Here is a 57,395-nt window from a genome sequence, read left to right on the forward strand (position 1 = left end):
ATCGCGGTGATCGTCCACCGCCGCCGGCGCAGGTAGGCGATCTCCTCCCGATCAGCGATGCTCAGCCGGCGACCGTGAGAGCTGCTCGACACCGGTAGGGGTTCGCGGACCGCGTGGGCAGGGATCACACCCCCAGATGCTGCGAACCAGCGGTACCCCGTGGCACGCGACACGCCGACCGCGAACGCAGCCACCTCGATCGACGCGCCACCAGCCACCCGAGACCAAAACGCCTCCCGAACCTGACCAGCGACCCTCGGACGAACCATCGCCAACACCTGCCTTCAACTACAGGCGTTGCACTCAACCCTGAACCGAAGGCGCGCCTTCCTCAACCACCGGGGGGCACCGGTGGTTGAGGAGGGCCCGCTCGGGGCCCGCACTCGTTGCCCGGTGAGCCGAGAGTCGGCCTGGTGTGGGCGGGTCGGCTGCGGGGGTTTCGAGACAGGCGCTGCGCGCCTTCCTCAACCAGCGGGGGCGACAGGACTTCGTCCTTCCTCAACCACCGGGTGCGGGTTCTCAGCCTGGAGGACAGATGTTCGGCACCTCAGGCGGAGGCGGCGACCCGGCGGCAGTTCCTAGCGTTCAGAGCATGACGATCCTTCTCTCGGATCCGCGGGTCAGCGCGGTGCGGGTGCGTGACAACGGCGAACCACTGGTGCGGTTCGGGAGCGCCCTGGTGCGAGCCGGACTGGCGAACCGACTGGACGCGGCACGAGCCGGCCTCCCGCCGGGCATCCGGCTGCGCGTGGTCGAGGGCCACCGCAGCGTCGAGGCGCAGCGCGCGATCATCGCGTCGTACTCCGCGGAGCTCCGGTCCGCGCGGCCCGGCATCGACGACGCCGAGCTGCACCGGCTGGCCAGCCGGTACGTCGCCCCGGTCGAGGTCGCGCCGCACGTCGCGGGCGCCGCGGTCGACGTGACCCTCGTGGACGTGTGCGGCGGGGAGCTCGACCTGGGCACGGCCGTCGACGCGACGCCGGAGCAGAGCGACGGTCGCTGCTACTTCGCCGCCGCCGGCATCGGCGCCGATGCCCGCGCCCACCGCGACCTGCTCGCCCAGGTGCTGACCGGTCAGGGGTTCGTGAACTACCCGACCGAGTGGTGGCACTGGAGCTTCGGCGACCGCTACTGGGCGCTCACGACCGGTGCCGACCACGCGCTCTACGGGCCGGTCGCGGCCGCGGTGGCGGCATGACCGGCCTCGCGGTCGCCACCCGCGAGGCAGCCGGGAGCGGACCCCGTCTCGACATCGACCTGGCGGCGGTCGCCGACAACACCCGTCTCTTCGCGCGCCGTGCGTCCGGCGAGCTGATGGCGGTCGTCAAGGCCGACGGGTTCGGGCACGGCGCGGCCGACGTGGCGCGTACGGCGCTCGCGCACGGCGCCACCTGGCTCGGCGTGACGAGCGTCGACGAGGCGCTGTCGCTGCGCGCGGCCGGCCTGCGGGCGCCACTGCTGAGCTGGCTCAACCCGGTCGATGCCGACGTCGACGCCGCGATCGGGGCCGGCGTCGACCTCGCCGTGCCGGGCATCGACCACCTCGAGGCCGTGGGCCGGGCGCCCGGGGTCGCCCGCGTCCATCTGCACGTCGACGCCGGCATGGCCCGCGACGGCGCCGCACCCGCGGCCTGGGGACACCTGTGCCGCGCCGCGCGCCGCCTCGAGCTGCGCGGCGAGGTGGAGGTGGTCGGCGTGATGGGCCACCTCGGCTGTGCCGACGACCCGGCCGACGGTTGCAACGCCACCGGCCGGACCCGGTTCGCGTGGGCCCTCGAGACCGCCCGGGCGAGCGGCCTGCGCCCGACCCACCGCCACCTCGCGGCCACGTCGGCGACGCTCACCGACCCGCGCACCCACCACACCATGAGCCGGGTCGGCGCGGGCCTGGTGGGCATCGACCCGTCCGGCACCACCCGGCTGCGGCCCGCGATGACCCTCACGGCGCCGATCGTCGGCGTCCGCCGGGTCCGGGCCGGCACCTCCGTCGGCTACGGCCACACCCACCGCACCGACCGTGCCACCGACCTCGCGCTGGTGCCGCTCGGCTACGCCGACGGCCTACCGCGCCAGGCCTCCGGCCGCGCCGAGGTCCTGGTCCGCGGCCGGCGGCGCCCGGTGGTCGGCCGGATCTCGATGGACCAGGTCGTCGTCGACCTCGGCGAGACCACCGTGTCCGCGGGCGAGACGGTCACGGTCTTCGGGCCGGGCGACGCCGGCGAGCCGACCGTGGCCGAGTGGGCAGCGTGGGCCGGCACCATCGAGCACGAGATCGTCACCGGGATCGGGCCGCGGGTCCGGCGCCGCACCCTGACCGTGGCGCACCTCCGGAGCCTGGCGTGAGGACCCGCGTGGCCGTCGTCGGCGGCGGGCAGAACTGCGAGCACGAGGTCTCCCTCGCGTCCGCCGCCTCGGTCGCTGCCGCGCTCGACCCGGCGACGTACGACGTGGTCCGCCTGACCATCGGGTCCGACGGCACCTGGCGGGACCGAGGCGGGCGGCCGATCGGGCTGTCCGGTGCGGCCTGCCTGCTGCGCAGCTGCGACGTCGTCTTCCCGGTGGTCCACGGGCCGCGGGGCGAGGACGGCGCCCTGGCCGCGCTCAGCGAGCTGGCCGGACTGCCGTACGTCGGCTCCGGCATCGGCGCCGGCGCGATCGCGATGGACAAGTGGGTGACGAAGCTGGTGGCGAACGCCCTCGGCATCGCGACCGCCCCCGGCCAGCTCGTGACCGCCGCGAGCGCACCCACGCTGGTGTGGACGCGACCGGTCGTCGTGAAGCCGGTCGCGGCCGGCTCCAGCCAGGGGGTCGGCCTGGCCCGCACGGCCGCCGAGCTGGGCCCCGCGCTCGAGGCCGCGCTGGCCCTCGACTCCCGGGCGCTGGTCGAGGACGTCATGGTCGGCCGCGAGATCGACGTGGCGGTGCTGCGCCGAGCCGACGGGTCGACGTACGTGGCCCCGCCCCTCGAGATCGTGGTCGACGGGCTCTTCGACTTCGAGGCGAAGTACGGCGGCGGTGCCGACTTCCGGATCCCGGCCGAGCTCGACGACGTCGGCGCCAAGGCCCTGGAGGACGCCGCCGTGGCGATGTTCGACACCCTCGGCTGCGCCGGCGTCGCCCGGGTCGACTTCTTCCTGACCGCCGACGGGCCGGTGCTCAACGAGGTCAACACCACGCCGGGGATGACCGAGCAGTCCCAGGTGCCCAGAATGTTCGCCGCAGGCGGGCTCGCCTACCCGCACCTGCTCGACGAGCTGGTCCGCGGCGCCCACCGGTGACCCGACGGATCGACGGGATCGACCTGCTCCGCGGGATCGCGGTCGGGCTGGTGATGCTCCGCCACGCCCTCCCCCAGCCGTTCGCGGGCGCCGGTGTGGTCGGCGTCGTCATGTTCTTCGCGCTCTCCGGCTACCTGATCACCGGCCTGCTCCTCGACGAGCTCGAGCGCACCGGCCGCGTCGACCTGCGTCGCTTCTACGTACGGCGCGCCCGCCGGCTCGTCCCGGCGCTGCTGGTGATGGTCGCCGGTGTCGTGCTGGTGACGCTGCTGCTGGATCCGCTCGGTGACCGGGACCAGCTCGTGAAGACCGTCGCCGTGGCGCTCACCTGGACCGCGGACCTGCCGTTCGGGCACGCCAGCGACGCGACGTTCCACCTCTGGACGCTCGCGATGGAGGAGCAGTTCTACCTGGTCTGGCCGACCGTGCTGGTGCTCGCCTTCGCCCGGCACCGGGTCGGCACCGCGCTGGCCGGGACCGCCGCCGCCTGCCTGGTCGCGTGCCTCGCGACGGTGCTGTGGCTGCGCGCCGACCCGGACCTCGCGTACTCCCTGCCGACCTCGTGGGCCATCTGCTTCGTGGTGGGCGCGGCCGCCCGGGTGCACCGCGACCGGCTGCGCCCGCCGTCCTGGGCGACTCCCCTCGCCCTGGCGGGACTCGCGGTGCTCAGCGTGGTTCCATTGCGAGGTCACGCGCTCACCTACCTGGCAGGAGGCCCGGTCATCGCCGTCCTCACCGCGGCCGTGCTGCTGGCCTGGCGCACCTGGACCGAGGCCACGCAGCCGGCACAGCGCGCGCTGGTCCGGCTCGGGACGGTCTCCTACGCGGCGTACCTGTGGAACTACCCGCTGACGCTCTGGCTGCGCCCGTACCCCCTGCTCGCGGTCGCCCTCACGCTCGCGGCCGCGGCGCTCAGCTGGAGGTACGTCGAGGCGCCGCTCCAGCGCCGCAGAAGGGTGGTGGCGGCATGACCGCCTGGCAGAAGTGGCTCCCGGACTCCGGCGTCGCGGCCCTCGTGCTCGTCGTCGGGCTCTTCGAGGTGTCGACCATCGACACCTACCCGCCCGACACGGCAACCCCGATGGTGATGCTGGTGATCGGCATCGCGGTCACCGTCGGCCTCTGCCGCCACCTCCCCGGCATCGCGCTCGTGATGGTGTGGGTCATCTGCGGGCTCCAGGTGGCGAGCGGCACCCAGTTGCTCATGGTCGAGCTCGCCCTGGGAGCCGTCGCCTTCGGCACGGCGCGCTGGGGCAACCTGCTCACCGTCGTTGCGGGTGGCTTGTCCATCCCGGCGGCGGCCGTCATCGCGGTGGTGTGGATCGACCCGTCCGTCTTGTCCGCCCCGCTCGACACCGCCGGATTCCAGTCCCTGGTCGAGACCACGTCACGGTTCAGCGACCGCTGGCAGATCAGCGCCGCCCTGCTCGGCATGTCCGTGCTCGGGGTGCCGTGGCTGGCCGGTCTCACCCTCCGCTTCTCCGCGCGGGCGTCCGAGTCTCACGTCTCCCAGGTCGCGGCCGAGGCCGAGCGCGACCAGGCCGAGGAGATCGCCCGCCTCCGGGAGGACCAGGCCCGGCTCGCCCGCGACGTGCACGACGTGGTCGGCCACTCGCTCGCGGTGATCCTCGCCCAGGCCGAGTCGGCGCAGTACCTCGAGGACGCCGACACCGGGGCCCTGAAGCAGACGATGACCACCATCGCCACCACGGCTCGCACCTCGCTGCAGGACGTCCGCCAGGTCCTCAGCAGCACCAACGGGGTCGCCCCGCCGGTGAACCGGCACGGCAGCCTCGACAGCCTCGTCGACGGTGTCCGCGCCTCGGGCCACGAGGTCGTCGCGACCGAGGTCGGCACCCAGCAGCCGCTGCCGCCCGAGCTCGAGGTCGTGGCCTTCCGGGTGCTCCAGGAGATGCTGACCAACGCGATCAAGCACGGGCAGCGCGGCACCCCCATCCTGGTCGAGCGGCACTGGGAGGGCGAGCTGCGGATCGAGGTCCGCAACGTCATCGACACCACCGCGCAGGAGACCCAGCCGCTGGTGATGGCCGACCCGGTCCCCGAGCACGCCGGTCAGGGTCTCGACGGGATGCGGCGCCGGCTCGAGGCGGTGGGTGGCCGGCTCGACGTACGCCGGCGCGCGGAGGCGGGCGGGCCGACGTTCACGGCCACGGCGTGGGTCCCGGTGCGGGCGTGACGACGATCCGCGTGCTGCTGGTCGACGACCAGGAGCTGTTCCGCGAGGGCGTGCGCGTCATCGTCGACGCCCAGGAGGGCATGGAGGTCGTCGGCGCGGCCGCCGACGGGCTCGAGGCGATCCGGCTGGTCGACGAGCTGGGGCCCGACGTGGTGCTGATGGACATCCGGATGCCGGAGATGGACGGCGTCGAGGCGACCCGCCAGATCTTCCTGCCCGACCGCGCCGCCCGCCGCGAGCACCCGGTGCGGGTGATCGTGCTGACGACGTTCAACCTCGACGACCGGGCCGCGACCGCGATCCGGTACGGCGCCAGCGGGTTCCTGCTCAAGGACACGACGCCGACGATGCTGCGCGACGCGATCCGCACCGTGCACGCCGGCAACGCGGTGCTCGCGCCGCAGGACCTCTCGACGCTGCTGGACGGGCAGTTCCGCTCCCGGACGCCCGTGCCGACGGCGTACCAGGGCCTCACCGACAAGGAGCGCGAGGTCTTCTCGGCGGTCGCCCGGGGTCTCTCCAACACCGAGATCGCGGCCCAGGTCTTCACCAGCGAGTCGACCGTGAAGACCCACGTCGGCGCGATCCTGCGCAAGCTCGGCCTGCGTGACCGCGTGCAGATCGTGGTCTTCGCCCACGAGCACGGGCTGGCCGGTTAGGTGCGGTGCGGCTAGAAGCCGAGGCGCCTCGGGGAGGCGTCGTTGCGGACCGCCGCGCCCTTCTCCTGCGCCGAGGTCTTGAGCTCCGCCTGGAAGGCCGTCATCCTCTCCTGCAGCGCGGGGTCCGATGCGCCGAGGATGCGCACGGCGAGGAGGCCGGCGTTGCGGGCCCCACCGACGGCGACCGTCGCGACCGGGACCCCGGCGGGCATCTGCACGATCGAGAGCAGCGAGTCCATGCCGTCGAGGTACTTGAGCGGCACCGGGACACCGATGACCGGCAGCGGGGTGACGGACGCGAGCATGCCCGGCAGGTGGGCCGCTCCCCCGGCGCCGGCGATGATCACCGCGAGCCCGCGCGAGGCGGCCGAGCGGCCGTACTCGAGCATCTCCTCCGGCATCCGGTGCGCCGAGACCACGTCGGCCTCGAACGCGATGTCGAACTCGGCGAGCGCCTCCGAGGCGGCCTTCATCACCGGCCAGTCGGAGTCGGACCCCATCACGATGCCAACACGAACGGACATGTCACTCACTCTCGTTTCCCAGGTCGCCGCGGAACCAGGCGGCGGCGTGCCGCGCCCGCTCGAGGCAGTCGTCGAGGTCGTCGCCGTACGCGTTGACGTGGCCGACCTTGCGGCCGGGCCGCAGCTCCTTGCCGTAGAGGTGCACCCGCAGCAGCGGGTCGCGCGCCAACGCGTGCGGGAAGCCGTCGTAGAGCCGCCCGACCGACGGGTTGTCGCCCCCGAGGATGTTGACCATCACCGTCCAGCGGGCCCGCGGAGCAGGCGAGCCGAGCGGGAGGTCCATGACCGCGCGCAGGTGGTTCTCGAACTGCGAGGTGACCGCGCCGTCCTGGGTCCAGTGCCCGGTGTTGTGCGGCCGCATCGCCAGCTCGTTGACGAGGATCCGACCGTCGGTGGTCTCGAAGAGCTCGACCGCGAGGATCCCCGTGACGTCCAGCGCCCCGGCGATCCGGAGCGCGATCTCCTGCGCCTGGCCCGCCAGCTCGGGCGCCAGGTCCGGCGCGGGCGCGACGACCTCCCGGCAGATGCCGTCGGTCTGGGTCGAGGCGACGACGGGGTACGCCGCGGCCTGGCCGCTGGGCGACCGGGCGACCAGCGCGGAGAGCTCGCGGCGGAAGTCGACGAGCTCCTCGGCGAGCAGCCGGACCCCGGACGACCCGGCGACCTCGAACGCCTCGGCGCAGTCGTCGACAGACCGGACGAACCAGACGCCCTTGCCGTCGTACCCGCCCCGGGTCGTCTTGACGACGCACGGGAAGCCGAAGGCCTCGACGTCGGCGACCGAGGCCACGATCGCGTTGCGTGGGCACGGCACCCCGAGCTCCGCCAGCCGCTCTCGCATCACGCCCTTGTCCTGGGCGTGCACCAGCGCCTCCGGCCCGGGACGTACGGCGATCCCGTCGTCGGCCAGCGCATGGAGGTGCTCGGTCGGGACGTGCTCGTGGTCGAAGGTGACGACCGGGCAGCCCTCGGTCACCTTCCGCAAGGTGTCGAGGTCGCGGTAGTCACCGACGAGCTGGTCGGGGATGACCTGGGCCGCGGAGATCCCGTCGGCCTCGGCCAGCAGCCGGAGGGGCAGACCCAGGGCGTTGGCGGGCTCGGCCATCATCCGGGCCAGCTGTCCGCCGCCGATGATCGCCAGGGTCGGGGCGAGGTCAGGCACGGCGTCAGCCTAGAGCCCGCGCTACGAGGTCTGGTCCTCGGTCTCGAAGCGGAGCCCGTGGCCGCGGATGGTGGTGATCAGCCGCGGGTGCCGGCTGTCGTCGCCGAGCTTGCGGCGCACCCAGCCGAGGTGCACGTCGATGGTCTTCGACGAGGTCCAGAACGTCGTCTGCCACACGTCGCGCATCAGCTCGTCGCGACTGACGATGTCGCCGGCCCGGCACATGAGCGCGTACACGAGCTCGAACTCCTTGTGCGAGAGCACGATCTCCTCCGACCCACGCCACGTGCGACGGGTGTCGGGATCGAGCCGGACGTCCTGCACCTCGATCATCACTCCACCGTAGGAAGGCGACCGGGTCCGGCGCGGGCGAATCCGCGCAATTTTTACTTTGCGCGAGCGGTCCTCAGCTCCGGCGCACGGCGACCGGCTCCACGATCCCGAAGCCGCGCACCGGCCGGGCCGGCAGCGGCCGGGTCTCGAACTGGTCGGCGGGCAGCCGGGCGGCCGTCGCCGCGTCGATGATGATCCGGTTGCGGCGGGCGACGGCGGTCAGCCGGGCGGCCAGGTTGACCGGCGGGCCGAAGACGTCGCCGAGGCGCATCACCACGGCGCCGCTGGCCAGGCCGAGCCGGATGTCGGGCATCCGGGAGTCGCGGCCGATCACGTTGATGATGCCCTCGGCGGTGTCGTAGGCGCGCTCCGGATCGTCGTTCACGAACAGCACCGAGTCACCGATGCTCTTGATCACCCGGCCGCGCTGGGCGGCGACCACGTCGGCACACCGCGACTCGAACAGCTCGACCATGTCGCCGATCCGCTCCTCGCTCATCCGGTTGGAGAGCGCCGTGAAGCCCACGATGTCGGCGAAGCCGACGGTGAGCTGGACGGTGTTGACGTCCTCGTCGTTGGCACGCAGGGCCTCGACCCGGGCCACTGCCGCGGCGAGGTGGCGCCGCCAGGCGTAGGTCAGCAGCTCCTCGAAGGGCTGCTGGATCTCGTCGATGAGCCGCATCGCCGAGCCCAGCCGGCTGCCGGTCGCCTCGTCGCCCGCCTCGAGCTCCTCCACCCGGTGGACGAGCGTGGCGACCTCCCAGTCGGCGAGCCGGGCCATCGTCTGGCCGACTGCGCGGGTCAGGTTCACCGCCATGTCGAAGTCGATCAGCCCCGAGCGGACGATGTCGACCACCGTGGTCAGCGCGCCGGCGTCCGCGTCGGTGAACGCCGTCTCCAGGCCGTGCTCCGGGAACCCGAGCGCGCGCCACAGCCGCCGCGCCTCCTCGACGGTCACGCCCGTCTGGGCGGCGACGTCGTGGGCGTTGAACACCAGGGACTCGCCGAGGATCGCCCTCTCGAGGTCCTCCGGGCCGGGGACGGGAGCCGGGCCCGGGCTGGCGCCGGGGTCAGGTTCCGTCATGTCCCGACGACGTGTCGTGGATCCCCTGCAGCAGCTGGTTGACCTGCCGCTGGACCTCTTCGACCTGCGGGATGTCGTGCAGCTTGACCGTGCCGTGGGTGCTCGCGTCGGAGATGAGCAGCGTCCCGCAGCCGAGCAGGCGGTCGATCGGCCCGAACTCGTAGGCGATGTCGCTGATCCGGGCCAGCGGCATGTCGTGGCCGCGGCGCACGATGACACCGCTGCGGGTGATCAGCCGGCGGTCGGTGAAGGTGTACGTCGCGGTCGCCCAGATGACGAACGGCCGGACCACGAACCAGATGATGCCGACCGCGACCGCCACCCAGACGACCTTCGAGAGGAGGTCGTGGTCGACCTGGGTCTGGACCCAGGTGCCGACCGCGAGGAGCAGCACCAGCATGAAGATCGGGAGGATCAGCGCCTTGACGTGAGTGCGGGTGTCGACGATGACGGTCTCACCCTCGTTGAGCAGCTTGCGCGAGATGGCCACAGCCGAAGCATGTCACTGATCGAGCGCGCGCACGTGGACCACGTCGCCCGCGCCGACGACCGCCTCTCCGGCCGGTCCGGACACGATCAGGCGCCCGCCGGGGTCCACCCCGGTCGCCCGGCCGGTCAGGACGTCGCCACCGGGCAGGTCCACCCGGACGTCGCGGCCGACGGTCACACACGCGACGGCGTACGACGAGCGCAGGCGGGCCGTCGCCGCGTCGCCGCCGGCCTGCCAGGCGTCGTACGCCTCCCGCAGTGCCCGCAGCAGGGTCACCAGGACCACGGTGCGGTCCGGGTCCGTGCCGGACTCGATCGCCAGCGAGGTGGCGGTCGGGACCGGGAGCTCCTCGACGGTGAGCCCCGTGTTCAACCCGACCCCGACCACGGCGGCGGGGCCGTCCGGCGTCTCGATCCGCTCCACCAGGATCCCGGCGAGCTTGCGGTCGGCGATCAGCACGTCGTTCGGCCACTTCACGCCGGCGTCGTACCCGAGGCCCCGCAGCGCCTTGGTCACGGCGTAGCCGGTGAGCAGCGGCAGCCAGGGCCAGCTCGCCAGCGGGACCCGCGGCCGGAGCAGCATCGAGAAGATCACGGCCGAGCGCGGCGGCGACTCCCACGTGCGGTCCAGCCGGCCCCGGCCGGCGGTCTGGTGCTCCGCGACGACCACCAGGCCCTCGGGCGCCCCGGCCCGCGCGCGGTCGGCAGCCACCGCGTTGGTCGAGGTCGCGGTCTCCAGGACCTCGACGACGAGATCAGGGGCCAGCGCCGCGAGCGGGGTCGGGTCGAGTGATGGGCGTCGCACCGGGTGGGAGGTCACGGGCACTACATTGACCCACGGTCCCACCACAGTGCCACCGACCTGGGGCCAGCGAGGAGCCAGACAGATGAGTGCGCAGCCCGGCGAGGGAACCGACGTCCCCGCGGACATCGACCTCCACACGACGGCGGGGAAGCTCGCGGACCTCGACCGGCGCCTCGACGAGGCCGTCCACGCGGGTTCGGCGAAGGCGGTCGAGAAGCAGCACGCGAAGGGCCGCAAGACCGCCCGGGAGCGCATCGAGATGCTGTTCGACGAGGGTTCGTTCGTCGAGCTCGACGAGCTCGCCCGGCACCGCTCGGTCGCGTTCGGGCTCGAGAAGAACCGCCCGTACGGCGACGGCGTGATCACCGGTTACGGCACCATCGACGGCCGCCAGGTCTGCGTCTTCTCCCAGGACTTCACGGTCTTCGGCGGGTCGCTGGGCGAGGTCTACGGCGAGAAGATCACCAAGGTGATGGACCTCGCCATGAAGACCGGCTGCCCGATCATCGGCATCAACGAGGGCGCCGGCGCCCGCATCCAGGAGGGTGTGGTCTCGCTCGGCCTGTACGGCGAGATCTTCCGCCGCAACGTGCACGCGTCGGGCGTGATCCCCCAGATCAGCATGATCATGGGCAACTGCGCCGGCGGCCACGTCTACTCCCCCGCGGTCACCGACTTCACGGTCATGGTCGACCAGACCTCCGCGATGTTCATCACCGGTCCCGACGTGATCAAGACCGTCACCGGCGAGGACGTCACGATGGAGGACCTCGGCGGCGCGCGCACGCACAACACCAAGTCCGGCAACGCCCACTACATGGGCTCGGACGAGGAGGACGCGATCGAGTACGTCAAGGCGCTGCTGTCCTACCTGCCGCAGAACAACCTCGACGGGGCGCCGGCGTACGACGAGGTCGCGGACACCGACTTCAGTGACCTCGACCGGTCCCTGGACACGATCATCCCGGACTCGCCGAACCAGCCCTACGACATGCACGACGTGATCACGGCGGTGACCGACGACGAGGAGTTCCTCGAGGTCCAGGAGCTGTTCGCGCCCAACATCATCGTCGGCTTCGGCCGGGTCGAGGGCCACCCCGTGGGCGTCGTCGCGAACCAGCCGATGCAGTTCGCCGGCACCCTCGACATCGACGCCTCCGAGAAGGCCGCCCGCTTCGTGCGCTTCTGCGACGCGTTCAACATCCCGGTGCTGACCTTCGTCGACGTCCCCGGCTTCCTGCCCGGCACCGACCAGGAGTGGAACGGCATCATCCGCCGCGGCGCCAAGCTCATCTACGCCTACGCCGAGGCGACCGTCCCGCTGGTCACGATCATCACCCGCAAGGCCTACGGCGGCGCGTACGACGTCATGGGCTCCAAGCACCTCGGCGCCGACATCAACCTCGCCTGGCCGACCGCGCAGATCGCGGTGATGGGCGCGCAGGGCGCGGCCAACATCGTGCACCGCAAGACCCTGGCCAAGGTCGAGAAGGACGGCGGTGACGTCGAGGCCAAGCGGGCCGAGCTGATCGAGGACTACGAGACCACGCTCGCCAACCCCTACATCGCGGCCGAGCGCGGCTACGTCGACGCCGTCATCTCACCCCACGAGACCCGCGTCGAGATCGTCCGCGCGCTGCGGCTCCTGCGGTCGAAGCGAGAGACCCTGCCCGCGAAGAAGCACGGCAACATCCCCCTCTGAGAAGCTCGAAGCCCGAGGGAAGTGCGCCGAGTCGGCGCCAGTTTCCCGGAGGAGCGCAGCGGAGGCAGGGAAACTGGCGCCGACTCGGCGCCCCCGGACGGCGAGAAGTGAGGCAAGCGGTGACCGAAGACCTGGACAACAGCACCGACAGCGCGACGGGAGCCGCGCCCGAGGCCGACCGGCGACCCGTCCTGCGCATCGTCAACGCGGACGCCACCCCGGAGGAGATCGCGGCGATCGTGGCCGTGCTCGGCGCCCTGCAGAGCACGCCCGCGCCGCCGCCTCGCCGGAGGCCGGAATGGTCCGCTCACCACCGCAAGGTGCGCACGACGCACCCGCACGGCCCCGGGGGCTGGCGCTCCAGCGCCTTGCCGAGCTGACGTCGATCCACCCTACCGGGCAGTACTGACCACTACGCTGGTCAGAACTGAGCGAAACTTTCGGGTTTTCGGTGTGGCGTCTTGAGGTGCCGTCCCCAGACTGAACTGTCAGAGGAACCGGCGGCACTGTGGGACTCGGGTGTTGCATCGCTACGGGAGACAAGCGTGAACGCGAACGACATGGGAGCGACCAGCGGTCCTCAGCTGAGCCACGCAGGAGCAGAGGACCCGTACGTGCGCACCGCAGACCCCCAACTCGTCGCCTACGAGGACACCTTTCGCGACGAGATCGACGCGATCCCGACCTACCGGCCCACGGTCGGCTGCATCATCCCGGCCTACAACGAGGCCGAGACGATCGCCGGCGTCCTCGACTCGCTGCTCCAGCAGACGCGGCTGCCCGACGTCATCCACCTGATCGTCAACAACACGTCCGACGACTCGGTCGAGATCGCCAGCCACTACGCCGGCCCGCACACCCGGGTCACGCCGCTGGGCGAGCAGAGCACGATCATCTACGTCCACGACATCGGCAAGAACCCCGACAAGAAGGTCGGCGCCCTCAACTACGGCTACTCCCTGGTCGAGCACATGGACTACCTGCTCGGCGTCGACGGCGACACGACACCGGAGCCCGACGCGGTCGAGAACCTGGTCAACGAGATCGCCAGCGACGACCGGATCGGCGGTATCTCCGCGATCTACTCCATCGACGACTCGGCCCTCGACAAGCCGATGGCGAAGTTCCTGATCGCCGGCCAGCGCGCCCAGTTCTCGGCGTTCAACATGCAGAACCTCCTCAAGGGCCGCAACATGGCGGTCCTCGGCGGCCAGTTCTCGATCTTCTCGACCCAGGCGCTGCGAGACGTCCTGCGCGACAGCCACCAGCGCACGCCGTGGGTCAACGACAGCGAGGTCGAGGACTCCCTGCTCTCGCTGCAGATCAAGAGCGCGGGCTACCTCACCAAGATCAGCGCCCGGGCCCGCGCGCACGTCGGCGGCATGGACACGCTCCGCTCGCTCGACGCGCAGCAGGTGAAGTGGAACTTCGGCGCCATCGACCTGATGTGGCCCGGCCAGCGCGGTGACACCAAGGGCCAGCCGTTCCACCCCAACCTGCGGTTGCGGTGGTTCGAGCACATGTCGATGGTCATCAACATCACCACCCGCTTCCTGTTCATCCTGCTGCTCGCCGGCTCGCTGAACATCCACGCCTTCGTCTTCAGCCCGTGGTGGCTGATCCCGCCGCTCGCCGCGGTGTGGCTGAACTTCCGGGTCGCGCGGTCGATGGAGTTCGCCAACCGGCGCGACTACCTCTTCGCCCTGCTGATCTTCCCGGCAGAGATCTACATGGTCATCCGGATGGGGCACTTCGTCCGCGCGTGGCTGAAGTTCTTCAGCCGCCAGCAGACCGACAACTGGGCAGCGCAGGCCAAGGCCGAGCGCGGCAAGGGTGTCGCCTGGACGTACCCCTTCCTCGGGGCGCTCCTCATCCTCGTCATCGCCGGTGCCGTCTGGGTCCAGCTCCCGATCGGCCTGCGGTCCGACATCCTCGCGGTCTGCTGGCCGATCCTCGGCGTCATCACCGTCCTCCAGACCGCCTGGATGACGATCAAGGCCATGAAGCGCTACCGCGGCTTCAAGGCCTGACCCTTCATGACCCCACGCACCGACCACCCGCAGGAGACCCCCATGACCCGACCCGTTCGCGCCCGCCTCGTGCCGGCCGTGGCGAGCCTGGCCCTCGTGCTCGCCGCCCTCACCGGGTGCTCGGCGCTCGACAGCCTGACCGGGTCCGACGACCCCTCCACCGCACCGTCGGCCTCCCCGACCGCGACGGAGACGCCGTACGACTCCCAGTTCACCCGCGACGGCACGTTCCAGTCGCACATCGACGTCAACGGCGTGGACTTCGTCTACACGCTCTACCCGACCAAGTCGACGCCGCGCACCAACGAGTGGTACCCGAAGGGCAACAAGTTCTTCTCCTTCACCTTCCAGGCCTACGACCTCGACCGCGAGCTGCGCGACCCGTTCTCGACCAAGCGCAAGGTCTACCTCTCCCACATGACGGTCACGTCGGAGACGAAGACCGACAGCGGCAAGAGCCGGTCGCCGTACAAGCTCGACGTGGTCGCCAAGGACCACACCTTCGACCCCGAGCCGGTGACGACGAAGTACGGCATGATCATCACCTCCCCGAAGGGCGCCTTCGAGCTGCGCAACCAGAAGATCGGCCCGATGCCGAAGGACACCACCGGCGTCGACCTGACCTTCACGGCGACCGTCTGGATCCAGAAGAGCCCGGGCTCGACCAGCTACTACAAGCGCGAGATCAAGCAGCGCGTGCCGATCGCCATCTTCGCCTCGAAGAAGCCCACCGAGGTCGCGTCGATCCCGGTCGACGCCAACTGATGAGCTGCCCTGGTCTGAGCTTGCGAAGACCAGGACGCAGCAGCCAGGTCGAGTAGCGCCGCGGCCGAGCCTGCGAGGCCGCGACGCGCGTATCGAGACCCGGCGAGACGAGAAGCAGCGTCGTGCGGGCCGAGGCACAGGCCGTAGGTCAGGTCACCGGGTCTCGATACGCTCGCTGGCGCTCGCTACTCGACCACCGGAGGATGCCGGCGCTCGCTACTCGACCACCGAAGGATGCCGCGCTCGCTACTCGACCACCGGAGGATGCCGGCGCTCGCTGCTCGACCACCGAGCGGTGGCTAGGCCGCCTCGGCCAGCCGGTAGCCCACCCCGCGCACGGTCTCGATGAAGCGCGGTGTGGCCGCGTCGTCGCCGATCTTGCGGCGCAGGTTCGCGATGTGCACCTCGACCGAGCGCTTGTCCGCCTCGTTGACGAAGTACGACGTGACGTACTGCTGGCCGCGCATGGTCAGCACCAGGTCGGCCTTGCTGCGGACCCGGCGACCCGTCGTGAGCAGGGACGCCAGCAGGTCGAACTCGGTGCGGGTCAGGTCGACGCTGGCGCCGTTGACCGTGACCACCCGGGTCTCCTCGTTGAGGGCGAGGCCGTTGAACTGCAGCCAACCGGCCTGGTTGGCCGGCGCCCCGGGTCCGGGGGCGACCTGGTGCGGGGCAGGCGGCATCGGCTGCTGCGCGGGCACCGGCTGCTGGTAGGGCTGCTGGGGCGGCGCCTCGTAGGGCTGCTGGGGCGGCGCCTGGTACGGCTGCTGCTGCGCCGGGGGCAGCTGGGACTGCTGGACGGGCGCCGGCGGCTGGTAGGGCTGCTGGTGGACGGGTGCGGGCTGCGGGGGCGGCGGCTGGTGCACCGGCTGCGGCAGGGACGAGTGCGCGGCCAGGTCGCGCGCCGCGGCGGCCGCCCACGACTCCTCGTGCGGCTCCACGGGCGGAGCGGCGGGCTCGGCCTCCTCGGCGGCCCAGCCTCCGGGGGTGTCCATGCGGGCCCGCGGGCGGCGCAGCATCGAGTCGGCGCGGGCGCGCAGCTCACGCGGCCGGAACGGCTTCACGAGGTAGTCGTCCGCACCGGCCTCGAAGCCCTGGACCACGTCGATCTCGTCGGCGAGCGCCGTGATCATGATCAGGTAGGTGCTGCTGAACTCGCGCAGGCGCTTCGCGACGGCGAACCCGTCCATCCCCGGCATGTTCACGTCGAGCGTCGTGATCAGCGGATCGTGGGCGCGCACGGCGTCGACACCGTCCGATCCGTTCTCCGTGACGATCGTACGGAAGCCGGACTGGGTCAAGACGATGTCGATCAAGTCGCGCACGTCGGGGTCGTCCTCGATGATGACGGCCACCCAGTCGCTGCCAGGTTGCATGGGCGGAATGCTAACAACGGCGAGGCCCAGGGCGGACGGGGACCGTCGAAAGCGTGCCGGTTGGCCCGGGAACCGGGCGAATTTCTCACCACCCGGACGCCGCGGCCAGCTCGAGGGCCCGCTCGGGCCAGAGCTCACCGGCGGCCGGACCGCCTCCGCACTGCCCGTCGCTCTCGGCCGGGGGCTTGATCCATGCGTAGGCGTCGAGGTGCTCGCCGTCGTTCGACACCGTCGGCTCGGTGCCGAACGCGCGACCCGACGGGTTGCACCAGTCGTCGGTCGATCCGAAGCCGTTGCGACCGGTGTCGACGATGTAGTGGGCGCCGCCCACGAGGTCGCTCAGCTTCTCGGCGTAGGCGATCTCGTCCTCGTTCGTCTGGTAGTTGGCGACGTTGGTCGCGAAGCCGCGCACGTCCTCGACGCCGACCTGCTCCAGGAGGTCGGCGAGCTCGGCCGGCTCGACCCAGTTCGAGTGGCCGCCGTCGACGTACGTCGTGACACCGCTCGCGCGGAACCGGTCGACGGCGTCCTTGATGAGCCGCACCCGCTCCGCGCTGCTGTCGCACTCCAGGGAGGCGGCGAGCGCGTCCGGCTCGACGACGACCGCGGCGTGCTCGCCGTGGGCGGCGGCGTCGGCGATCTCCTGCACCCAGGGGCCGTACTGGTCGGCGGGCAGCCCGCCGCCGGAGAACCCGCCGGTGCAGTCGCGGTCGGGGATGCCGTAGACGACGAAGGTCGGCACCTCGCCGGAGGCGTCGGCGGCGTCGACGACGCCCTGGACGAACGGACCGACCGCGCCGGCGGGGTACTGCTCGGGGGTCAGCCAGATCCCCTGCGGGATCGAGGCGAGTCGCTGGAGCACCCGCTCGGCGTCGGTGTCGCCGTCCGCCCTGGCCTTCGCTGCCGCCTCCGCGGTCCGGGAGTCCGGGTCGGCGTAGGCGTCGCGCCCGGCGTACGGATTCGCGGTCTGGGCCTGGGCGCTGCCACTGCCGGGGCTGTCCGGGTCGCCGCCGTCGCTGCCCGAGCAGGCTCCGAGGGCCAGGACACCGACCAGGGCAGCAGCGAGGAGCTGGAGGGGCCGTCGGTGCACGGCGCCATCATGCCCGAGTCGACGCGGCAATCCCCCGACCGCTCGCCGGAGCGAGACGGCCGGGGGCTTCGGCCCCGGTCAGTCCTGGGAGAGGTGCGCGCGACCGGGGGCGAAGAGTGCGGCGACCGCGGCGACCGCGACCGCGGCGGCGCCGGTGAGCAGCGCCGCGCCGATCGCGCCGTCGTACCCGATCGGCGTGAGCTCGCCGCCGTTGCCGAGGAAGACCGCGACCAGGACGGCGATGCCGAGGGCGACACCGAACTCCCGGATCGTGGAGTTCGCCGAGCTGGCGATCGCGAAGTCGTCGTCCGGCAGCCCGTCGAGCACCATCGAGGCGCCGGGCGCGAAGACCAGCCCCATGCCGACGCCGGCCATGATCAGCGGCGCCAGGAACGAGGAGTAGCCGGAGCCGTTCTCGGTGAGCGCGGCGAACCAGACCAGCGAGACGGTCTGGAGGACCAGCCCGGCGAGGAGCAGCGACCGGTAGCCGAGACGGCCCACCAGGGCACCGGCGACCGGGGCGACCACCATCGGCGCCGCGGTCCACGGCAGCGTGCGCACGCCGGCCTCGAGCGGGCTGTAGCCCTGCACGATCTGGAGGTACTGCGCGAGCAGGAAGACCGTGCCGAACATGCCGAGCGTGAACATCAAGAAGATGACGTTGGCGACCGTGAACTTGCGCTGGGAGAACAGCCGCAGCGGGAGCACGGCGTAGGAGCGGCCCCGCGCCCAGAGGAAGTACGCCGGCAGCAGCGCGCCCGCGAGCACGAGCGGGACCACCACCCGCGGGTTGCTCCAGCCGTCGTCGTTGCCGTGCACGATGCCCCAGATGCCGAGGAAGACGGCGCCGCCGAGCAGCAGCGTGCCCGCGACATCGAGCCGCTGCCACAGGCCGCGGGACTCGGGGATCGCCACCAGCAGGAGTGGGACGGCGACGAGCGCGACGGGCACGTTCAGCCAGAAGATGGCCTGCCAGCTCACGCCCTCGACGACGGCGCCGCCGATGACCGGTCCGAGGGCGACCCCGAGCCCGGAGACACCACCCCAGATGCCGATGGCGGCCGCCCGCATGGCCGGCGGCACCGCCGCGGCCAGCAGGGTGAGCGACAGCGGCATGATCGCCGCCGCGCCGAGGCCCTGAACGGCGCGGGCCGCGATCAGCGCCTCCGAGGTCGTGCTCAGCGCCGACGCGATCGAGGCGAGCGTGAAGAGGGTGACCCCGGCGAGCATCATCCGGCGCCGGCCGAGGCGGTCACCCAGGGTGGCCGCCGGGAGCATGAAGGTCGCGAACGTCAGCGTGTAGGCGTTCATGAACCAGGACAGCTGACCGACCGAGGCGTGCAGGTCGGCGTCGATCACCGGCAGCGCGCTGGTCATCACCAGGTTGTCGAGCGTCGCCATGAACATCGGGAGCGAGGCGGCGACGATCGCGAGCCAGACCGGCACGTGCCGCCGGGGGCGGGCCGCGACCGGCCCCGGGAGGGCGACCCGGGGTGCGTCGAGTGTTGACATGAGCGTCTCCATCGGAAGAAGGCATTGAATGATTACTTGCGTCACGACTGTAAGTAATCGACTGATACCATGTCAACCATGAACGTCGAGAAGGTCAGCCGGATGGCCGCCGAGGACCGCCGGGAGCTCGTGATCCAGGCAGCGACCCGGGCCTTCGCCCGGGGCGGCTACGCCGGCACCAGCACCGACGCCGTCGCCAAGGAGGCCGGCGTCTCCCAGCCGTACGTCGTCCGCATGTTCGGGACGAAGCTCGACCTCTTCCTCGAGGTGTTCCAACGCGCGGTCGGCCGGATCCGCGACGCCTTCGAGGCGGTGCTCGACGAGGGTCCGTTCGACCCGGACAGCGAGGACGACAAGGCGCGGATGGGGCTGGCCTACACCGAGCTCCTCGAGGACCACGACTTCCTCCAGGTGATGATGCACGGCTTCACGGCCGGAGGCGTCGACGAGATCGCCGCGGCCGCCCGGCAGTGCATGGGCGAGGTGTTCGCGACGATCAAGCGCACCGGGTGGGACGACGAGCGGGCCCGGGACTTCGTGGCCCACGGCATGCTGCTCAACGTGATGATCTCGATGCGCGCACCCGAGCACCTCGAGCCCGGCCACCCGCTCACGGCCCTGACGACCTGCGCGTTCGGGGACGCCCTCGAACTGCTTGAATCGCCTGCGTGACCACGCTCGTCCTCGCCTCCCAGTCCCCCGCCCGCCTGTCGACGCTCCGCAACGCCGGCATCGAGCCGGTCGTGATCGTGTCCGGCGTGGACGAGTCGCAGCTCGACGGGCTCCCGCCTGCGGAGCTCGCCCTGCAGCTCGCGGAGCTCAAGTGCGACGCGGTGGCGGGCCGCGACGGCGTACCCGAGGGCGCCCTGGTGCTCGGCTGCGACTCGGTGCTCGACCTCGACGGTGCGGCTCTCGGCAAGCCCGACGACGCCGAGGACGCCACCCGGCGCTGGCGCGCGATGCGCGGCCGGTCCGGCGTGCTCCACACCGGCCACAGCCTGCGCGACACCGCGAGCGGCCGCGTCGCCGCGGCGACGGCGTCGACGACGGTGCACTTCGCGGACGTCGGCGACGACGAGATCGCGGCGTACGTCGCGACCGGTGAGCCACTCGCCGTGGCCGGCGCGTTCACCGTCGACGGCCTCGGTGGCGCGTTCGTCACCGGGATCGAGGGCGACCACCACAACGTGGTCGGCGTGAGCCTGCCGCTGGTCAGGGACCTGGTTGCGGAGCTCGGCCACACGTGGACGGATCTGTGGGCCGCTCGCTGACGCGCTCGCCCGCCACGTCCGGCTGGTCGGGGTCCTCCGGGTCGACGACGTCGGCGAGGTCGTCGAGCGGCTCGATGTCCTGGAGCTCGCTCATCTCGAAGACCTGGAGCGGGTTGTGCATCAGGTCCGGCAGGTGCACCGGCCGGCGGAACACGTAGGTGCGGAACAGGTAGAACCGGGCGATCAGCCCGAGGAACAGACCGATCACGTTCGCCGACACATTGTCCGACCACGGGTCGTCCAGCCCGAGCACGTTGCGGCTGAGCCACAGGCACCCGATCGGGATCAGCATCGTCCCGAGGTTGATCGCGATGAACGCCGTCCGCCCACCGTCGGCGGCCGTCGGCGGGCGGTCCTTGAAGACCCACGTCCGGCTGCCGCGGTAGCTCACCACCATCCCGACGAGGTTGGCGATCACGTAGGCCAGGTAGGGCTCGTTGTCGAGCAGCGCCTTGTGCGTGGTGTTGAAGCCGTGGACCAGGAAGTTGAAGATCAGGAAGGCCACGATCGTGGCGACGCCGCCGACCGCGAGGAAGCGATAGGCCTCGGTGAAGACCCGACGCCCGCGGCTACCCATGCGAAAAGGCTAACCGCTCACCCCGTGAACAGGTCGGCGGCCTTGCGGAGCGTCTCCACCAGTCCGTAGGCGAGCGGGATCCCGACGAGGGACCAGGCGATCGCGATGCGGGCGGTCATACCGCACTCCTCTCCTTCTGCTCGGTCGTCTCGGGCTCGTGGAAGCGGGCGTCCACGGCCTTGATCAGCAGGTTGGCGACGAAGCCGACGGCGAGGACACCGACCATGGTGAAGAACGCCGGCCGGTAGGCGTCAGCGGTCAGCTCACCGGGGGTGCCCTGCGAGTCGAGGAAGCCGTTGACGATCAAGGGGCCGACCACCCCGGCCGCGGACCAGGCGATCAGCAGCCGGCCGTGGATGGCGCCCACCTCGAAGGTGCCGAACAGGTCGCGGAGGTACGCCGGGACGGTCGCGAACCCACCGCCGTAGAAGGAGATGATGACCGCGGCGAGGAGCACGAAGAACCCCATCGAGGTGGCGCCGGCCGTGGCGAGCAGGAAGTAGAGCACCATCCCGCCGCCCAGGTAGACCACGTAGACCGGCTTGCGGCCCACGAGGTCGGAGGTCGACGACCACGTGAACCGGCCGGCCATGTTGGCCAGCGACAGCAGGCCCACGAACCCGGCGGCGGCCGTGGCGCTCACCGACGAGGTGCCGCTGTCGTCGCGGAAGAAGTCCTGGATCATCGGGGACGCCTGCTCGAGGATGCCGATGCCGGCGGTGACGTTGCAGAAGAGCACGACCCACAGCAGCCAGAACTGCGGGGTCCTGATGGCGTTGGCCGCCGACACGCTCGCGGTGGTGACCAGCTTCTTCTCCGCGACCTGGGACGGATCCCAGCCCGCGGGCTGCCAGTCGGCCGCGGGCACCCGGATCGTGAACGCGCCGAACATCATGAACGCGAAGTAGACGATGCCGAGGGTGACGAACAGCATCGTGACCGCGTGGCCGCTGGCGACCGAGGCGGGATCCGCGGCGTCGTAGCCGCCGTCGTAGAGCGCCATCAGCCGCGCGCTCAGCGGGCTGGCGATCAGCGCACCACCACCGAAGCCCATGATCGCCATGCCGGTCGCGAGCCCGGGGCGGTCGGGGAACCACTTGATGAGCGTCGAGACCGGGGAGATGTAGCCGATACCGAGGCCGATGCCACCGATCACGCCGTACCCGAGGTAGACGAGCCACAGCTGGCCGACGCCGATCCCGAGCGCCGCCACGAGGAAGCCCGTGCCCCAGAAGCAGGCAGCGGTGAACATCGCCGCACGGGGGCCGTTGCGGTCGACCCAGGTGCCGCACACCGCGGCCGAGAGCCCGAGCATCACGATCGCGATCGAGAAGATCAGGCCGACGGCCGTGAGGCTGCTGTCGAAGCGCTCGACGAGCGCGGTCTTGTAGACGCTGGTCGCGTACGCCTGACCGATGCACAGATGGACGGCGAGCGCCGCCGGCGGGATCAGCCAGCGGCTGTAGCCGGGGCCGGCGACGATGCGGTCGCGGGCGAGGAACGACGGAACCACGGGGACACCTCCGAGTCAGGGTCGACCCCGGACCCGTACCCCGGCGTGGTCGTGGTCACACCTTCAATCACTCGACCGGCAGGCCGAGCCCCCGCGCGATCAGCATCCGCTGGACCTCGGAGGTGCCCTCGCCGATCTCGAGGACCTTCGCGTCGCGGTAGAACCGGGCGACGGGGTACTCCTCCATGAAGCCGTAGCCGCCGAACACCTGGGTCGCGATGCGGGTGGCGGTCACGGCGGACTCGGTGGCGTAGAGCTTGGCGACGGCCGCGGCCTGCTTGAAGTCCTTCACGGGCGCCTGGGCGTCCTTCATCGCGGCCGCACGGTAGGTCAGCAGCCGGCTCGCATGCAGCATCACCTCGAGGTCGGCGATCTGGAACGCGACGCCCTGCTTGCGGCCGATCGGGCCACCGAACGTCTGCCGGTCGCCGGCGTACTCGACGCTCATGTCGAGGCAGGCCTGGATGCAGCCCACCGCGAGCGCGGCGATCGCGACCCGGCCGTCGTCGAGCGTCGCGAGGAACTGGGCGTAGCCGCGGCCGCGCTCGCCGAGCAGGTTGGCCTCGGGCACGCGGACGTCCTCGAAGCTCAGCGGGTGCGTGTCGGACGCATGCCAGCCGAGCTTGTCGTACGCCTTCTCGGCGGTGAAGCCGGGCGTGCCGCTGGGCACGATGATCGTGCTGATCTCGGGTCTGCCGCCCTCGCGCTCGCCGGTGCGCGCGGTGACCGTCACCAGGCTGGTGATCTCGGACCCGGAGTTGGTGATGAACTGCTTGGCGCCGTTGACGACCCACTCGCCGTTCTCGACGACGGCCTTGGTCCTCGTCGCCCCCGCATCGGAGCCGGCACCCGGCTCGGTCAGGCCGAAGCCGGCCAGCCGCTCGCCGGAGACCAGGTCGGGCAGCCAGGTCGCGCGCTGCTCCTCGGTGCCGTAGGTGAGGATCGGGTTGATCCCGAGCCCGACCGCCGCCTCCAGCGTGATGCCCATCGACTGGTCGACGCGGCCGATCTCCTCGATCGCGACACACAGGCTCGTGAAGTCGCCGTCCGCACCGGCGCCGCCGTACTCCTCGGGAGCGGTCAGCCCGAACAGCCCGAGCGCCCCCATCGTGCGCACCACGTCGACCGGGAAGTGGTGGTCGCGGTCCCACTGCGCCGCGTGCGGAGCGATCTCCGCCTCGGCGAAGGCACGCACGGTGCGCCGGAACTCCTCGTGCTCGCGGGACAGCCCGGAGGCCGACTGAGTGCTCATGCCCGCACCCTAACCGCTTGGTTAGCGATTGTTAACCGGCTGGCGCCGTCGGTCGCCAGGCGGTGCCGAGCCTCGATTCATGACAAGCGTGAAAATTTTTCGCCCCAGCTCTTGCCAACAGGAACTTCTCCGGCTTGCATGCCACGGTCAAGCAGGGAGATCTCGGCATCCCGTCGACGCCCTGCGCCATCGTGAACAGACATGGAGCACGCATGTATCGCAGGTACGGCGCCGTCTTGGGCGCCGCGACGGCCGCGGCCGTCACCGCAGCGCTCATCGCACCCGTGAACTCGGCCACCGCCGAGCCCGGGACCGCACGCCCCGCAGGATCCTCGGTCGCCTCGCCCGGCTCGGACCATCGAGTGGTCGGCGCGGACTACAACAACGGCAAGGCGCTGCCGGCCAGGTCCGGCCTCGCGAAGGCCCTCGACCGCGGGGTCCAGCCGGGCGCCAAGCGCGCACCGCACGACCCGGTCGTCGGTGACACCCGCAGCTGGCTGGCGCTCGACGACACCACCGGGTCGATCGGTCGCAAGGACTACGTCCTGCGCGGCATCGGCGACCACATCCAGGTGTGGGTCGCCGTCGACACGAAGTTCCCCGACGGGGACTGCCGCAACGACCTGGGGATGACGGACATCACCGACGGCCAGGTCGCCAGCTTCATCACCGAGTTCGACGACAACATCTTCCCGAAGGAGTCGGCGTCCTTCTCGGTGCCGCCGAGCCTCAGCGGCACCGACAACCTGATCCCCGGCCCGGACGGCAGCGCCGACTACTACGAGGTGTCCGCCGACCAGGCCGACGACATCGTCACCCTCGTCGACAACGTCAAGGACGCGAACTTCTACGACCCGTCCACGCCGGACGGGCAGACGTTCATCGCCGGGTTCTTCTACTCGACGTTCAACCAGTACCTCGACCGCAACATCATGACGATCGACGCCAACGACTGGCTGCACCGCACCGGCGCCAACCCGCCGGACGACTCCGCCGACCCGGCCTACCTGGCGTGCGCTCAGTCGCAGGGCTACGACCGCGGCTACGGCGCCCCGCGCCCGCGTGACTACGAGGGCACCTTCGCCCACGAGTACCAGCACCTGCTGGAGAGCTACGTCGACGCCGACGAGTCCAGCTGGGTCAACGAGGGCCTGTCGGACTACGCCCAGTCGCTGGTCGGGTACGTCGACACGACGCTCCCGCCGACCGACCCGGACGCCGACTCCCACATCGGCTGCTTCCAGGGCTACCTGCCCGAGTCGTACGGCGGCGCCGAGAACTCCCTCACCCTCTGGCAGGACCAGGGCGGCCCGGAGGTGCTCTGCGACTACGGCGCGGCGTACTCCTTCATGATGTACCTCTACTCGCACTACGGCGAGGACTTCATGAGCGCGCTGCACACGCAGCCGGCGAACGGCCTCGCGGGCCTCACCAAGGTGCTCAAGCAGTTCCACGCCACGGAGACCGCCCAGCAGACCGTCCACGACTGGATGACGACGATGGCGCTCGACGCGGCCATCGACAAGAGCGGCCGGGTCAAGGGCGGATCGAAGAAGGACTTCACGTCCTCCGCGCTGAACAGCTCGATCAAGTGGGCGAACCCGCAGTCCTACTCCAGCCCGGGAGCACCCCCGAACGGCGCCGACTTCGTGCGTCTCGGCAAGCCCGGCCACTGGCTGACCACGAAGAAGATCGACCGGCTCAGGTTCACCGGCGCCACGACCCTGGCGCCGACCCCGGTCGAGTGGACCGTGGACTCCACCCCGCCCGACGCGACCACCGAGGACACCAACTGCGGTGCGGTCGAGGACGGCACCGGCGCGCCGGCCCTGTACTCCGGCTGTGGTGAGAACCTCGACCGCTCGATCGTGCGACCGGTGACCGTGCCGGCCGCCGGCGGGACGCTGTCCTTCCAGGCCCTGTGGGACACCGAGGAGCTCTGGGACTACGCGTTCGTCCAGGTCTCGACCGACGGAGGCAAGACCTGGAAGTCGCTCGCGACCGAGGACACCACGTCGGACCACGATCCCGGCGCCGTGTCCAACGTCGTGGCCGAGCTGCCGGGTCTCACCGGCGACTCGGGCGAGTGGAAGACCGAGACGGCCGACCTGTCGGCGTACGCCGGCAAGAAGGTGCTGCTCGGCTTCCGCTACATCACCGACTCGGGCGTCAACGAGGGTGGCTTCTGGGTCCGTGACATCGATGTCGCGGGCACCAGCCTCCCGAGCGGCTCGCTGGGCGGGTGGAAGACCATCACCCAGGTGCACCCGGTCCAGGTCCCGGCCTGGACGGTCCAGCTCGTCGGCATCACCGACGGCAAGGTCGCCTGGTACCACGACCTCGCGATCGACAAGTCCTTCAAGGGCTCGATCAGCGGCAAGCAGCTCCGCAAGGTCATCGGCCCCAACGCCACGACCGTCGCGGCGCTGGTCACGATGGACGACCCGAGCGAGACGGTCACGCAGTACGGCAAGTACTCGCTGACCGTGAAGGCGCCGGTGGTCTTCGGCAACAAGGCCGGCCGCTGATCCAGCGGTCAGCAGTACGCACCTTGTCCGGCCCCGCGTCCGGGACTTCTCGTCCCGGCCGGGGCCGGACCCGCGTCCGGGACCGCGGTGCGACGCGTCCCACATGAGCCCTGGGGTCCTCTCCGGGCGAACGGGCGATACCCTGCCCGCCGGAGATCGAACCGACCGAGCGGAGTGTTCAGGTGCCGGAGAGCAAGGGACTGCAGAAGGTCCTCATCGCCAATCGCGGGGAGATCGCCGTCCGCGTCATCCGGGCGTGCAAGGACGCGGGGATCGGCAGCGTGGCGGTCTACGCCGAGCCCGACCGGGACGCGCTCTTCGTGCGGCTGGCCGACGAGGCCCACTCACTGGGCGGGTCGACCCCGGCCGACTCCTACCTCGACATCGCCAAGATCATCGCGGTGGCCGAGAAGTCCGGCGCCGACTCGGTGCACCCGGGCTACGGCTTCCTCGCCGAGAACGCCGACTTCGCCCAGGCGGTGATCGACGCCGGCCTGATCTGGATCGGTCCCCCGCCGGCCGCGATCGAGGCTCTGGGCGACAAGGCCAAGGCCAAGCACATCGCGGTCAAGGCGAACGCGCCGCTCGCGCCAGGCACCAAGGACGCCCTGACCGACGCCGACGAAGCCGTGCGCTTCGCGGAGGAGAACGGCCTGCCGATCGCGATCAAGGCCGTCTTCGGCGGCGGCGGCCGCGGCCTCAAGGTCGCACGCACCCTCGAGGAGATCCCCGACGCCTTCGAGTCGGCGGTCCGCGAGGCGGTCAGCGCGTTCGGACGCGGCGAGTGCCTCGTGGAGAAGTTCCTCGACAAGCCGCGCCACGTCGAGACCCAGTGCCTGGCCGACCAGCACGGCAACGTCGTGGTCGTCTCGACCCGCGACTGTTCCCTGCAGCGCCGCAACCAGAAGCTGGTCGAGGAGGCGCCCGCGCCGTTCCTGTCCGACGAGCAGGTCACCGAGCTCTACGAGTCCTCCAAGCGCATCCTGAAGGAGGCCGGCTACTACGGCGCCGGCACCTGCGAGTTCCTGGTCGCCCAGGACGGCTCGATCTCCTTCCTCGAGGTCAACACCCGGCTCCAGGTCGAGCACTGCGTCTCGGAGGAGGTCACCGGCATCGACCTGGTGCGCGAGATGTTCCGGATCGCGGCCGGCGAGGAGCTCGGCTACGACGACCCGGAGATCCGCGGCCACTCCATCGAGTACCGCATCAACGCCGAGGACGGCGGCCGCAACTTCATGCCCGCCCCCGGCACCCTCTCCGCGTGGAGCCCGCCCAGCGGCCCCGGCATCCGGCTGGACGGCGGCTACGAGAACGGCGAGACGATCCCCGGCGCGTTCGACTCCCTCATCGCCAAGCTGATCGTCTCGGGCCGCGACCGCACCCAGGCGCTGGAGCGCTCGCGGCGCGCGCTCGACGAGTTCGTGGTCGACGGCATGCCCACGGTCATCCCCTTCCACCAGGCGGTCGTGCGCGACCCGGCGTACGTCGGTCCGTCGAACCCGGCCGGCGAGGGCTCCTTCGACGTCTACACCCAGTGGATCGAGACCGACTTCGACAACCAGATCGAGCCGTACGCCGGCGACTCGGCCGAGGCCGAGGAGCAGGGCGAGCGGCAGACCGTGGTCGTCGAGGTCGGCGGCAAGCGGCTCGAGGTGGTCATCCCCGGCGGCCTCGGCGGCATCTCCGCGGGCCCGGCCGCCGGCGCGAAGAAGCCGAAGCGAGCGGCCGGCAAGAAGGCCGGCGCGGCCGCCAGCGGCGACGCGGTGACCAGCCCGATGCAGGGCACGATCGTCAAGGTCGTCGTCGAGGAGGGTCAGGAGGTCGCCGAGGGCGACACCGTGGTCGTCATCGAGGCGATGAAGATGGAGCAGCCGCTCAAGGCCCACAAGGCCGGCACCGTCACCGGCCTCACCGCCGAGGTCGGCGCGACGATCGGCAACGGCGCCGTGCTCTGCGAGATCACGTGAGCAGTGCCGAGTGAGGGACGAGCTCGGCACGTGGGGTCACGCAGGTAGAGCAAGCCCACGGCTGAGCTCGCGAAGCCGTGACAGGTGTGTCGACACAAGGACTGAACTCCTCCCTGATGGGTAACGCCCTCTCCGTGACGATCTCGGGGACCGACGCCGAGACCGTTCCCCAGATCGTCGCCGCGCTCCGACAGGACCCCGTCCTCGTCCAGCAGGTGCTCGGCAACGGGCACACCGCCGAGGTCGACGGCCAGCTCACGGCGCTCGCCGGTGACGTCGCGCACCCGGTCTGGCTGGTGCTGGTGCAGGCGCCCGCCGGCCTCGCCCACGAGGACCCGACCGACGACCTGCTGCGCCAGGTGCACCAACAGCTCCAGGAGCCCGGGATCTACGTCGTGGCCTCGACCGTGGGGATCGAGTCCGTCGAGACGTACGACGTCCCGCTCGACGGCACCGATCTGTCGCTGGCGCGCTTCCACACCCTCGACCGGGCGCACGAGATCCTCGGCCAGGACCACCGCCTGTCAGCGGCAGGCGAGGCGGCGCTGACCCTCGAGGTCGCCGCCGACCCCGACCTCGAGCTCACGGACCGCCAGATCCACCAGGTCACCGACGACCCGATCTGGGTCGCAGTGACCGAGAGCGAGCCGGACACGTACGAGGAGTACGACAAGGTCGACGACCCGCTGACCCCGGTGGTCGTCGCCGTGGCGACGGCCTTGGTCGTCGCGGCCGTGGCCTGGCGGCTCCTGCGCGCCCGCGCCGCGGCCCTCCTCGAGCCGCACGACCGGCGCGCGCCGAGCGGCACCGAGGCGGCCACCTCGTCGACGCCGAGCCCCGAGACGCTGCGCGGCCAGGCGCGGACCGCGCTGAAGCGCCTCGACCGCCGCCTCCGCAAGGGCTCCGTCGACCCGGCGGCCCTCGACGAGGCCCAGGGCTCCCGTGACGCTGCGGCCGACCTCGTCGAGTCCGACGACCTGCTCGACGTCGTGGGCGCGCTGGTGCTGGTGACGATCGGGTACGCCGCGACCCGGCGCGGCGGCGCGCCGTACCGCCCCTGCTTCTTCAACCCGTTGCACGGCGAGGGCGACCACCGGGCCGCCTCGGGGCAAGGCGGTCCGACGGTCCCTGCCTGCCGTCGGTGCGCTGCCGACGTCGAGAGCGGCACGGCGCCCGACGCGCTGGTCGTCGCCCGGCGCGGCCGCGACCGGCCCTACTACGAACAGTCGACCGTGTGGGCGCGCACCGGCTTCGGCAGCCTGACCGACGACCTCTGGATCGACGTCCGCCAGGTGGGTCGGCGATGAGCGAGCGTCTGCGTCACCTCGCCCTGGCCGTGCTCCTCGGCCTCCTCGCGGCCACCGCCGCGGTCGGGATCACCCACGCCGCCGCGCGCACCGTCGATCCCGACCCGCTCCCGATCGGCGACCGCGTCCAGCAGGCCGCGGACGCCTTCCGCGACGGCGACCACGTCTACGTCGCGGCCGACGCCCACGACCGGGTGCCCCCGGCCGACGAGGCGCGCCTCGAGCAGCTGGCCGATGCCAGCGACACCGCGCTCTACATCGCGGTCTGGGAGGCCGGAGAGAGCGGCTACTACCTCTACAGCGACGCCGCCGACCAGCTGCAGCGGACCGTCGGCGAGGACGGTGTCTACGTGATCTGGCAGGGCCCCGGCGACGGGATCGTCAGCGAGCGCGGCGGGTCGATGGACCCGGACCCGCCGGCCGACTTCAACGGCGACCCGGTGCGCCGGCTCACCGAGATCGCGACGGCCGTCGGCGACGGCCGGCTCCTGACCTACTCCGGGCCGGACTACTGGGGCGGACCGGGCGGCGCGCTCGGCGCGGGACTCATCTTCGGCGGCCTCGCCCTGCCGTGCGCGCTGCTGGTGATCGGGCTGGGCCGGACCCTCTCCGGCCGCGGCTTCCGGCTCCAGGGAGGGTGGTGGTGACGGCATGTCCGACGACGTGATCCAGCAGATCCAGCAGGCGCTGGACCAGACGGGGGTGTACGTCGACCCGACCCTCCGGGCGGCGGTCGGCGCCCACGACCTCGCCGCGATGAAGGCGGATGTCGCGGCGTCGCCGACCCCGACGTACGTCGTGGTCTACCCGTACGTCAACGGCGACCAGTTCGGCGGTGACCCGGCCGAGCTGCTCACCCAGCTCCACGACGCCTCGGGCAAGGACGGCCTCTACCTGTCGGTGCGCGACGTCGACTACACACCGGTCTACCTCGAGTCGCGGGCCTGGGGATCGGTGGGCGACGGCCGAGCGGCCACCGATGTCGCGGCCTACCACCACCCCGACGATGCCGGTGCCGCGCTCGCCGAGGCCACCCACCTGACCGCGACCGGCACGGCGCAGCAGGCCGCCGACCAGATGTACGACGAGCGCTTCGGCGACGACACCACGAGCTCGACCGGCTCCGCACCGGCCGCGGCCGACGGGTCCGGGGACGACGGCGGCGGCGGCGGGAGCGGCGTCACCGTGGGCGTGCTGATCGGTCTCGCCCTCGCGATCGGCGTGGTCGTCGTCGGCTGGCGGGTGCGCCGCCGGACCCGACGGACGTACTCGCTGCCGGCCTCCGTCGTCGAGCACGTGCGCGAAGCCCACGACCGACAGCTCGAGGACCGGGCCCAGGAGGAGGTCCTAGCGCTGGGCGAGGCCATCGACGCCGCGGAGATGAGCCCGGGCGACACCGCCGACGCGTGGCAGGCCGCGCTCGACCACTACGACGGTGCCGGCCGGGTGCTGCGCCGCGGTGACGACCGCCCGGATGTCCTCGACGTCGTGGGCGCCCTGGTGCTCGCCCGCCGCGAGCGCCGCGCCCTCGACGCCGCGCTGGGGCACCGGGCGTTCGAGCCCGAGCCCGTGTGCTACCTCAACCCGCTGCACACCGGCGGCACGACCGTCGGGACCGTCGAGAGCGGCGGCCGCCAGGTGGAGGTGCCGCTCTGCCGCGCGTGCCGGGCCGACCTGCGCGCCGGCCGGGCGCCCGACGTCCTCGACGTGATGCGCCGCGGGCGCCCGGTCCACTACTTCGACACGGACGCCGAGCCGTGGGCGTCCACCGGCTACGGCGCGCTGCGTTCCGACCTGGTGCCGCGGTTGCAGGGCAGGACCTGAGCGATCAGCTGGTGACCTCGCAGCTCTGGACGACCTCGGCGTTGAGGCAGGTGTCCCGGCCCTCCTGGCCGCCGACCGTGTCGTAGCCGTCGCCGGCGTCGATCCGGTCGCGCTCGCCCGACCCCGTGACGTCGTCGTCCCCGCCGTAGGTCCACGCGCGGAACGGCTGGTAGTAGCCGGCCACGACCGCGTCGGGGCCGTCGGTGCCGTAGAAGATCCAGCGCAGGTGGTCGCCGAGCACCCACGCCTCGATCGCGGCCACCGTGCCCGCCCGGTCGCCCGAGCGCGACACGGTCCCCTCCCCCACGTCCAGGGTGAGCGTCGGCCCCGGCGGCCGGGTGCCGTGCGAGCCTCCCGAGTCCGGGCTGCCGAGGTTGCCCCGGTCGACGCCGTCGCCGCCGTCGAGCGCGAAGCCCGGGACGTCGGTGACGCTCGTGAAGACGTCGTCGTCGCCGGCGTCGCCGTAGACCTGGGACGGCTGGCCGGAGTAGCTCCCGACCAGGTCGTTGCCGTCGCCCCCGCGCAGCACGTCGCGACCGCGCCACGCGACGATCCGGTCCCGGCCGGGACCGCCGTCGACGACGTCGCGGTCCGGCGCGGCGTCCGGCTCGTCGGGCGCGAGGTCATCGGCCCCGCCGCGCCCCTCGAGCCGGTCGCCGCCGGTCCGGCCCATCAGGGTGTCCGCGCCGGCGCTGCCGAGGAGCACGTCGTCGTACGGCGTGCCGACCACCTGGAGACCGCCCTGCACCACGATCCGGTCGGCGCCGTCTCCCGAGCCGGTGCCCGCCTCGAGGTCCACCGTCACGCCGCGCCGCACGGACTCGTAGGTCACGATGCCGTGACTGCCGCCCTGGTCGGTCGGCCGGGCGTCCCCGCCGATGTCGAGCAGGTCGTCACCGGCCCCACCGGACAGCTCGTCGGGATAGCGGAACGACCCGCCCCGGTCGAAGCCCAGCCCGTCGCGCTCGCCGTACAGCCGGTCGGCCCCGGGTCCGCCGCGCAGCAGGTCGGCGCCGTCGCCGCCGCAGACGAGGTCGTCGCCGTTGCCCGCGCGCACCACGTCGTCGCCCCCGCGGGCGACGATGACGTCGGCACGCGGCGTGCCGGTGATGTGGTCGTCGCCGGCCGTGCCGACGATCGTCGCGGCCCGCCCCTGGCAGGTCGGGGCCGCTGCCTGCGCCGGGGGCACGACGGCCAGCACCCCGCCGGCGAGCGCCAGCGCGCTCATCATGATCAGCCTGCTCATGTGAGTGCTACGCACAGCCCGTAGATTCGGTTGCATGTCCGCGCCTCGCCTCCGAGAGCCCCGCGAACGCGTGAGCCCGCGGGCCAGGTCGATGTGGACCCTCACCGCCGGGCTCGAGGGGGCCGTGCTGCTGGCAGCCCTGATCGTCGTCGGGCCGGCCACCGCGTGGGTCCCGATCCCTTGGTGGGCCGTGGTGCTCGCGGCGCTCGCCATCGTGGCGTACGTCGTGGTCGTGCCGCGCTGGCGCTTCGCCGTGCACCGCTGGGAGGTCACGGACACGGCCGTCTACACCCAGACCGGGTGGTGGGCCCGCGAGCGCCGGATCGCGCCGATGTCGCGGATCCAGACCGTCGACCACGCGGAGGGCGCGGTCTCGCGCCTCTTCGGGCTCTCCACGGTCACGGTCACCACCGCCTCGGCGGCCGGGGCACTCGAGATCGCGGGGCTGGACCGCCTCCGCGCACTCGCGCTGGTCGACGAGCTCACGATCAAGGCCGACACCGTCCCCGGCGACGCCACGTGACCGGTCTCGGCACCGACCGGTCCCTGCCGGACGAGTGGCAGCGGCTCGACCCGCGGATGCTGCTCGTCCACCCGGTCAAGGAGCTGATCCGCTTCCTGCCCGTCCTGGTCGGTCTCTTCATCGCCGGGACGGCCTCCGGGGGCAGTGGCGACTGGTGGCACTTCCTCGGGATCGTGGTCCCGATCTCGCTCGGCGTGATGCGCTACTTCACGACGTACTTCCGGATCGCCGACCAGCGGGTCGAGCTGCGGCGCGGCCTGGTGAACCGGCACGTCCTGTCCACGCCGCTCGACCGGGTGCGGACCGTCGACATCACCGCCTCCCCCATCCACCGCCTGCTCGGCCTGACCACGGTCCGGGTCGGCACCGGGACCGCCTCGAACGACGACGAGGACCGGCTCGACCTCGACGGGCTGGCGACCGACCGGGCCCGGCAGCTGCGTGCGGACCTCCTGCCGGTGGGCGGCACCGACCCGGCCGGCACCACGGAGCAGCCCCGGCCCGCGGACCGGACGGTGCTCGTGTTCGACCCGGCCTGGGTCCGCTTCGCCCCGCTGACCAGCTCGGGGCTGGTCATCGCCGCCGCGACCCTCGGCGTGATCACCCAGGCCGTCAACACCTTCGGCGGCTTCGACCGGCTCGACCCGCAGCGGTTCGCCGACGACGCGTCGGGCTGGTCGGTGTGGGCGGCCGTGCCGCTCGGGCTGATCGCCCTCGTGCTCGTCGTCGCGGCGCTGTCGATCGGCGGCTACGTGCTCACCAATTGGGGCTTCACGCTCACCCACACCGGCTCGGCGCGCGGCGGCGCCTGGCACCTGCGCCGCGGGCTGCTGACCACCCGCGAGACGACGCTCGACGACGAGCGGGTCCGCGGCGTCAGCGTCGGCGAGCCGCTCGGCCTGCGCCTGGCCGGGGGCGGTCGGACGTCGGCGATCGTCACCGGGCTCGACCGCCGGCAGGCCGCCAGCTCGCTCCTCGTGCCGCCCGCCCCGCGCAGCGTCGTCGTGGGCGTCGCGGGCGCCGTGCTCGGCACCGACAGCCCCCTGACGACACCCCTCGTCGACCACGGGCCACGAGCGCGCACCCGCCGCTTCACCCGCGCGCTGACACCGGCCGTCGCGGCGCTCGCGGCCGCGCTGCTCCTCGTGCTGCTCACCGAGACCCCGACGTGGCTCCTGGCCGTCGTCGCCCTCGGCGTGCCGGTCGCGCTGGCGCTGGCCGCCGACCGCGCCCGGGCCCTCGGCCATGCCCTGGTCGACGGGCACGTCGTCGCCCGGTCGGGCAGTCTCGACCGGCGCCGCGAGGCGCTCGAGGTCGGCGGGGTGATCGGCTGGAACTTCCGGTCGACCTGGTTCCAGCGCCGCGCCGGCCTGCTCTCGCTGGTCGCCACCACCGCCGGGGGCCGACAGGCCGTCACCGTGCCCGACGTCCCCGAGGACGCCGCGCTGACGCTCGCCCTGGCGGCGCACCCCGAGCTGCTGGGTCAGTTCCTCGACACTGAACCGGTCCGGACCAGCCCCTAGCCACCCGCGCGGTGCCCTAGCGTGGATACCCCCATCGGGTGCTCGGGCACTCCGTGTCCCCAGGAGCTCCGATGTCGAGCCGACCCGCACGCCGTCGAGCGCTGACCTCCGCCCTCGCGACGGCTCTCGCGCTCACCGCCACGCTCGCGTGGGTGCCGCCGTCCGGGGCAGCGGTCACGACGTACGCCGGCGAGGTGCTCGCCTCCGCCCCGGTGGCCTACTACCGGCTCGGGGAGCCGAGCGGCCCGACGATGGTCGACAGCTCGGGCCACGGCCACCACGGCACGTACGGCGGTCTCGTGGCCTTCGGCGGGCCTCCCGCCATCACGAACACCACGGACACCTCGGCCGCGTTCACGACGGGGTCGAGCGCGACCGGCATCCCCGCGCCGCAGACCGCCTACACCCTGGAGGCGTGGGTCCGCCCGGACGACGGCGCACCCGCGACGCTCGTCGGGCAGGCGGGCGCCGGCGAGCTCTACATCAGCGGCGGCTTCCTCGGGCTCGACCAGAGCGGGGACGACGTCCTCAGCTCGGGCCCCGACCTGACCGCCGGCACCTGGTGGCACGTCGCCGCCACCTGGGACGGCACCACCACGCGGCTCTACGTCGACGGGACCGAGGTCGCGACCTCGGTCACGGCCACCACCGCACCGTCCGGGAGCAACCCGGTGATCCTCGGCGACGGCCCCCACGGGGGCTTCATCGGCGGGCTGGACGAGGTCGCCTACTACCCGACCGCGCTGTCCGGTGCCGTGCTCGCCGCCCACGTCGCGATCGGGCGGGACTCGACCCCGCCCCATGTCACCATCACCACCCCGGCCGACAGCGGCCAGTACGTCCTGCACGCCGTCCCGGCCCCGGGCTACTCCTGCACCGACCCCCTGGCCGGCAGCCCGCCCTCGGCGAGCGGCATCATGACCTGCGTCCCCGGCCCGCTGGCCGGCGGGCTCGGGCCGCACTTCTTCACGGTCACCGGCACCGACCGGGCCGGGAACGCCGCGGCACGCACGGTCGCCTACACGGTCGTGCCCAACCGGTACGCCGACGAGGTGCTCCTCTCCTCCCCGATCGCCTTCTACCGGCTCAACGACCCGGTCGGCGCCGTGACCATGACCGACGACTCGGGCCACGGGCGCGACGGGCTGTACCGGAACGCGGTGGCGCCGGGCGGGCACCGGCCCGCCGCCATCTCGTGCGAGCGCCGGCCGAGGCCCCCGCAGGTCTGCGAGCTGGCGGCCGACCCGCAGGACTTCTCGACCCACTTCGGCGGCAACGGCTACGGCTACGTGAGCGACCTCCCGGCACCGAAGACCGCCTACACGCTCGAGGCCTGGATCCGGCCCGACAACGGCGACGGCTCGATCGTGGGCCAGGGTGGGGCCGGCCAGCTCTTCCTGCGCGACGGCCACCTGGGGCTGCGCCAGACCCAGGACGACGTCCTCAGCAGCAGCCCCACCCTGACGCCGGGCGTCTGGTGGCACGTCGCCGCCGTGTGGAACGGGACCTCCACCGCCCTGTTCGTGAACGGCGCCGTGGTCGCGACGTCGAGCTCGGCCCGGAAGGCACCCTCCGGCTCCGCCACGATGTACGTCGGCCTCGGCGAGCAGGCGCCGCCGTTCCACGGCGACCTCGACGAGGTGGCCTACTACTCGACCGCGCTGTCGGGCGGGGTGCTGGCCGAGCACTACGCGGTCGGCACCGCCGTCGACTGGCCGTCGATCTCGCCGGTCCCGCCGGGCACCACGGGGGTGCCCTCGGCCGTGATCACCACCCCGGCGGACGACGGCCTCTACGCCCCGGCCAAGACCCCGGTGTCGGACTTCGGCTGCACCGACCCGGACGGGTCCGGCGACGTCTCCAGCTGCACGGCGGCCGTCGACGGGAACCCGCTCGCCAACGGCGACCCGCTCCCCGACTCCCTCGGCTCCCACACCGTCACGGTCACCGCCGTCGACCAGGCAGGCAACGTCGACACGCACTCCGTGACCTACACCGTCATGCCCTTCCCCGACATCTTCCGGGCGGACTCACCCCTCGCCTACTACCGACTCGGGGACACCGGCTCGGTGATGGTGGACGCCAGCGGCAACGGCCGCGACGGGGAGTACAAGAACGACCAGCAGTCCGGGCCGGTCGGCATCAGCGGCGACGGCGACCACGCGCGGAGGTTCCTCGGCGCCAACGGCTACGGGTACGCCAACGGCGTCGCCGCGGGGCCCCACCAGTCGACGATCGAGGCCTGGGCGAACCCGGACGACGGGCGCGACCAGTCGATCGCCGGGCTGGCCGGGACCGACGAGCTCTTCGTGACCGGCGGGAGCTTCGCCTTCCGTCACCTGGACCGCACGGTGGTCGCCGACGTCGGGCCGACGCCCGGAGCGTTCCGCCAGGTCGTCGGCGTGTGGGACGGCACCAACGCGCAGATCTACGTGGACGGCGTGCTGCACGGCACCGTCGAGGCGGCCACCGGCAGCTCGAGCGCCGGCGGTGGCACGTTCTACGTCGGCTACGGCATCCGGGCACCCTGGTTCAAGGGCTCGATCGACGAGGTCGCCTACTACCGGGTCGCCCTGACGCCGGCCCGCGTGCTCGAGCACTTCCTCGCCGACCCGCCGCCGGCCACCGACTGCCTGGTGCCTCGCCTCCGCGGCCGCCGGGTCGCCGTCGCCCGGGACGCGCTCGCGTGGGCGGGCTGCACCCTCGGGACGGTCAGCCACCGCGCCGCGGCGCCCCGGGACCGGGGCCGGGTGCTCGCCCAGTCCGTCCCGCCGGGCAGCGCCCTCCCGGGCGGACGCAGCATCGACGTCACCGTCGGCCGCTGACAGCAGCCCGGGTGACAGACGCGCCACCCACCCCCTGTCTCGCCGGAGCACGGACCTGCGGGTCCTGACCGCCCGGGCTCATAGCATGTGCGCATGTTCACCAAGGTGCTGGTTGCCAACCGTGGCGAGATCGCGATCCGCGCCTTCCGCGCGGCGTACGAGGTCGGCGCGCGGACGGTCGCCGTCTTCCCGTACGAGGACCGCTGGTCGGAGCACCGGCTCAAGGCCGACGAGGCCTACGAGATCGGCGAGCGCGGCCACCCGGTGCGCGCCTACCTCGACCCCGAGGCCATCGTCGCCGTGGCGCTCCGCGCGGGTGCCGACGCGGTCTACCCCGGCTACGGGTTCCTCTCGGAGAACCCCGCGCTCGCCGAGGCCTGCGCCAACGCCGGCATCACGTTCATCGGTCCCACCGCCGAGGTGCTGACCCTGACGGGCAACAAGGCCCGGGCCATCGCGGCGGCCAAGGCGGCCGGCGTACCGACCCTCGCGTCGGTCGACCCCTCCACCGACGTCGACGCCCTGGTCGAGTCGGCCGCGGAGATGCCGTACCCGCTCTTCGTGAAGGCCGTCGCCGGCGGCGGCGGCCGCGGCATGCGCAGGGTCGACGACCCGAAGGACCTGCGCGAGGCCGTCGAGACCTGCATGCGTGAGGCCGAGGGCGCCTTCGGCGACCCGACCGTCTTCATCGAGCAGGCGGTCGTCGAGCCCCGCCACATCGAGGTGCAGATCCTCGCCGACGGCGCCGGCAACGTGATCCACCTCTTCGAGCGCGACTGCTCGGTGCAGCGCCGCCACCAGAAGGTCATCGAGATCGCGCCGGCCCCCAACCTCGACCCGGCGATCCGGGACAGCATGTGCGCCGACGCCGTGCGCTTCGCCCAGGAGATCGGCTACCGCAACGCCGGCACCGTCGAGTTCCTGCTCGACCGCGACGGCAACTACGTCTTCATCGAGATGAACCCGCGGATCCAGGTCGAGCACACGGTCACCGAGGAGGTCACCGACGTCGACCTGGTGCAGTCGCAGCTGCGGATCGCCTCCGGCGAGACCCTCGACGACCTGGGGCTCTCGCAGGACACCGTCCAGCTCCGCGGCGCCGCCCTCCAGTGCCGGATCACCACCGAGGACCCGGCCAACAACTTCCGGCCCGACACCGGCGTGATCACGACGTACCGCTCCCCCGGCGGCGGCGGTGTCCGCCTCGACGGCGGCACGGTCTACACCGGTGCCGAGGTCTCCGCCCACTTCGACTCGATGCTCGCCAAGCTCACCTGTCGCGCCCGGACCTTCGACAAGGCCGTCGAGAAGGCGCGCCGCGCGGTGGCGGAGTTCCGCATCCGGGGCGTCTCCACCAACATCCCGTTCCTCCAGGCGGTGCTCGCCGACCCCGACTTCGCGGCCGGCCACGTCACCACGTCGTTCATCGAGACCCACCCGCAGCTGCTCCAGGCCCGGGGCACCGGCGACCGCGGCAGCAAGATCCTCAACTACCTCGCCGACGTCACCGTCAACCAGCCGTACGGCGCGGCGCCGGTCAGCGTCGACCCGGCGACGAAGCTCCCCGAGGTCAACCTCCAGGTGCCCGCGCCGGACGGCAGCCGGCAGCTGCTGCTCGAGGTCGGCCCGGAGGAGTTCGCCCGGCGGCTGCGCGCGCAGAAGGACGTCGCGGTGACCGACACGACCTTCCGTGACGCCCACCAGAGCCTGCTCGCCACCCGGGTCCGCACCCGCGACCTGCTGACCGTCGCCGGCCACGTCGCGCGCACGACGCCGCAGCTCTGGTCGCTCGAGGCCTGGGGCGGCGCGACGTACGACGTGGCGCTGCGCTTCCTCGCCGAGGACCCGTGGGAGCGGCTGGCCGCCCTGCGCCAGGCGGTCCCGAACATCTGCCTCCAGATGCTGCTCCGCGGCCGCAACACGGTCGGCTACACGCCGTACCCGACCGACGTGACCAACGCGTTCGTCGAGGAGGCGGCGGCCACCGGCATCGACGTCTTCCGGATCTTCGACGCGCTCAACGACGTCGAGCAGATGCGTCCGGCGATCGAGGCCGTGCGCGCGACCGGCACCGCGGTGGCCGAGGTCGCGCTCTGCTACACCGGCGACCTCTCCGACCCGGACGAGACGCTCTACACGCTCGACTACTACCTGGAGCTGGCCGACCGGATCGTCGACGCCGGCGCCCACGTGCTCGCGATCAAGGACATGGCGGGCCTGCTGCGCGTGCCCGCGGCCCGCACGCTGGTGACCGCGCTGCGCGAGCGGTTCGACCTGCCGGTCCACCTGCACACCCACGACACGCCGGGCGGCCAGCTCGCGACCCTGCTCGCCGCGATCGATGCAGGCGTCGACGCCGTCGACGCCGCGACCGCGTCGATGGCCGGCACCACCTCGCAGCCCGCCCTCTCCGCCCTCGTGTCGGCGACCGACCACGGGCCGCGCGAGACCGGGCTCTCGCTCGAGGCGATCTGCGCACTGGAGCCCTACTGGGAGGCGACCCGCCGCGTCTACGCGCCGTTCGAGTCCGGCCTGCCGTCCCCGACCGGGCGCGTCTACACGCACGAGATCCCCGGCGGCCAGCTCTCCAACCTGCGCCAGCAGGCGATCGCGCTCGGCCTGGGCGAGAAGTTCGAGCAGATCGAGGACATGTACGCCGCGGCCAACGACATCCTCGGCAACATCGTCAAGGTCACGCCGTCCTCCAAGGTCGTCGGCGACCTGGCCCTGCACCTCGTCGCCGTCGGCGCCGACCCGGCCGAGTTCGCGGAGGACCCGGGCAAGTTCGACATCCCCGACTCGGTGATCGGCTTCCTCAACGGCGAGCTCGGGGACCCGCCCGGCGGCTGGCCCGAGCCGTTCCGCAGCAAGGCGCTCGAGGGTCGCACCCACAAGCCGCCCGCCGAGGAGATCACCGACGCGCAGCGCGACGCGCTGGCCGCCGAGCCCGGCACCACCAGCACCGTCCGCCGCCGGATGCTCAACGAGCTGCTCTTCCCCGGCCCCACCCAGGACTTCCTCGAGTCGCGCGAGACGTACGGCGACCTCTCGGTGCTGCCGACGATCGACTACCTCTACGGCCTGCGCCGGGGCGACGAGCACGAGGTCGAGATCGAGGAGGGCAAGACGCTCATCCTCGGCGTGCAGTCGATCAGCGAGCCCGACGAGCGCGGCATCCGTACGGTGATGGCGCTCATCAACGGCCAGCTCCGGCCGGTCAACGTCCGCGACCGCAGCGTCGCCTCCGAGGTCGCGACCGCCGAGAAGGCCGACACGTCGAAGCCCGGCCAGGTCGCCGCGCCGTTCCAGGGCGTCGTCACGATCGTGGTCGCCGAGGGTGACACCGTCGCCGCCGGCGACACGGTGGCGACGATCGAGGCGATGAAGATGGAGGCCGCGATCACGGCGCCGGTCGCCGGCACCGTCGAGCGGCTGGCGCTCTCCGGCACGCAGGCCGTCGACGGCGGCGACCTGGTCCTGGTCTTGTCCTGACCGAACAGCGCAATTGCGCGGTTGTGACCGGGTGGGCGCGCGTTCCCGTGTCCGAACAGCGCAATTGCGCGGTTGCGACCCGGTAGGCACGCGTTCCCCTGTCCGAACAGCGCAATTGCGCGGTTGCGACCAGGTAGGCACGCGTTCCCCTGTCCGAACAGCGCAATTGCGCGGTTGCGACCACGTCGGTACGCGTTTCCCGGCCCGAACAGCGCAATTGCGCGGTTGCGACCAGGAAGGCAGGCGTTCCCCGGCCCAAGCAGCGCAATTGCGCGGTTGCGACCACGTACGCACGCGTTCCCGTGCCCGAACAGCGCAAGTGCGCGATTGCGACGGCCCGCACCCGGCTACCCTCGAAGGACATGGTCAACTCGCGCAGGCTGCTGAACGTCGGACGTGTCCTCGAAGCGGCCGAAGCCGCCTCCCCGGTCGAGGCGGTAGGAGCCGTCGCCCGCGAGCTGGGCCTCGCCTTCGGGGCGGTGTCCGTCTCATTCCTCATCTCGGACCTGTCCGGGCGCGCGCTGGTGCGGCTCGCGCACGTGCCGCTCCCCGGCGGCTCCCTCGACCCCGGCGAGCGTCGCGACGAGGACGAGTCCGCGACGGTCCTGCCGTTCGACGGCGGGCCCCCGGAGCAGGCGGTCCGCACCCAGAGCGTGCAGGTGCTGCCGCCGGACCCGGCCGCGGCCGACGACGTCGCCGGGCTGTGGGGCGTGCTGGCCCCGGTGACCGAGCGCGGCGAGAGCATCGGCCTGCTGGAGCTCTACCTGCCCGAGGAGCCGCCCCCGGACGTCGTCGCCGAGGTCGCGCAGGTCGCGCATCTCCTCGCGTTCGTCGTCATCGCCAACCGTCGACACACGGACCTGTTCGAGTGGGGTCAGCGCACCCGGGCCTTCAGCCTGTCCGCCGAGATCCAGCAGCGGCTGCTGCCCGAGGCACAGACCTGTGAGGCCGCCGCCTTCACGCTCGCCGGATGGCTGGAACCCGCGGCGCGCATCGGCGGGGACACCTTCGACTACAGCCTGGCCCGGGACCTGCTGCACCTGTCGCTGACCGACGCGATGGGGCACGGCGTCGACGCGGCGCTGACCGCCTCCACCTGCCTGGCCGGCCTGCGAGGTGCCCGGCGGCGGGGCCTGACCCTGCTCGAGCAGGCCCGGGCGACCAACAGCGCCCTGGCCGAGCACACCCCCGAGGGCCGGGACGACTTCGTGACCGGGCTGGTCGGCCGGCTCGACCTCACGACGGGGCGTCTCGAGCTCGTCAACGCGGGACACGTCTCGCCGTACCTGCTCCGCGGCGGGGCCCTCACGACCCTGGAGCTCGCGATCGACCTGCCCTTCGGCCTGTTCGCCGACAGCGACTACCGCAGCACCGTCGTGCAGCTGGAGGCCGGCGACCGGCTGGTGCTCATCACCGACGGCATGCTGGAGCGCAACGTGGCGTCCCTCGACCTGCCGGGCGCGATCCGGGAGGGCACCGGGCTCCACCCCCGGGAGGTGGTCCGCGCCCTGGCCGACAGCGCCCTCGTCGCGGCCGGCCACGCCCTCCAGGACGATGCCACCCTGCTGTGCCTGGACTGGCACGGCCGGCACGACGTATCCAGGAACGCGGTGTCCGGAGCAGAGCCGGAGCGGGCGAGCGACGCCCTGCCGCCTACGCAGGAGTCACGATCACGTTGACCGCCCGCAGGTCGACGTCTCCGGTCGCGGTGTAGCGGTGGGGTACGTCGGCCGGCCACCGGACGTGTCCCCCGGCCGAGGCCTCGAGCGACTCCTCGCCGTACTCGACCCGGCAACCGCCCGCCAGGACGAGCAGCTGCTCCACGACGCCGGGGGCGTGCGCCGGGGAGCTCCGGGTGGTGCCGGCCGCGACACGGAGCAGGTAGACCTCGGACGTCGCCCCCGCCGTGTGCTCGGTGTGCAGCAGCACCCCCTCGAAGCCGTCGTCGGCGATCACCGACCCGGCCCGGAAGTCCACGAGTGCCGCCAGGGGTACGCCGAGCGGCCCGGCGACGGCGTACAGGGTCTCGAGCGTGGGGTTGCGCTGCCCGGTCTCGAGCTCGGAGAGCGAGCCCTTGCCGATGCCGGCCGCGTCGGCCAGGGCCGACAGGGACAGGCCGCGCTCGGTCCGGAGCGCCCGGACCCGGGCGCCAACCTCGGCTCGTGGACCGCTCCCCGCCATTGGCGTCTCCCTGTGTAGCCTGCGTTCTGTTTACAGAACGGAGTCTGCCATGACCCAGGCCGCCACGACACACCACGAGGGCACCCCCGTCGTCGCCGGGATCGTCACGGCGCTCGTCGGCTCCAGCAGCTCCTTCGTCGTGGTGCTCGCCGGCCTGACCGCCGTGGGGGCGAGCCCCGCGCAGGCCGCGTCCGGCCTGCTCGCCCTCCTCGTCACGCAGGCGCTCGGCATGTTGTGGCTCGCCGTCCGTCACCGCACCCCGATCACGCTCGCCTGGTCGACGCCGGGAGCAGCGCTGCTCGTCTCGACGGGCGCGGTCACCGGCGGCTGGGCGGCCGCCGTGGGCGCCTTCGCGGTCGCCGGCGGCCTGATCGTGCTCACCGGCCTGGTCCCGGCACTGGGCGAGCTGATCGCCCGGATCCCCGTCTCCCTGGCCCGCGCGATGCTCGCCGGCGTCCTGCTGCCGATCTGCCTGGAGCCGGTCACCGGGCTCGCGGACTCGCCGGCGTACGTCGGTCCGGTCGTGCTCGCCTGGGTGGTGATGCACCGCGTCTCGCGGCGCTGGGCGGTGCCGGTCGCGCTCGCCGTCGCGCTGCTCGTCGTGGTCGTGACGGCCGGGTCGTCGGTCGCGCCCGCCGACCTGCTCCCGACGGTCACCTGGACCACGCCGCACTGGACGGTCGCGGCCGTGGTGAGCATCGCGATCCCGCTCTACATCGTCACCATGGCCTCCCAGAACGTGCCCGGCGTGGCGGTCACCTCGAGCTTCGGCTACCAGGTGCCGTGGCGCGAGACCATGACGGTCACCGGGATCGGCACCCTGGTCGGCGCCCCCTTCGGCGGGCACGCGATCAACCTCGCGGCGATCACCGCTGCGATGACCGCCGGACCGATGGCCGGACCCGACCGCGGCCGGCGGTGGATCGCCGCGGTGACGGCGTCGGCGACCTACCTGGCGCTGGCCCTCGCCTGCGGTGCCCTGACCGCCCTGGTCGCGGCCGCCCCCGGCGACGTCATGCAGGCGGCTGCCGGGCTGGCGCTGCTCGGCACGCTCGGCTCGGCGCTGGCCGGCGCCCTCGCCGACGAGCACGACCGCGAGGTGGCCGTCGTGTGCTTCGTGGTCGCCGCCTCCGGCGTCACGATCCTGGGCGTCGGCGCCGCCTTCTGGGCACTGCTCGCCGGCCTGGTGCTGCGGCCCCTGCTGCGGCCGGGCGGCGTCAGCCGACCTTGAAGGTCACCCAGGTCGAGCGCAGCGCGAGCATCGAGCGGAAGGTGTCGCCCGAGACCACGGCCCTGCCGGCGCTGCCGGTCAGCGTGATCGAGCGGACCCGGCCGCCCCAGTCACCGTTGCCGTCCCGGCTGGTCACCGCGATCTTCGTCAGGTTGCCGACCGAGGGCCAGGTGCGCTCGATGAGACCGTCGTCGACCTTCTGCGACCAGGTGTGCACGGGGTTGCCGGACCAGCCGTCGTAGGGGTCCTTCTTGGCCGGCAGGTACGACACCGACCCGGCCGAGGTCCACCCGCCGCTGCTCGACGCGAACTGGGTGAACGCCGGCTCGCCGCCCGACAGCAGGATCCGGCGGGCCGTGGCGTCGACGGCGCGGTTGGAGGCGTCGTACTCGGCGCTGTAGCCGCCGTACACCTGGCACGACGTGGTGTCGCAGAGCTGGTAGGCGCTCGACTGCGGGTGCTTGCGCTCGTACGCCGCGTAGGTGCGCGCCGCGACCGCCTGCGCGCGCACCGCCTCGGGGCTCCACGACGCGGGGATCTCCAGCGGCACGACGCCCTTGAGGTAGCTCTCGAGGCTGAGGTCGTTGACGGTCACCCGCGACCCGGACGACGTGACGGCCCGCAGCCGGCCGCGGTAGGCGCGCTCGCCGCCGGGCGTGACCAGCGTGATCGGGTCGCCCGCGGCGTAGAACTCGCCGTCGCCCTTCAGCACCTTCCAGCGGTGCCACTTCTGGGTGCGGAAGGACACCCGGTTGACGCCGTCCTTGCCGATGTCGACCTTCCAGCGCGAGGCACCGTTGTCGGGCAGCGCGACCCGCTCCCCACCGGCCGTGTCGCGCACGGTCAGCCCCGAGCGCGGCTCGACGATCAGGTCATCGGTGGTGTCGGCGCTGATCAGCACGGTGACCCGGCCCTTGCCGGTGCCCCAGGTGGTGCCGGGGTAGTAGAACTCGGCGATCTGGGTGTAGGTCAGGCCCTCGCGGGCGGCGCCCTCGGCGCCGTACTGCGACATGCCGTGGCCGTGGCCGTAGCCGTGCCCCTTGATCGTGATGGTGGCGTCGCCCGGGACCTTCCAGACGTCCGTCGCGGTGGCGGCGTCGGCCGGGGCGAGGATGCCGCTCAGCGTGAGCAGGCCCGCCGTGAGCAGGGTCGAGAGCGCGCGCATGAAGGACTTCCGGGACGGGTGTGACGGATGTGAAACCCAAGCGCATCACGGGTCACAGCAGTCCCGCAATGCGTGCGGGCGAACTACAGATCTGTAGTTCAGCTGATGGTGAAGAGCGTGGACCTGAGGCCGAGGTAGGAGCGGAACTGCGAGCCCGTCGCGTGCACGCTGCCCTCGGTCCCGGTCACGAGCACCTCGGTCACGCGGCCACCGTTCGGGCCGTTGCCATCGCGCTCGGTGACCTCGACCGACACCAGGTCCCCCAGCCCCGTCCAGTGCCGGGTCACCTGGTCGCCGGTGAAGGTCGTGGCGTGCGGGTCATCGGGGTAGCCGTGGTCGTAGGGATCTTCCTCGGGCACCAGATAGGGGTAGCCACCGTCGACGCTGTAGCCGCCGTTGCTGGCAGAGAACTGGGCGAAGATCGGGGCGCCGCCGTACGTCAGGATCTCGCCGGCGGTCGCCTTCACGGCGGCGTCCGTCGCGGACGTCTCGGCACCGACCCCGCCGTACATCTGGCAGGCCGCGGTGTCGCACAGGTCGTAGTCGCGGCTGGCGGGGACGTTGCCGCGCTCGAACACGGCGTAGGTGCGCGCGGCGACCGCCTGCGCACGGAGCGCGTCGGCGGGCCACGAGGCGAACACCTCCTGGGACAAGACGCCGCGCAGGTAGGCGTCGATGCCGACCACGTTGACCGCACCGGCCTCGGTCAGCCGGATCGCGCCGCGGTAGGTCGAGCCGCCGTCCAGGGTCAGGGGCTGGTTGCCCGCGGACAGCTCGGCGTCGCCCTTCGGCTTCTTCCAGTCGCGCCACGAGGTGGTCCGGTAGGAGATCAGCGACCGGGCGCCCGCGGGCGTGACCCGCCACTTCTTCACGGTCTTGCCGTCGCGCTTCGTGGGCAGCGTCCACGTCCGGCCGTTGCCGAGGCTGTGCGCCTTCAGGCCGGACCGTGCGGCGACGACCACCGAGCCCTCCGGAGCCGCGGTGAGCAGCACCCGGATGGTCCCGCCGGCGGTGCCCCAGGAGGTGCTCGGGTAGTAGTGCTGGACGATCTCCCGGTAGGTCTGCCCGTCCGTCGCACGATTGCGGGCGCCGTACTGCGACAGGCCCTTGCCGTGGCCGTTGCCCAGTGTCGTGACGGTGATGCTCGCGGGTTCGCGGTCGGGCGCGGCCTGCGCGGGAAGCGCGATCAGCGCCGTCACCGCGGCGGCGAGCAGGGACATGGCGAGCCGTCGAACCATGGGCACTCCCGAGAGTCAGGCGTCAGATGTGGTGCAGACGACGAGCGGCTTCGGCGATCGAACCGCTCATCGACGGGTACACCGTAAACGCCTGAGCGAGCTGATCGGTTGTCAAGGACTCCGCGACGGCGATCGAGACCGGGTGGATGAGCTCGCTCGCGCGGGGCCCGACGACCACTCCCCCGACGATGATGCCGGTGCCGGGACGGCAGATCAGCTTCACGAACCCGTCCCGGACGCCCTGCATCTTCGCGCGCGGGTTGCCGGACAGCGGCAGGGTGACCACCTCGGCCTGGATCTCTCCCGCGTCGACGGCCTGCTGCGACCACCCGACGGTGGCGATCTCGGGGGCGGTGAAGACGTTGGACGAGACCTTCTTGAGGTCGAGCGGGTGCACGGTGTCGCCGAGGAAGTGCCACATCGCGATCCGGCCCTGCATCGCGGCGACGCTCGCGAGCATGAGCACGCCGGTGCAGTCGCCGGCGGCGTAGACCCCGCGGGCCGACGTACGCGACACGCGGTCGACGTTGACGAACCCGCCGTCCGTGAGGATGACCCCCGACTCCTCCAGCCCCATGTCGGCCGTGTTGGGGACCGAGCCGAGGGCGAGGATGCAGTGCGAACCCTGGACGGTACGACCGTCGGTGAGCGTCACCGTGACGACGTCGCCGTCCCGGGTCACCGACTCCATGCGGGACTTGGACAGGACCTTCATCCCGCGACGGGTGAGGACGTCCTCGAGCACCTTGGACGCGTCGGCGTCCTCGCCGGGCAGCACGCGGTCGCGGGAGGAGACGAGCGTGACGGGGATGCCGAGGTTGAGGTAGGCGCTGGCGAACTCGGCGCCGGTGACGCCGGAGCCGACCACGATCAGCTCGGTCGGGGCCTCGCTGAGGTCGTAGACCTGCTCCCAGGTGAGGATCCGCTCGCCGTCCGGCTGGGCGGTCGGCAGCGTGCGCGGCGAGGCGCCGGTGGCGAGCAGGACGGCGTCGGCGCGCAGGATCTCCTCGCCGCCGTCGGGCTTGGTGACCAGCACGCGGTCGGGGCCGGCCAGGCTGCCGCGGCCCTGGACCACCGTGACGCCGTCGCGGGTCAGCCGGCGGCCGATGTCGGCGGACTGGTCGGCGGCCAGCTGCTTGACCCGGGTGTTCACCCGGCCGAGGTCGACCCGGATCCCGGTGGCGGCGTCGCCCTCGGAGTCGTGGAAGTTCACCCCGAGCTCGGCGGCGCCGGAGAGGTCGCTCATCACCTCGGCGGTCGCGATCAGGGTCTTGCTGGGCACGCAATCGGTGAGGACCGCGGAGCCGCCGACCCCGTCGGTGTCGACGACGGTGACCTGGGCGCCGAGCTGGGCGGCGACGTGAGCGGCCTCGTACCCCCCGGGGCCACCCCCGATGATGACGACGCGTTCGCTCACTCGGTCATTCCTCTCGTCTCCCTGGGTCTCGTTACACCGCATCGCGGCTTCGTTCCTCAGCCCCGGCGGCACTCGACCTCGTCGCCCGAGGCAGCCGACTCGCAGGCTCGGTGCCTGCTGGCCTCAGAGGTTGATCATGTGGCCGGCGATGCCCTCGATGGCTTCCTTCATGGCCTCGCCGAGCGTCGGGTGGGCGAAGACGTTGCGCGCGACCTCGTCGGCGGTGAGGTCCCACTGCTGGGCCAGCGTCAGCGCCGGCAGCAGCTCGGTGACCTCGGGGCCGATCATGTGGGCGCCGACGATCTCGTTGAACTCGGCGTCGGCCACGATCTTCACGAAGCCGACTCCCTCGGCCATGCCGCGGGCCTTGCCGTTGGCGGAGAACGGGAACGTCGAGACCTTGACGTCGTACCCCTTCTCCTTGGCCTGCTCCTCGGTGTAGCCGAACGACGCGATCTGCGGCTGGCAGAACGTCGCGCGGGGGATCATGTCGTAGTTGATCTCGACCGTCTCGGCGCCGGCGATCGTCTCGGCGGCGACCACACCCATCGCCTCGGCGGTGTGGGCGAGCATCAGCTTGCCGGTCACGTCGCCGATCGCGTAGATGTTGTCGACGTTGGTGCGGCCGCGGGAGTCGATCTCGATGGCGCCGCGGTCGGTGAGCTTGACGCCTGCGGCGTCGAGACCGTAGCCCTCGACCCGCGGCGCGAAGCCGATCGCCTGGAGGACCTTGTCGGCCTCGAGGGTCTCCTGGTTGCCGTCCTTGCTGACGACGACCTTGACCTTCTCGCCGCTGTCGTCGATCGACTCGACCTTGGTGGACAGCAGCACCTTCACGCCGAGCTTCTTGTACTGCTTGAGCAGCTCCTTGGACACGTCCGGGTCCTCGGTCGGCACCATCCGGTCGAGGAACTCGACGATCGTCACGTCGACGCCGAAGTTGACCATCACGTAGGCGAACTCGACGCCGATCGCGCCGGAGCCGGCGATGATGATCGACCCGGGCAGCTGGTCGGTGAGGATCTGCTCCTCGTACGTCACGACCCGGTCGCTGAGCGTCGTACCGGGGATCAGGCGGGTCTTCGCGCCGGTGCCGATGATCAGGTTGTCGAACGTGTACGACGTCTTCGTGCCGTCCTTGTCGACCTCGAGCTCGGTGGGGCTCGTGAGGGTGCCCCAGCCGTCGATCTCGGTGATCTTGTTCTTCTTCATCAGGTAGTGGACGCCCTTGGCGCTCGCCTCGGCGACGCCGCGGCTGCGCTTGTGGGTGGTGCCGTAGTCCATCGTCGCGTCGCCACTGATCCCGAAGACGTCCTTCTCCTTCGTGATGATGTGGGCGATCTCGGCGTTGCGCAGCAGCGCCTTCGACGGGATGCAACCGACGTTGAGACAGACACCTCCCCAGTACTTCTCCTCGACGACGGCGACCGTCTGGCCGAGCTGGGCGGCGCGGATCGCGGCGACGTACCCGCCGGGGCCGGCACCGAGGACAAGGACGTTGAAGTGCGTGGTCACGCCCGCCAGCCTACTGACGTGAGCGGGGACACACCCATCGGCTCTACTACTCTGCTCGCGTGACGCTCTACGCCGCCTACGGGACGAACCTCGATCCCGCCAGGATGGGCGAGCGGTGCCCGCACTCCCCGCTCTCGACGACCGGCTGGCTCCAGGGCTGGCGGCTCACCTTCGGGGGCGAGGAGCACGGCTGGGACGGCGCCCTCTCGACGATCGTCGAGGACCCGATCGACCAGGTGTTCGTCGCGGTCTACGACATCACCCGCGAGGACGAGTCGGCCCTCGATGGCTGGGAGGCCGCCGACCGCGGCCTCTACCGCAAGACGAAGGTCCGGGTCGCCACCCTGACCGGCGAGATCGTCGTGTGGACCTACGTCCTCGACGCCTACGAGGGCGGTCTCCCCTCCGCGTCGTACCTCGGCCTCCTCGCCGACGCCGCCGAGGCCGCTGACGCCCCCGCCGACTACGTCGCCGCCCTCCGCCGCCGCCCCTGCCGCTCCATCGGGATGTAGGGGGCGGCTGATGCCGAGGTGACCGATCGACGCCGCATGACGTCGCACTAGAGTCACCTCCGTGACGGACCCGGACACCCCCCACGCCCTCGCCCAGCAGGCCGGCGACGAGCTCGCCGAGCTGACCGGAGTGGAGCGCCACGACGTCGCGCTCGTCCTCGGTTCCGGCTGGCTGCCGGCGGTCGACGCCCTCGGCGAGGCGACCGCGGAGATCGCGACCACCGACCTGCCCGGCTTCTCGGCCGCGGCGGTGGCCGGCCACTCCGGCAAGATCCGCTCGGTCAGGGCGGGCGACAAGCAGCTGCTCGTCTTCCTGAGCCGCACCCACTTCTACGAGGGCAAGGGCGTCGCGGCGGTCGTGCACGGGGTGCGTACGGCGGCCGCGGCCGGGTGCCGGACCATCGTGCTGACCAACGGCTGCGGCGGGCTCAAGGAGACCTGGGAGCCCGGCACGCCGGTGCTCATCAGCGACCACATCAACCTCACCGGGAAGTCACCGATCGAGGGCGCCCACTTCGTCGACCTCACCGACCTCTACAGCAGCCGGCTCCGCGCCATGTGCCGCGAGGTCGATCCGAGCCTCGACGAGGGCGTCTACGTCCAGTTCCCCGGCCCCCACTACGAGACGCCCGCCGAGATCGGCATGGTGCGCGCGATCGGCGGCCACCTGGTCGGCATGAGCACGACGCTCGAGGCGATCGCCGCGCGCGAGGCCGGGATGGAGGTGCTCGGCATCAGCCTGGTGACCAACCTGGCCGCGGGCATCAGCGGCGAGCCGCTCAACCACGAGGAGGTGCTCGAGGCCGGACGCGCGGCGGCGTCGCGCATGGGCGAGCTCCTGGGTCGGATCGTCCCGCGGATCTGAGATGGCCGCGGCCGAGGAGACCCGCACCCGCCTCGTCGAGGCAGCCACCGAGGCGTTCGCCGAGCACGGCGTCTTCAGCGCCTCGCTGGTCGAGATCACCCGCCGCGCCGGGCAACGCAACCGGGGCGCCGTGCACTACCACTTCGGCTCCCGCGACGGCCTGCTCGTCGAGGTGCTCGAGCAGCACGCGGCGTTCCTCGCCGAGCGCGAGCGCGCGCTGCTCGCCCACGCCCGCACGACGCCCGCCGACGACATCGCCTCCGTGATCGAGGCGATCGTCCGCCCCTCGGTCGAGCTCGCCGAGACCGGACCGTCCGGTCGCCGGTACCTCGTCATCGTCGGCCAGCTGGTCGACGAGTTCGACCGGGTCTCCCCCCAGGTCGAGGAGGCGCTCGAACGCACCGGGGGCTACGCCGTCTACGCGCTGCTCGCGGAGCGACTCGCGGCGTACGACGAGGCGCTGCGCAACGAGCGGCTCGCCCTGGTGACCGGATTCATCCTGCGCTCGGTCGCCGACCGGGCCCGCGCCACCGAGAGAACGACCCCGGGGCGCCCGCAGCTGACGACGGAGCGGTTCGTCGCGAACCTGGTCTCGATGGCTACCGGGATGGCGACCGCACCCATGGACGAATCGCGAGGCCTCTGAGCACCGGCCCCGCGATCCGGCTGGATCGGGCGCGGTTCGCCGGGCCCCGCGAGAGCCCGGATAGCCTTCCCGCGTGAAGGTCCTCCTCAGCGGCGCCGCCGGCAGCATCGGCCGGGCGCTCACCCTCGGCCTCGTCGACCGCGGGCACGAGATCGTCGGGTTCGACCGCGTCCCGCAGCCCGAGGGACACGTCGGTCCCTGGTACACCGGCGACTGCGCCGACCCGGATGCCGTCGCCGAGGTCTTCGACGAGGAGCACTTCGACGCGGTCGTCCACATGGCCGGCCACCCCGGCGAGGCCAGCCTCCCCGACTCGCTGACGTCGCACGTGGTCACGACCGCGGCACTGCTCGACGCGATGGTCGAGCACGACGTCACCCGGATCGTCTACGGCGGCTCCAACCACGCGGTCGGCCGGACGCCGCGCACCGAGCTGCTCGGGATCGACGTCCCCCCGCGGCCGGACACGTTCTACGGCGTCAGCAAGGTCGCCGCCGAGGCCCTGATGAGCCTGTACGCCGACCGCTACGGCATCGACGCGGTGTCCTGCCGGATCGGCTCCTTCCTCGAGCGGCCGGAGACGGTGCGCCACCTGGCGACCTGGCTCTCCCCCGACGACTGCGTGCGGATGGTCGACGCCGCCCTGACCGCCACCGCGCCCGGCTTCGCCGTCCTCTACGGCATCTCGGACAACACCCGCGCCTGGTGGGACCTCGAGCCCGGCCGCGCCCTCGGCTACGAGCCGCAGGACGACGCCGAGGACTTCCTCTCCTCGGTCCGGCCCGGTCCGTCGGACGAGGCGGAGGCCGGCCACGTCGGCGGCCCGTACGCCACCGCCGAGTTCGAGCGGCCGGCGCTCGACCGCTCGTCTTGACCTGGAGTGCACTCCAGGAGTGACACTGGCCGGGTGAGCTACTCCATCGCCCAGGCCGCCTCCGCGACCGCCCTGACGCCCGACACGCTGCGCTACTACGAGCGCGACGGGCTGATGCTGCAGCCGGTCGGCCGCTCGACGACCGGCCACCGCCGCTACACCGACGCCGACCTGCGCTGGATCGGCCTGCTCAACTGCCTGCGCGGCACCGGCATGCCGATCCGCGACGTACGCCGCTACGCCGCGCTGGTCCGTCAGGGCGAGGGCAACGAGCAAGCTCGGCTCGACCTGCTCCGTGCGCACCGCCACCACGTGCTCGCCCAGCTGGCCGAGGTGCAGGAGCACCTCGGCGCGATCGACCGCAAGATCGGCATCTACATCGACAAGGTGGACGCCGCACTTGACCTGGGGCGCACTCCAACCGTTTGAGTAGTGCCATGACCATCCAGAAGCGCACCCTCGGGACCACCTCCCCGCTCGCCGTCTCCCAGCTCGGCCTCGGCTGCATGGGCATGTCGGAGTTCTACGGCACCAGCGACGAGGCCTCGGGGATCGAGACCATCCACCGCGCCCTCGACCTCGGCGTGACCTTCCTCGACACCGCGGACATGTACGGCCCGTTCACCAACGAGCAGCTGGTCGGCAAGGCGATCGCCGGCCGACGTGACGAGGTCCAGCTCGCGACCAAGTTCGGCAACGAGCGGCTGCCCGACGGCACCCGCCTCGGCATCAACGGTTCGCCGGAGTACGTGCGGTCGGCGTGCGACGCCTCCCTCCAGCGGCTCGGCGTCGACCACATCGACCTCTACTACCAGCACCGCGTCGACCGGAGCGTCCCGATCGAGGAGACCGTGGGCGCGATGGCCGAGCTCGTCGCTGCCGGCAAGGTCCGTCACCTCGGGCTCTCCGAGGCCTCCGCCTCGACCATCCGCAAGGCGCACGCCACGCACCCGATCACCGCACTGCAGAGCGAGTACTCGCTCTTCACCCGCGACCTCGAGGACGAGATCATGCCGACCCTCCGCGAGCTCGGCATCGGCCTGGTGCCGTACTCCCCGCTCGGGCGCGGCATCCTCACCGGCGCCATCACCTCCGAGGCCAACCTGGAGGAGAACGACTCGCGTCGCTCGGCGTACTTCCCCCGTCTCAACGGCGAGGGCCTGCGCGCCAACCTCGAGCTCGTCGACCGGATCCGCGCGATCGCCGACCACAAGGGCTGCACGCCCGGCCAGCTCGCGCTCGCCTGGGTGCTCGCCCAGGGCGACGACGAGCTGGGGGTCGCGCCGATCCCCGGCACCAAGCGCGTGGCCTACCTCGAGGAGAACGTCGGTGCCGCCGACGTCGAGCTCACCTACGACGACCTGGCGGCGCTCGACCAGGCCGTCCCCCGGGACGCCGTGGTCGGCGAGCGGTACGGCGACATGAGCTCGATCGACGCCTGAGCGAGGGGCCGGAGTTTCGGGTCGTGCCCCGGGGGCCATACCTCACGGCATGACCCGAACCCGCGCCGTGGCTGCTGCTGCCGCCCTCGTGCTCGCCGCCGGCTGCTCGTCGGAGGGCTCCTCGCCGGACGGCTCCCCGGACCCGGAGCCGAGCAGGACGCCGACCTCGTCGACGAGCGCGCCGACGACCGACCCCGCGAAGCCGGCGGTCGTCCTGCGGGGCTACCCCGGGTCGTCGTGCCAGACCCGCGGCGGCATGGTCGTCGAGGTGGGCAGCATGCGGGTGACCCGCCCCGTGACTCTCGAGAAGGCGGGCCTCGTCGGCGACGTCAACGTCGTCCACGGGGCGCCGAGCGTGGTCGCCCGACCGGACAGGGGCCCGGACTGGTCGGGCAGCTATCCCGGCCCCCAGCCGAGCCCGCGGTCCCGGCGTGACCTCGGATGGGACCAGCGCAAGCCCTTGGCAGGCGCGCAGCTCGAGCCTGGGCGGTACTACTTCTTCCTCCCCCTCAGGGTCCGCCCGCCGAGTGCGCACTTCGACGCGCTGCAGGTCACCTGGTCGGAGGGCGACGTCCCCGGAGTCGACGAGGCCGAGCGGGTCTCGGACTTCAAGGACTCGTGTCGGTAGCCAGGTCTACGGTGCCCGCATGGTGATGTGGCAGCTCACGATCGACGCCAACGACCCGGCCCGCCTGGTGCGGTTCTGGGCTCCCCTGCTCGGTTACGAGATCCAACCTCCGCCGGCCGGCTTCGACAGCTGGGTCGACTGGTACCGGTCCCGGGGCGTGCCCGAGGAGGAGCTGGCCGGCGACCCGGAGGACCTGGTCGACCGGATCCACGACCCGTCCGGCCGCGGGCCGAACATCTGGTTCCAGATCGTGCCCGAGCACAAGACGCTCAAGAACCGCTTCCACCTCGACGTCTACGCCACCGACCGCGACCCGACCCTGAGCATCGACGAGCGCCGCGCCATCGTCGAGGCGAAGGTCGCCGAGGTCGTCGCCGCCGGCGCGACGCTGGGCCACCGCACCGTCGGCCCCGACTCCTACTTCGCCCTCATGCACGACCCCGAGGGCAACGAGTTCTGCATCGCCTGATCGCGGCTCGCGGTGGTCCCGTGTTTGGGAGGCAGCCCCCGATGGAACTCCAGGGGAGTGACTCCTCCCCGCAACACCGCAGCCGCGGTCCTCGCCGTGGCCGCCCTGCTCGCTGCGGGCTGCTCCTCCGACTCGACCGCGCCGGAGGCCTCCCCGAGCACCGCGGCCACGTCAGCCGCGACCACCCCGAGCCCGAGCGCCACGTCGACGCCGACGCCGTCGCCGGGGGCCGAGGACCCCATCGCCTTCGGCTCGTACGGCGGAGTGTCGTGCTCCGAGGTCCAGGGACCGATGCTGATGGTCGACCAGCTCGAGGTGCTGCGCCCGATGACCCTGACCGCTCTCGATCTCCCGGAGGCGGACGGGATCGCCATCGGCGACGTCACGATCTCGCGGCGGCGGCAGGGTGACCTCCCCCTGTCGGGCGGCTGGCTCGGCACGGAGCCCGCGGACGGACGCAAGGACGACCTGCGCTGGGCCCGGCGCACGCCGCTGGCCGGCGCCCGGGTGGCGCCCGGTTGGTACAACTACTTCCTGCCGCTGGACATCGCCGGGGTGGCGAGGTTCCGCGGGGTCGAGATCTCGTGGCAGGACGACGCCGGCAGCGGCACCAGCCGTCAGACGGTGAACGAGACCTACCGCAGGTCCTGCGCCTGAGAGCGCAGACCCGCGATGCAGCCGGCCATCATCTGGTCGTGGTTCCAGCGCAGCACCGGTCGGGCGACGTACGACGCCGCGCCCAGCAGACCGCCCACCCTGACCTCCTGGGAGAAGTCCAGCCGGGTCCCCCCGTCGACCGCCGTGAGCGCGAACCGCACCGACCCCGCGAGGTCGCCCGACACGTCGACCTCGAGCAACCCCGCCGACCGGTTCGAGGCGTGCAGCACGAGGTCGAGCGTGTAGGGCAGCGTCGAGCGGCAGAGCACCCGCGCGTCGTCGGGCCCGAGGGAGGCGACCGCGACGACCTGCGGCCACCAGTCGGGATAGCGCTCGAGGTCGAGCAGCACGTCGTGCACCGCCGAGACGGGCGCGTCGACCTGCCAGCTGTCCCGGAAGGCGAAGGACGGGCTCACCCTCGTATCGTGCCCTCCATGACCGACCTGCTCGCCGCCGCCCGCGTCTGGGCAGCCGATGACCCCGACCCCCAGACCCGCGCCGAGCTGGAGGCCGTGATCGCGGCGGTCGAGGCCGGTGGCGACCCCGCCGACCTCGCGGACCGCTTCGACGGCACCCTCGAGTTCGGTACGGCGGGCCTGCGCGGCGCGCTCGGCGCCGGACCGAACCGGATGAACCGGGTCGTCGTGACCCGGGCCGCGGCCGGGCTGGCCCGGTACCTGCTCGACTCCGGGGTGACCCACGGCTCGGTCGTGATCGGGTACGACGCCCGCCACAACTCCGACGTCTTCGCCCGCGACACCGCCGAGGTCATGACCGGTGCCGGCCTCAAGGCCTACCTGCTGCCCCGTCCGCTGCCGACGCCGCTGCTGGCGTTCGCGATCCGCGAGCTCGGCTGCGCCGCGGGCGTGATGGTGACCGCGAGCCACAACCCGCCCGAGGACAACGGCTACAAGGTCTACCTCGGCGACGGCAGCCAGATCGTGCCCCCGGCCGACGCCGAGATCGCGGCCCGGATCGCCGCCGTCGGGGCGCTGGCCGACATCCCGCGCGGCGGCGGCGGCAAGCTCCTCGAGGAGGAGATCGTCGACCACTACCTCGACACCGTCGCCGGGCTGGCCGTGGACGGCCCGCGCGACCTCACCATCGTCTACACGCCGCTGCACGGCGTCGGCGGCACGACCGTCGCCCGGGTCCTCGAGGCCGCGGGCTTCGACGAGCCCTGGGTCGTCGAGCAGCAGGCCGAGCCGGACGCCGACTTCCCCACCGTCGCCTTCCCCAACCCCGAGGAGCCCGGCGCCATGGACCTCGCCATGGCGCTCGCCCGGGCCCGCGGCGCCGACCTCGTGGTCGCCAACGACCCGGACGCGGACCGCTGCGCCGCCGCCGTCCCCGACCCGCACGGCTGGCGGATGCTGCGCGGCGACGAGGTCGGCGCCCTGCTCGCCCACGCCCTCCTGAGCCGCGGCAAACAGGGCACCTACGCGGCCAGCATCGTGTCGTCGAGCCTGCTGGGGAAGATGGCGAAGGCCGCCGGCCAGCCGTACGTCGAGACCCTCACCGGCTTCAAGTGGATCGGCCGGGTAGAGGGCCTCGCGTTCGGATACGAGGAGGCGCTGGGCTACTGCGTCGACCCGGAGCACGTGCGCGACAAGGACGGCGTCTCCGCGCTGCTGCTGCTCTGCGAGCTCGCGGCCGAGGCGAAGGCCGCGGGGCGGAGCCTGGTCGACCTGCTCGACGACA

Annotated in this window: 53 protein-coding genes (1 of these 53 running past the window's edge); 33 read left to right on the forward strand and 20 right to left on the reverse strand. The window is 72.2% G+C overall.

All coding sequences use genetic code 11. From position 1 onward, the window contains the following. Positions 1-592 precede the first annotated feature (592 nt). From PD653B2_RS15055 to PD653B2_RS15080, 6 genes are read left to right on the forward strand one after another with little or no spacing between them, the layout of a single operon-like run. On the forward strand, positions 593-1,198 hold the full coding sequence (locus PD653B2_RS15055; RefSeq protein WP_085873207.1) for a M15 family metallopeptidase: 606 nt from the start codon (positions 593-595) through the stop codon (positions 1,196-1,198). Continuing rightward, positions 1,195-2,343 carry an alanine racemase gene (gene alr, locus PD653B2_RS15060; protein ID WP_085873208.1) on the forward strand — a complete coding sequence of 383 codons (1,149 nt, stop codon included), beginning with the start codon at positions 1,195-1,197 and terminating at the stop codon, positions 2,341-2,343. Before PD653B2_RS15055 ends, alr begins: the two co-directional genes overlap by 4 nt. After that, positions 2,340-3,278, forward strand: a complete 939-nt coding sequence (locus PD653B2_RS15065; protein ID WP_085873209.1) for a D-alanine--D-alanine ligase family protein — start codon at positions 2,340-2,342, stop codon at positions 3,276-3,278. The genes alr and PD653B2_RS15065 overlap by 4 nt, the downstream gene beginning before the upstream one ends. After that, complete coding sequence (locus PD653B2_RS15070; protein ID WP_085873210.1) at positions 3,275-4,249, forward strand: acyltransferase family protein; 975 nt, start codon at positions 3,275-3,277, stop codon at positions 4,247-4,249. The genes PD653B2_RS15065 and PD653B2_RS15070 overlap by 4 nt, the downstream gene beginning before the upstream one ends. After that, entirely contained in the window at positions 4,246-5,475 is a 1,230-nt protein-coding gene (locus tag PD653B2_RS15075) for a sensor histidine kinase (protein WP_085873211.1), read from the forward strand. Before PD653B2_RS15070 ends, PD653B2_RS15075 begins: the two co-directional genes overlap by 4 nt. Further along, the gene (locus PD653B2_RS15080; protein ID WP_085873277.1) at positions 5,472-6,134 is read left to right on the forward strand and encodes a response regulator; all 663 of its coding nucleotides are present in this window, start codon (positions 5,472-5,474) and stop codon (positions 6,132-6,134) included. The genes PD653B2_RS15075 and PD653B2_RS15080 overlap by 4 nt, the downstream gene beginning before the upstream one ends. Positions 6,135-6,145: 11 nt before the next feature. Here PD653B2_RS15080 and purE read toward each other — a convergent pair whose 3' ends face one another. From purE to PD653B2_RS15110, 6 genes are all read right to left on the reverse strand, one after another. Then, on the reverse strand, positions 6,146-6,658 hold the full coding sequence (purE, locus tag PD653B2_RS15085) for a 5-(carboxyamino)imidazole ribonucleotide mutase (protein WP_085873212.1): 513 nt from the start codon (positions 6,656-6,658) through the stop codon (positions 6,146-6,148). A gap of 1 nt (position 6,659) precedes the next feature. Next, positions 6,660-7,820, reverse strand: coding sequence for a 5-(carboxyamino)imidazole ribonucleotide synthase (locus PD653B2_RS15090; RefSeq protein WP_085873213.1), 1,161 nt, complete (start codon positions 7,818-7,820; stop codon positions 6,660-6,662). Positions 7,821-7,841: 21 nt separating this feature from the next. Next, positions 7,842-8,153, reverse strand: coding sequence for a winged helix-turn-helix domain-containing protein (locus tag PD653B2_RS15095; RefSeq protein WP_085873214.1), 312 nt, complete (start codon positions 8,151-8,153; stop codon positions 7,842-7,844). Between the two features lie 73 nt (positions 8,154-8,226). After that, positions 8,227-9,237, reverse strand: coding sequence for an adenylate/guanylate cyclase domain-containing protein (locus PD653B2_RS15100; protein ID WP_085873215.1), 1,011 nt, complete (start codon positions 9,235-9,237; stop codon positions 8,227-8,229). Next, positions 9,224-9,727, reverse strand: coding sequence for a PH domain-containing protein (locus tag PD653B2_RS15105; RefSeq protein ID WP_085873216.1), 504 nt, complete (start codon positions 9,725-9,727; stop codon positions 9,224-9,226). Before PD653B2_RS15105 ends, PD653B2_RS15100 begins: the two co-directional genes overlap by 14 nt. 12 nt (positions 9,728-9,739) lie before the next feature. Next, positions 9,740-10,546 (reverse strand): biotin--[acetyl-CoA-carboxylase] ligase, encoded by an 807-nt coding sequence (locus PD653B2_RS15110; protein WP_242665296.1) that lies wholly within the window; start codon positions 10,544-10,546, stop codon positions 9,740-9,742. Between the two features lie 67 nt (positions 10,547-10,613). Here PD653B2_RS15110 and PD653B2_RS15115 point away from each other — a divergent pair, with 67 nt between their 5' ends. From PD653B2_RS15115 to PD653B2_RS15130, 4 genes are all read left to right on the forward strand, one after another. Beyond that, the gene (locus tag PD653B2_RS15115; RefSeq protein ID WP_085873278.1) at positions 10,614-12,233 is read left to right on the forward strand and encodes an acyl-CoA carboxylase subunit beta; all 1,620 of its coding nucleotides are present in this window, start codon (positions 10,614-10,616) and stop codon (positions 12,231-12,233) included. A 119-nt stretch (positions 12,234-12,352) separates the two neighbouring features. Continuing rightward, positions 12,353-12,613, forward strand: a complete 261-nt coding sequence (locus PD653B2_RS15120; RefSeq protein WP_207559226.1) for an acyl-CoA carboxylase subunit epsilon — start codon at positions 12,353-12,355, stop codon at positions 12,611-12,613. 234 nt (positions 12,614-12,847) lie between these two features. Then, positions 12,848-14,263 carry a glycosyltransferase family 2 protein gene (locus PD653B2_RS15125; protein ID WP_242665297.1) on the forward strand — a complete coding sequence of 472 codons (1,416 nt, stop codon included), beginning with the start codon at positions 12,848-12,850 and terminating at the stop codon, positions 14,261-14,263. A 42-nt stretch (positions 14,264-14,305) separates the two neighbouring features. Then, complete coding sequence (locus tag PD653B2_RS15130; RefSeq protein WP_085873219.1) at positions 14,306-15,028, forward strand: hypothetical protein; 723 nt, start codon at positions 14,306-14,308, stop codon at positions 15,026-15,028. A 299-nt stretch (positions 15,029-15,327) separates the two neighbouring features. Here the strand turns inward: PD653B2_RS15130 and PD653B2_RS15135 are convergent, their stop codons facing one another. The 3 genes from PD653B2_RS15135 to PD653B2_RS15145 all read right to left on the reverse strand — a co-directional run bounded on the left by PD653B2_RS15135 (position 15,328) and on the right by PD653B2_RS15145 (position 19,006). Beyond that, positions 15,328-16,404, reverse strand: coding sequence for a response regulator transcription factor (locus PD653B2_RS15135; protein ID WP_085873280.1), 1,077 nt, complete (start codon positions 16,402-16,404; stop codon positions 15,328-15,330). Positions 16,405-16,489: 85 nt separating this feature from the next. Then, positions 16,490-17,494 (reverse strand): glycoside hydrolase family 6 protein, encoded by a 1,005-nt coding sequence (locus PD653B2_RS15140; RefSeq protein ID WP_207559227.1) that lies wholly within the window; start codon positions 17,492-17,494, stop codon positions 16,490-16,492. A 78-nt stretch (positions 17,495-17,572) separates the two neighbouring features. Continuing rightward, the gene (locus PD653B2_RS15145) at positions 17,573-19,006 is read right to left on the reverse strand and encodes an MFS transporter (protein ID WP_085873221.1); all 1,434 of its coding nucleotides are present in this window, start codon (positions 19,004-19,006) and stop codon (positions 17,573-17,575) included. Positions 19,007-19,084: 78 nt separating this feature from the next. Between PD653B2_RS15145 and PD653B2_RS15150 the strand changes: the two genes are divergently transcribed. Beyond that, positions 19,085-19,678 carry a TetR/AcrR family transcriptional regulator gene (locus tag PD653B2_RS15150; RefSeq protein ID WP_085873222.1) on the forward strand — a complete coding sequence of 198 codons (594 nt, stop codon included), beginning with the start codon at positions 19,085-19,087 and terminating at the stop codon, positions 19,676-19,678. Continuing rightward, the gene (locus PD653B2_RS15155) at positions 19,675-20,277 is read left to right on the forward strand and encodes a Maf family protein (RefSeq protein WP_085873223.1); all 603 of its coding nucleotides are present in this window, start codon (positions 19,675-19,677) and stop codon (positions 20,275-20,277) included. The genes PD653B2_RS15150 and PD653B2_RS15155 overlap by 4 nt, the downstream gene beginning before the upstream one ends. Here PD653B2_RS15155 and PD653B2_RS15160 read toward each other — a convergent pair. The 4 genes from PD653B2_RS15160 to PD653B2_RS15170 form a co-directional block, all read right to left on the reverse strand. Then, positions 20,219-20,854: a GtrA family protein gene (locus PD653B2_RS15160; protein ID WP_085873224.1), complete on the reverse strand. Its 636-nt coding sequence runs from the start codon at positions 20,852-20,854 to the stop codon at positions 20,219-20,221. The two genes, PD653B2_RS15155 and PD653B2_RS15160, sit on opposite strands and share 59 nt — an antisense overlap. Before the next feature lie 17 nt (positions 20,855-20,871). After that, positions 20,872-20,973 carry an MFS transporter small subunit gene (locus PD653B2_RS26070; RefSeq protein WP_414689168.1) on the reverse strand — a complete coding sequence of 34 codons (102 nt, stop codon included), beginning with the start codon at positions 20,971-20,973 and terminating at the stop codon, positions 20,872-20,874. Further along, positions 20,970-22,367 carry an OFA family MFS transporter gene (locus PD653B2_RS15165; RefSeq protein ID WP_085873225.1) on the reverse strand — a complete coding sequence of 466 codons (1,398 nt, stop codon included), beginning with the start codon at positions 22,365-22,367 and terminating at the stop codon, positions 20,970-20,972. Before PD653B2_RS15165 ends, PD653B2_RS26070 begins: the two co-directional genes overlap by 4 nt. A 67-nt stretch (positions 22,368-22,434) precedes the next feature. Further along, complete coding sequence (locus tag PD653B2_RS15170; RefSeq protein WP_085873226.1) at positions 22,435-23,619, reverse strand: acyl-CoA dehydrogenase family protein; 1,185 nt, start codon at positions 23,617-23,619, stop codon at positions 22,435-22,437. Positions 23,620-23,831: 212 nt separating this feature from the next. Between PD653B2_RS15170 and PD653B2_RS15175 the strand changes: the two genes are divergently transcribed. The 5 genes from PD653B2_RS15175 to PD653B2_RS15195 all read left to right on the forward strand — a co-directional run bounded on the left by PD653B2_RS15175 (position 23,832) and on the right by PD653B2_RS15195 (position 31,245). Continuing rightward, positions 23,832-26,147, forward strand: coding sequence for a choice-of-anchor J domain-containing protein (locus tag PD653B2_RS15175; RefSeq protein WP_085873227.1), 2,316 nt, complete (start codon positions 23,832-23,834; stop codon positions 26,145-26,147). Between the two features lie 200 nt (positions 26,148-26,347). After that, a complete protein-coding gene (locus tag PD653B2_RS15180; protein WP_207559231.1) occupies positions 26,348-28,114 on the forward strand; it encodes an acetyl/propionyl/methylcrotonyl-CoA carboxylase subunit alpha in 1,767 nt (588 codons plus the stop codon). Between the two features lie 134 nt (positions 28,115-28,248). Beyond that, the gene (locus PD653B2_RS15185) at positions 28,249-29,421 is read left to right on the forward strand and encodes a hypothetical protein (RefSeq protein ID WP_133058862.1); all 1,173 of its coding nucleotides are present in this window, start codon (positions 28,249-28,251) and stop codon (positions 29,419-29,421) included. Continuing rightward, positions 29,418-30,068, forward strand: a complete 651-nt coding sequence (locus PD653B2_RS15190; protein ID WP_085873230.1) for a hypothetical protein — start codon at positions 29,418-29,420, stop codon at positions 30,066-30,068. The genes PD653B2_RS15185 and PD653B2_RS15190 overlap by 4 nt, the downstream gene beginning before the upstream one ends. A gap of 4 nt (positions 30,069-30,072) precedes the next feature. Continuing rightward, entirely contained in the window at positions 30,073-31,245 is a 1,173-nt protein-coding gene (locus PD653B2_RS15195) for a hypothetical protein (protein WP_085873231.1), read from the forward strand. Between the two features lie 4 nt (positions 31,246-31,249). Here PD653B2_RS15195 and PD653B2_RS15200 read toward each other — a convergent pair whose 3' ends face one another. Continuing rightward, positions 31,250-32,491 (reverse strand): calcium-binding protein, encoded by a 1,242-nt coding sequence (locus tag PD653B2_RS15200; RefSeq protein ID WP_085873232.1) that lies wholly within the window; start codon positions 32,489-32,491, stop codon positions 31,250-31,252. A 34-nt stretch (positions 32,492-32,525) separates the two neighbouring features. Here PD653B2_RS15200 and PD653B2_RS15205 point away from each other — a divergent pair, with 34 nt between their 5' ends. The 5 genes from PD653B2_RS15205 (at position 32,526) to PD653B2_RS15225 (ending at position 42,533) form a co-directional block, all read left to right on the forward strand. Next, positions 32,526-33,014: a PH domain-containing protein gene (locus PD653B2_RS15205; protein WP_085873233.1), complete on the forward strand. Its 489-nt coding sequence runs from the start codon at positions 32,526-32,528 to the stop codon at positions 33,012-33,014. Beyond that, positions 33,011-34,537 carry a PH domain-containing protein gene (locus tag PD653B2_RS15210; RefSeq protein ID WP_085873234.1) on the forward strand — a complete coding sequence of 509 codons (1,527 nt, stop codon included), beginning with the start codon at positions 33,011-33,013 and terminating at the stop codon, positions 34,535-34,537. The genes PD653B2_RS15205 and PD653B2_RS15210 overlap by 4 nt, the downstream gene beginning before the upstream one ends. A gap of 71 nt (positions 34,538-34,608) precedes the next feature. Next, positions 34,609-37,362: a LamG-like jellyroll fold domain-containing protein gene (locus tag PD653B2_RS15215; protein WP_085873235.1), complete on the forward strand. Its 2,754-nt coding sequence runs from the start codon at positions 34,609-34,611 to the stop codon at positions 37,360-37,362. A 93-nt stretch (positions 37,363-37,455) separates the two neighbouring features. Continuing rightward, entirely contained in the window at positions 37,456-40,854 is a 3,399-nt protein-coding gene (locus tag PD653B2_RS15220; protein ID WP_085873236.1) for a pyruvate carboxylase, read from the forward strand. A gap of 362 nt (positions 40,855-41,216) precedes the next feature. After that, positions 41,217-42,533: a PP2C family protein-serine/threonine phosphatase gene (locus PD653B2_RS15225; protein WP_085873237.1), complete on the forward strand. Its 1,317-nt coding sequence runs from the start codon at positions 41,217-41,219 to the stop codon at positions 42,531-42,533. On the opposite strand, the gene PD653B2_RS15230 is transcribed toward PD653B2_RS15225, so the two are convergent. Continuing rightward, complete coding sequence (locus tag PD653B2_RS15230; protein ID WP_085873238.1) at positions 42,508-43,035, reverse strand: XRE family transcriptional regulator; 528 nt, start codon at positions 43,033-43,035, stop codon at positions 42,508-42,510. The two genes, PD653B2_RS15225 and PD653B2_RS15230, sit on opposite strands and share 26 nt — an antisense overlap. 49 nt (positions 43,036-43,084) lie before the next feature. Between PD653B2_RS15230 and PD653B2_RS15235 the strand changes: the two genes are divergently transcribed. Then, positions 43,085-44,266: a benzoate/H(+) symporter BenE family transporter gene (locus tag PD653B2_RS15235; RefSeq protein WP_085873239.1), complete on the forward strand. Its 1,182-nt coding sequence runs from the start codon at positions 43,085-43,087 to the stop codon at positions 44,264-44,266. On the opposite strand, the gene PD653B2_RS15240 is transcribed toward PD653B2_RS15235, so the two are convergent. The 4 genes from PD653B2_RS15240 to lpdA form a co-directional block, all read right to left on the reverse strand. Further along, positions 44,253-45,431 (reverse strand): SpoIID/LytB domain-containing protein, encoded by a 1,179-nt coding sequence (locus tag PD653B2_RS15240; RefSeq protein ID WP_085873240.1) that lies wholly within the window; start codon positions 45,429-45,431, stop codon positions 44,253-44,255. The genes PD653B2_RS15235 and PD653B2_RS15240 overlap by 14 nt on opposite strands. 98 nt (positions 45,432-45,529) lie before the next feature. Further along, the gene (locus PD653B2_RS15245; protein ID WP_085873241.1) at positions 45,530-46,669 is read right to left on the reverse strand and encodes a SpoIID/LytB domain-containing protein; all 1,140 of its coding nucleotides are present in this window, start codon (positions 46,667-46,669) and stop codon (positions 45,530-45,532) included. Positions 46,670-46,691: 22 nt separating this feature from the next. Beyond that, positions 46,692-48,086 carry an NAD(P)H-quinone dehydrogenase gene (locus tag PD653B2_RS15250; RefSeq protein ID WP_242665298.1) on the reverse strand — a complete coding sequence of 465 codons (1,395 nt, stop codon included), beginning with the start codon at positions 48,084-48,086 and terminating at the stop codon, positions 46,692-46,694. A 123-nt stretch (positions 48,087-48,209) separates the two neighbouring features. Beyond that, a complete protein-coding gene (gene lpdA, locus PD653B2_RS15255) occupies positions 48,210-49,601 on the reverse strand; it encodes a dihydrolipoyl dehydrogenase (protein WP_085873243.1) in 1,392 nt (463 codons plus the stop codon). Between the two features lie 59 nt (positions 49,602-49,660). Here lpdA and PD653B2_RS15260 point away from each other — a divergent pair, with 59 nt between their 5' ends. The 9 genes from PD653B2_RS15260 to PD653B2_RS15300 all read left to right on the forward strand — a co-directional run bounded on the left by PD653B2_RS15260 (position 49,661) and on the right by PD653B2_RS15300 (position 55,694). After that, a complete protein-coding gene (locus PD653B2_RS15260) occupies positions 49,661-50,113 on the forward strand; it encodes a gamma-glutamylcyclotransferase family protein (protein WP_085873244.1) in 453 nt (150 codons plus the stop codon). Between the two features lie 61 nt (positions 50,114-50,174). Then, a complete protein-coding gene (locus PD653B2_RS15265; protein WP_085873245.1) occupies positions 50,175-50,978 on the forward strand; it encodes a purine-nucleoside phosphorylase in 804 nt (267 codons plus the stop codon). Position 50,979: 1 nt separating this feature from the next. Continuing rightward, positions 50,980-51,624: a TetR/AcrR family transcriptional regulator gene (locus tag PD653B2_RS15270; RefSeq protein ID WP_085873246.1), complete on the forward strand. Its 645-nt coding sequence runs from the start codon at positions 50,980-50,982 to the stop codon at positions 51,622-51,624. Positions 51,625-51,697: 73 nt separating this feature from the next. Continuing rightward, entirely contained in the window at positions 51,698-52,498 is an 801-nt protein-coding gene (locus PD653B2_RS15275; protein WP_085873247.1) for an NAD-dependent epimerase/dehydratase family protein, read from the forward strand. Positions 52,499-52,531: 33 nt separating this feature from the next. After that, positions 52,532-52,927, forward strand: coding sequence for a MerR family transcriptional regulator (locus PD653B2_RS15280; RefSeq protein ID WP_207559228.1), 396 nt, complete (start codon positions 52,532-52,534; stop codon positions 52,925-52,927). Positions 52,928-52,935: 8 nt separating this feature from the next. After that, positions 52,936-53,940, forward strand: a complete 1,005-nt coding sequence (locus tag PD653B2_RS15285; RefSeq protein ID WP_085873249.1) for an aldo/keto reductase — start codon at positions 52,936-52,938, stop codon at positions 53,938-53,940. 49 nt (positions 53,941-53,989) lie between these two features. Next, positions 53,990-54,568 carry a hypothetical protein gene (locus PD653B2_RS15290; protein WP_133058863.1) on the forward strand — a complete coding sequence of 193 codons (579 nt, stop codon included), beginning with the start codon at positions 53,990-53,992 and terminating at the stop codon, positions 54,566-54,568. 19 nt (positions 54,569-54,587) lie between these two features. Next, the gene (locus tag PD653B2_RS15295) at positions 54,588-55,037 is read left to right on the forward strand and encodes a VOC family protein (protein ID WP_085873251.1); all 450 of its coding nucleotides are present in this window, start codon (positions 54,588-54,590) and stop codon (positions 55,035-55,037) included. 57 nt (positions 55,038-55,094) lie between these two features. Further along, positions 55,095-55,694, forward strand: coding sequence for a hypothetical protein (locus PD653B2_RS15300; RefSeq protein WP_085873252.1), 600 nt, complete (start codon positions 55,095-55,097; stop codon positions 55,692-55,694). On the opposite strand, the gene PD653B2_RS15305 is transcribed toward PD653B2_RS15300, so the two are convergent. Continuing rightward, positions 55,673-56,110, reverse strand: a complete 438-nt coding sequence (locus PD653B2_RS15305; protein WP_085873253.1) for an SRPBCC family protein — start codon at positions 56,108-56,110, stop codon at positions 55,673-55,675. The genes PD653B2_RS15300 and PD653B2_RS15305 overlap by 22 nt on opposite strands. An 18-nt stretch (positions 56,111-56,128) precedes the next feature. Here PD653B2_RS15305 and PD653B2_RS15310 point away from each other — a divergent pair, with 18 nt between their 5' ends. Next, positions 56,129-57,395, forward strand: partial view of a phospho-sugar mutase gene (locus PD653B2_RS15310; RefSeq protein WP_085873254.1) — the 5' portion only. 371 nt of this gene lie beyond the right edge of the window; the window shows 1,267 of its 1,638 coding nt (coding positions 1-1,267); the start codon lies at positions 56,129-56,131; the stop codon falls past the right edge of the window.

This window comes from Nocardioides sp. PD653-B2 (assembly GCF_002117935.1).
Lineage (GTDB): Bacteria > Actinomycetota > Actinomycetes > Propionibacteriales > Nocardioidaceae > Nocardioides.

Bases quoted from the DNA above. Each gene is read 5' to 3' on its own strand.
- PD653B2_RS15230 (WP_085873238.1), bottom strand. From the start codon at position 43,035: ATGGCGGGGAGCGGTCCACGAGCCGAGGTTGGCGCCCGGGTCCGGGCG.
- alr (WP_085873208.1), top strand. From the start codon at position 1,195: ATGACCGGCCTCGCGGTCGCCACCCGCGAGGCAGCCGGGAGCGGACCC.
- PD653B2_RS15215 (WP_085873235.1), top strand. From the start codon at position 34,609: ATGTCGAGCCGACCCGCACGCCGTCGAGCGCTGACCTCCGCCCTCGCG.
- PD653B2_RS15160 (WP_085873224.1), bottom strand. From the start codon at position 20,854: ATGGGTAGCCGCGGGCGTCGGGTCTTCACCGAGGCCTATCGCTTCCTC.
- PD653B2_RS15205 (WP_085873233.1), top strand. From the start codon at position 32,526: ATGTCCGCGCCTCGCCTCCGAGAGCCCCGCGAACGCGTGAGCCCGCGG.
- PD653B2_RS15150 (WP_085873222.1), top strand. From the start codon at position 19,085: ATGAACGTCGAGAAGGTCAGCCGGATGGCCGCCGAGGACCGCCGGGAG.
- PD653B2_RS15075 (WP_085873211.1), top strand. From the start codon at position 4,246: ATGACCGCCTGGCAGAAGTGGCTCCCGGACTCCGGCGTCGCGGCCCTC.
- PD653B2_RS15145 (WP_085873221.1), bottom strand. From the start codon at position 19,006: ATGTCAACACTCGACGCACCCCGGGTCGCCCTCCCGGGGCCGGTCGCG.
- purE (WP_085873212.1), bottom strand. From the start codon at position 6,658: ATGTCCGTTCGTGTTGGCATCGTGATGGGGTCCGACTCCGACTGGCCG.
- PD653B2_RS15130 (WP_085873219.1), top strand. From the start codon at position 14,306: ATGACCCGACCCGTTCGCGCCCGCCTCGTGCCGGCCGTGGCGAGCCTG.
- PD653B2_RS15055 (WP_085873207.1), top strand. From the start codon at position 593: ATGACGATCCTTCTCTCGGATCCGCGGGTCAGCGCGGTGCGGGTGCGT.
- PD653B2_RS15245 (WP_085873241.1), bottom strand. From the start codon at position 46,669: ATGGTTCGACGGCTCGCCATGTCCCTGCTCGCCGCCGCGGTGACGGCG.
- PD653B2_RS15290 (WP_133058863.1), top strand. From the start codon at position 53,990: ATGACCCGAACCCGCGCCGTGGCTGCTGCTGCCGCCCTCGTGCTCGCC.
- PD653B2_RS15190 (WP_085873230.1), top strand. From the start codon at position 29,418: ATGAGCGAGCGTCTGCGTCACCTCGCCCTGGCCGTGCTCCTCGGCCTC.
- PD653B2_RS15295 (WP_085873251.1), top strand. From the start codon at position 54,588: ATGGTGATGTGGCAGCTCACGATCGACGCCAACGACCCGGCCCGCCTG.
- PD653B2_RS15175 (WP_085873227.1), top strand. From the start codon at position 23,832: ATGTATCGCAGGTACGGCGCCGTCTTGGGCGCCGCGACGGCCGCGGCC.
- PD653B2_RS26070 (WP_414689168.1), bottom strand. From the start codon at position 20,973: ATGACCGCCCGCATCGCGATCGCCTGGTCCCTCGTCGGGATCCCGCTC.
- PD653B2_RS15200 (WP_085873232.1), bottom strand. From the start codon at position 32,491: ATGAGCAGGCTGATCATGATGAGCGCGCTGGCGCTCGCCGGCGGGGTG.
- PD653B2_RS15220 (WP_085873236.1), top strand. From the start codon at position 37,456: ATGTTCACCAAGGTGCTGGTTGCCAACCGTGGCGAGATCGCGATCCGC.
- PD653B2_RS15225 (WP_085873237.1), top strand. From the start codon at position 41,217: ATGGTCAACTCGCGCAGGCTGCTGAACGTCGGACGTGTCCTCGAAGCG.
- PD653B2_RS15195 (WP_085873231.1), top strand. From the start codon at position 30,073: ATGTCCGACGACGTGATCCAGCAGATCCAGCAGGCGCTGGACCAGACG.
- PD653B2_RS15100 (WP_085873215.1), bottom strand. From the start codon at position 9,237: ATGACGGAACCTGACCCCGGCGCCAGCCCGGGCCCGGCTCCCGTCCCC.
- PD653B2_RS15135 (WP_085873280.1), bottom strand. From the start codon at position 16,404: ATGCAACCTGGCAGCGACTGGGTGGCCGTCATCATCGAGGACGACCCC.
- PD653B2_RS15235 (WP_085873239.1), top strand. From the start codon at position 43,085: ATGACCCAGGCCGCCACGACACACCACGAGGGCACCCCCGTCGTCGCC.
- PD653B2_RS15240 (WP_085873240.1), bottom strand. From the start codon at position 45,431: ATGCGCGCGCTCTCGACCCTGCTCACGGCGGGCCTGCTCACGCTGAGC.
- PD653B2_RS15095 (WP_085873214.1), bottom strand. From the start codon at position 8,153: ATGATCGAGGTGCAGGACGTCCGGCTCGATCCCGACACCCGTCGCACG.
- PD653B2_RS15270 (WP_085873246.1), top strand. From the start codon at position 50,980: ATGGCCGCGGCCGAGGAGACCCGCACCCGCCTCGTCGAGGCAGCCACC.
- PD653B2_RS15170 (WP_085873226.1), bottom strand. From the start codon at position 23,619: ATGAGCACTCAGTCGGCCTCCGGGCTGTCCCGCGAGCACGAGGAGTTC.
- PD653B2_RS15115 (WP_085873278.1), top strand. From the start codon at position 10,614: ATGAGTGCGCAGCCCGGCGAGGGAACCGACGTCCCCGCGGACATCGAC.
- PD653B2_RS15285 (WP_085873249.1), top strand. From the start codon at position 52,936: ATGACCATCCAGAAGCGCACCCTCGGGACCACCTCCCCGCTCGCCGTC.